This is a genomic window from Limnohabitans sp. G3-2, assembly GCF_002778275.1.
Taxonomy (GTDB): domain Bacteria; phylum Pseudomonadota; class Gammaproteobacteria; order Burkholderiales; family Burkholderiaceae_C; genus Limnohabitans_A.
The window spans coordinates 1-57,671 of sequence record NZ_NESG01000001.1 but is presented as its reverse complement, the minus strand read 5'-3'; the positions used below and the strand labels follow the sequence as shown (position 1 = coordinate 57,671).

46 protein-coding genes, 1 tRNA gene and 5 pseudogenes (1 of these 52 running past the window's edge) are annotated in these 57,671 nt (G+C 55.9%); 27 read left to right on the top strand and 25 right to left on the bottom strand.

Going from position 1 to position 57,671, the window contains the following annotated elements; translation table 11 throughout:
* Positions 1-839, top strand: partial view of a 2-isopropylmalate synthase gene (locus B9Z31_RS00255; protein WP_100117580.1) — the 3' portion only. It extends 700 nt beyond the left edge of the window; 839 of the gene's 1,539 nt are visible here — the last part of the coding sequence; its start codon lies off the left edge, out of view; its stop codon occupies positions 837-839.
* 184 nt (positions 840-1,023) lie between these two features.
* The gene (locus B9Z31_RS00250; protein WP_233200578.1) at positions 1,024-2,064 is read left to right on the top strand and encodes a serine hydrolase; all 1,041 of its coding nucleotides are present in this window, start codon (positions 1,024-1,026) and stop codon (positions 2,062-2,064) included.
* 68 nt (positions 2,065-2,132) lie between these two features.
* On the opposite strand, the gene B9Z31_RS00245 is transcribed toward B9Z31_RS00250, so the two are convergent.
* The 3 genes from B9Z31_RS00245 to aat are packed head-to-tail and all read right to left on the bottom strand — an operon-like array spanning position 2,133 to position 4,466.
* Positions 2,133-2,915 carry an IclR family transcriptional regulator gene (locus tag B9Z31_RS00245; protein WP_100117579.1) on the bottom strand — a complete coding sequence of 261 codons (783 nt, stop codon included), beginning with the start codon at positions 2,913-2,915 and terminating at the stop codon, positions 2,133-2,135.
* Positions 2,916-2,940: 25 nt separating this feature from the next.
* Positions 2,941-3,702, bottom strand: coding sequence for an arginyltransferase (locus B9Z31_RS00240; protein ID WP_100117578.1), 762 nt, complete (start codon positions 3,700-3,702; stop codon positions 2,941-2,943).
* Positions 3,699-4,466 carry a leucyl/phenylalanyl-tRNA--protein transferase gene (gene aat / locus B9Z31_RS00235; RefSeq protein WP_100117577.1) on the bottom strand — a complete coding sequence of 256 codons (768 nt, stop codon included), beginning with the start codon at positions 4,464-4,466 and terminating at the stop codon, positions 3,699-3,701. Before aat ends, B9Z31_RS00240 begins: the two co-directional genes overlap by 4 nt.
* A gap of 130 nt (positions 4,467-4,596) precedes the next feature.
* Here aat and pgeF point away from each other — a divergent pair, with 130 nt between their 5' ends.
* The 5 genes from pgeF (at position 4,597) to dusA (ending at position 10,489) form a co-directional block, all read left to right on the top strand.
* Positions 4,597-5,385 carry a peptidoglycan editing factor PgeF gene (gene pgeF / locus B9Z31_RS00230; RefSeq protein ID WP_100117576.1) on the top strand — a complete coding sequence of 263 codons (789 nt, stop codon included), beginning with the start codon at positions 4,597-4,599 and terminating at the stop codon, positions 5,383-5,385.
* Between the two features lie 291 nt (positions 5,386-5,676).
* The gene (locus B9Z31_RS00220) at positions 5,677-7,395 is read left to right on the top strand and encodes an alpha/beta hydrolase (RefSeq protein ID WP_100117574.1); all 1,719 of its coding nucleotides are present in this window, start codon (positions 5,677-5,679) and stop codon (positions 7,393-7,395) included.
* Positions 7,396-7,419: 24 nt separating this feature from the next.
* Positions 7,420-8,601 (top strand): acetyl-CoA C-acetyltransferase, encoded by a 1,182-nt coding sequence (locus B9Z31_RS00215; protein WP_100117573.1) that lies wholly within the window; start codon positions 7,420-7,422, stop codon positions 8,599-8,601.
* A gap of 47 nt (positions 8,602-8,648) precedes the next feature.
* Complete coding sequence (gene phbB, locus B9Z31_RS00210; RefSeq protein WP_100117905.1) at positions 8,649-9,386, top strand: acetoacetyl-CoA reductase; 738 nt, start codon at positions 8,649-8,651, stop codon at positions 9,384-9,386.
* 86 nt (positions 9,387-9,472) lie between these two features.
* On the top strand, positions 9,473-10,489 hold the full coding sequence (gene dusA / locus B9Z31_RS00205; protein WP_100117572.1) for a tRNA dihydrouridine(20/20a) synthase DusA: 1,017 nt from the start codon (positions 9,473-9,475) through the stop codon (positions 10,487-10,489).
* Between the two features lie 79 nt (positions 10,490-10,568).
* Here the strand turns inward: dusA and B9Z31_RS00200 are convergent, their stop codons facing one another.
* Together B9Z31_RS00200 and B9Z31_RS00195 are read right to left on the bottom strand one after the other, a co-directional pair.
* Entirely contained in the window at positions 10,569-12,521 is a 1,953-nt protein-coding gene (locus tag B9Z31_RS00200) for a methyl-accepting chemotaxis protein (protein ID WP_100117571.1), read from the bottom strand.
* 123 nt (positions 12,522-12,644) lie between these two features.
* On the bottom strand, positions 12,645-13,280 hold the full coding sequence (locus tag B9Z31_RS00195; protein WP_100117570.1) for a GntR family transcriptional regulator: 636 nt from the start codon (positions 13,278-13,280) through the stop codon (positions 12,645-12,647).
* Positions 13,281-13,466: 186 nt separating this feature from the next.
* Between B9Z31_RS00195 and scpA the strand changes: the two genes are divergently transcribed.
* From scpA to B9Z31_RS00170, 5 genes and pseudogenes are all read left to right on the top strand, one after another.
* Complete coding sequence (scpA, locus tag B9Z31_RS00190; RefSeq protein ID WP_100117569.1) at positions 13,467-15,644, top strand: methylmalonyl-CoA mutase; 2,178 nt, start codon at positions 13,467-13,469, stop codon at positions 15,642-15,644.
* Positions 15,641-15,778, top strand: a pseudogene (locus B9Z31_RS00185) (methylmalonyl Co-A mutase-associated GTPase MeaB); the annotation flags it as partial. The gene scpA and the pseudogene B9Z31_RS00185, both read left to right, overlap by 4 nt.
* Positions 15,775-17,040 (top strand): annotated as a pseudogene (locus B9Z31_RS00180) (acyl-CoA carboxylase subunit beta); the annotation flags it as partial. The pseudogenes B9Z31_RS00185 and B9Z31_RS00180, both read left to right, overlap by 4 nt.
* Positions 17,041-17,060: 20 nt before the next feature.
* Entirely contained in the window at positions 17,061-19,109 is a 2,049-nt protein-coding gene (locus B9Z31_RS00175) for an acetyl/propionyl/methylcrotonyl-CoA carboxylase subunit alpha (RefSeq protein WP_100117568.1), read from the top strand.
* Positions 19,110-19,598, top strand: a complete 489-nt coding sequence (locus B9Z31_RS00170; protein WP_100117567.1) for a VOC family protein — start codon at positions 19,110-19,112, stop codon at positions 19,596-19,598.
* A gap of 80 nt (positions 19,599-19,678) precedes the next feature.
* Here B9Z31_RS00170 and rsxB read toward each other — a convergent pair whose 3' ends face one another.
* The 3 genes from rsxB to B9Z31_RS00155 form a co-directional block, all read right to left on the bottom strand.
* A complete protein-coding gene (rsxB, locus tag B9Z31_RS00165) occupies positions 19,679-20,368 on the bottom strand; it encodes an electron transport complex subunit RsxB (RefSeq protein WP_100117566.1) in 690 nt (229 codons plus the stop codon).
* A 5-nt stretch (positions 20,369-20,373) separates the two neighbouring features.
* Positions 20,374-21,870, bottom strand: a complete 1,497-nt coding sequence (locus B9Z31_RS00160) for a polyhydroxyalkanoate depolymerase (protein WP_100117904.1) — start codon at positions 21,868-21,870, stop codon at positions 20,374-20,376.
* A 169-nt stretch (positions 21,871-22,039) separates the two neighbouring features.
* Positions 22,040-23,236 (bottom strand): amino acid aminotransferase, encoded by a 1,197-nt coding sequence (locus B9Z31_RS00155; protein ID WP_100117903.1) that lies wholly within the window; start codon positions 23,234-23,236, stop codon positions 22,040-22,042.
* Between the two features lie 156 nt (positions 23,237-23,392).
* Here B9Z31_RS00155 and uvrB point away from each other — a divergent pair, with 156 nt between their 5' ends.
* The 10 genes from uvrB (at position 23,393) to B9Z31_RS00105 (ending at position 31,907) form a co-directional block, all read left to right on the top strand.
* Complete coding sequence (gene uvrB, locus B9Z31_RS00150) at positions 23,393-25,483, top strand: excinuclease ABC subunit UvrB (protein WP_100117565.1); 2,091 nt, start codon at positions 23,393-23,395, stop codon at positions 25,481-25,483.
* Positions 25,484-25,603: 120 nt separating this feature from the next.
* Positions 25,604-26,140, top strand: a complete 537-nt coding sequence (iscR, locus tag B9Z31_RS00145) for a Fe-S cluster assembly transcriptional regulator IscR (protein WP_100117564.1) — start codon at positions 25,604-25,606, stop codon at positions 26,138-26,140.
* A gap of 20 nt (positions 26,141-26,160) precedes the next feature.
* A complete protein-coding gene (locus B9Z31_RS00140; RefSeq protein ID WP_100117563.1) occupies positions 26,161-27,378 on the top strand; it encodes an IscS subfamily cysteine desulfurase in 1,218 nt (405 codons plus the stop codon).
* A 123-nt stretch (positions 27,379-27,501) separates the two neighbouring features.
* On the top strand, positions 27,502-27,888 hold the full coding sequence (gene iscU, locus B9Z31_RS00135; RefSeq protein WP_062405706.1) for a Fe-S cluster assembly scaffold IscU: 387 nt from the start codon (positions 27,502-27,504) through the stop codon (positions 27,886-27,888).
* A gap of 1 nt (position 27,889) precedes the next feature.
* Complete coding sequence (gene iscA, locus B9Z31_RS00130; RefSeq protein ID WP_019425275.1) at positions 27,890-28,213, top strand: iron-sulfur cluster assembly protein IscA; 324 nt, start codon at positions 27,890-27,892, stop codon at positions 28,211-28,213.
* A gap of 14 nt (positions 28,214-28,227) precedes the next feature.
* On the top strand, positions 28,228-28,743 hold the full coding sequence (hscB, locus tag B9Z31_RS00125; protein ID WP_199174412.1) for a Fe-S protein assembly co-chaperone HscB: 516 nt from the start codon (positions 28,228-28,230) through the stop codon (positions 28,741-28,743).
* 16 nt (positions 28,744-28,759) lie between these two features.
* Positions 28,760-30,625, top strand: coding sequence for a Fe-S protein assembly chaperone HscA (hscA, locus tag B9Z31_RS00120; protein ID WP_100117561.1), 1,866 nt, complete (start codon positions 28,760-28,762; stop codon positions 30,623-30,625).
* Between the two features lie 34 nt (positions 30,626-30,659).
* Positions 30,660-30,998, top strand: a complete 339-nt coding sequence (fdx, locus tag B9Z31_RS00115; RefSeq protein WP_090047093.1) for an ISC system 2Fe-2S type ferredoxin — start codon at positions 30,660-30,662, stop codon at positions 30,996-30,998.
* A 16-nt stretch (positions 30,999-31,014) separates the two neighbouring features.
* Complete coding sequence (gene dnaQ, locus B9Z31_RS00110; protein ID WP_100117560.1) at positions 31,015-31,725, top strand: DNA polymerase III subunit epsilon; 711 nt, start codon at positions 31,015-31,017, stop codon at positions 31,723-31,725.
* A gap of 107 nt (positions 31,726-31,832) precedes the next feature.
* Positions 31,833-31,907: transfer RNA gene (locus tag B9Z31_RS00105), tRNA-Val, on the top strand.
* A gap of 477 nt (positions 31,908-32,384) precedes the next feature.
* Here the strand turns inward: B9Z31_RS00105 and B9Z31_RS00100 are convergent.
* From B9Z31_RS00100 to B9Z31_RS00075, 6 genes are all read right to left on the bottom strand, one after another.
* Positions 32,385-32,597: a KTSC domain-containing protein gene (locus B9Z31_RS00100; protein ID WP_100117559.1), complete on the bottom strand. Its 213-nt coding sequence runs from the start codon at positions 32,595-32,597 to the stop codon at positions 32,385-32,387.
* Entirely contained in the window at positions 32,594-34,426 is a 1,833-nt protein-coding gene (locus B9Z31_RS00095) for an ATP-binding protein (protein ID WP_100117558.1), read from the bottom strand. Before B9Z31_RS00095 ends, B9Z31_RS00100 begins: the two co-directional genes overlap by 4 nt.
* Complete coding sequence (locus tag B9Z31_RS00090) at positions 34,423-35,685, bottom strand: SIR2 family protein (protein WP_233200575.1); 1,263 nt, start codon at positions 35,683-35,685, stop codon at positions 34,423-34,425. The genes B9Z31_RS00095 and B9Z31_RS00090 overlap by 4 nt, the downstream gene beginning before the upstream one ends.
* A 201-nt stretch (positions 35,686-35,886) precedes the next feature.
* Positions 35,887-37,236 (bottom strand): hypothetical protein, encoded by a 1,350-nt coding sequence (locus B9Z31_RS00085; RefSeq protein ID WP_100117556.1) that lies wholly within the window; start codon positions 37,234-37,236, stop codon positions 35,887-35,889.
* A gap of 153 nt (positions 37,237-37,389) precedes the next feature.
* Entirely contained in the window at positions 37,390-38,031 is a 642-nt protein-coding gene (locus B9Z31_RS00080; protein ID WP_143473791.1) for a hypothetical protein, read from the bottom strand.
* A gap of 63 nt (positions 38,032-38,094) precedes the next feature.
* Positions 38,095-39,138: a hypothetical protein gene (locus B9Z31_RS00075; protein ID WP_143473790.1), complete on the bottom strand. Its 1,044-nt coding sequence runs from the start codon at positions 39,136-39,138 to the stop codon at positions 38,095-38,097.
* Positions 39,139-39,486: 348 nt separating this feature from the next.
* On the opposite strand from B9Z31_RS00075, the gene B9Z31_RS15325 reads away from it, so the two are divergent.
* From B9Z31_RS15325 to B9Z31_RS00060, 3 genes and pseudogenes are all read left to right on the top strand, one after another.
* Entirely contained in the window at positions 39,487-39,999 is a 513-nt protein-coding gene (locus tag B9Z31_RS15325; protein ID WP_143473789.1) for a hypothetical protein, read from the top strand.
* A 114-nt stretch (positions 40,000-40,113) separates the two neighbouring features.
* Positions 40,114-40,734: pseudogene (locus tag B9Z31_RS00065) on the top strand (recombinase family protein); the annotation flags it as partial.
* The gene (locus B9Z31_RS00060; RefSeq protein ID WP_100117552.1) at positions 40,727-41,725 is read left to right on the top strand and encodes an ADP-ribosylglycohydrolase family protein; all 999 of its coding nucleotides are present in this window, start codon (positions 40,727-40,729) and stop codon (positions 41,723-41,725) included. The pseudogene B9Z31_RS00065 and the gene B9Z31_RS00060, both read left to right, overlap by 8 nt.
* A gap of 182 nt (positions 41,726-41,907) precedes the next feature.
* On the opposite strand, the gene B9Z31_RS15700 is transcribed toward B9Z31_RS00060, so the two are convergent.
* Positions 41,908-42,003, bottom strand: a complete 96-nt coding sequence (locus B9Z31_RS15700; protein WP_369804618.1) for a DUF4113 domain-containing protein — start codon at positions 42,001-42,003, stop codon at positions 41,908-41,910.
* A 180-nt stretch (positions 42,004-42,183) separates the two neighbouring features.
* Between B9Z31_RS15700 and B9Z31_RS00055 the strand changes: the two are divergent.
* Positions 42,184-42,670: pseudogene (locus B9Z31_RS00055) on the top strand (transposase); the annotation flags it as partial.
* 157 nt (positions 42,671-42,827) lie between these two features.
* Positions 42,828-44,381, top strand: coding sequence for a DNA cytosine methyltransferase (locus tag B9Z31_RS00050; protein ID WP_100117551.1), 1,554 nt, complete (start codon positions 42,828-42,830; stop codon positions 44,379-44,381).
* A gap of 217 nt (positions 44,382-44,598) precedes the next feature.
* Here the strand turns inward: B9Z31_RS00050 and B9Z31_RS15695 are convergent.
* The 10 genes and pseudogenes from B9Z31_RS15695 to B9Z31_RS00005 all read right to left on the bottom strand — a co-directional run.
* Positions 44,599-44,745, bottom strand: a pseudogene (locus tag B9Z31_RS15695) (hypothetical protein); the annotation flags it as partial.
* A 73-nt stretch (positions 44,746-44,818) separates the two neighbouring features.
* The gene (locus B9Z31_RS00040) at positions 44,819-46,597 is read right to left on the bottom strand and encodes an AIPR family protein (protein WP_100117550.1); all 1,779 of its coding nucleotides are present in this window, start codon (positions 46,595-46,597) and stop codon (positions 44,819-44,821) included.
* A gap of 2 nt (positions 46,598-46,599) precedes the next feature.
* Positions 46,600-47,604 carry a PD-(D/E)XK motif protein gene (locus tag B9Z31_RS00035; RefSeq protein ID WP_100117549.1) on the bottom strand — a complete coding sequence of 335 codons (1,005 nt, stop codon included), beginning with the start codon at positions 47,602-47,604 and terminating at the stop codon, positions 46,600-46,602.
* Positions 47,588-50,485, bottom strand: coding sequence for a Z1 domain-containing protein (locus B9Z31_RS00030; protein ID WP_100117548.1), 2,898 nt, complete (start codon positions 50,483-50,485; stop codon positions 47,588-47,590). Before B9Z31_RS00030 ends, B9Z31_RS00035 begins: the two co-directional genes overlap by 17 nt.
* A 34-nt stretch (positions 50,486-50,519) precedes the next feature.
* Positions 50,520-52,043: an ATP-binding protein gene (locus B9Z31_RS00025; protein ID WP_233200573.1), complete on the bottom strand. Its 1,524-nt coding sequence runs from the start codon at positions 52,041-52,043 to the stop codon at positions 50,520-50,522.
* The gene (rpoD, locus tag B9Z31_RS00020) at positions 52,021-54,525 is read right to left on the bottom strand and encodes an RNA polymerase sigma factor RpoD (protein WP_100117546.1); all 2,505 of its coding nucleotides are present in this window, start codon (positions 54,523-54,525) and stop codon (positions 52,021-52,023) included. Before rpoD ends, B9Z31_RS00025 begins: the two co-directional genes overlap by 23 nt.
* A complete protein-coding gene (locus tag B9Z31_RS00015; RefSeq protein ID WP_158235633.1) occupies positions 54,522-55,484 on the bottom strand; it encodes a YafY family protein in 963 nt (320 codons plus the stop codon). The genes rpoD and B9Z31_RS00015 overlap by 4 nt, the downstream gene beginning before the upstream one ends.
* Before the next feature lie 233 nt (positions 55,485-55,717).
* Positions 55,718-56,017 carry a hypothetical protein gene (locus B9Z31_RS00010; protein ID WP_100117544.1) on the bottom strand — a complete coding sequence of 100 codons (300 nt, stop codon included), beginning with the start codon at positions 56,015-56,017 and terminating at the stop codon, positions 55,718-55,720.
* Between the two features lie 714 nt (positions 56,018-56,731).
* The gene (locus B9Z31_RS15315; RefSeq protein ID WP_143473787.1) at positions 56,732-57,016 is read right to left on the bottom strand and encodes a hypothetical protein; all 285 of its coding nucleotides are present in this window, start codon (positions 57,014-57,016) and stop codon (positions 56,732-56,734) included.
* 22 nt (positions 57,017-57,038) lie between these two features.
* Entirely contained in the window at positions 57,039-57,521 is a 483-nt protein-coding gene (locus B9Z31_RS00005) for a site-specific integrase (RefSeq protein ID WP_233200571.1), read from the bottom strand.
* Positions 57,522-57,671: the final 150 nt, after the last annotated feature.

Sequence of the window (57,671 nt, the reverse complement as noted above, 5' to 3'; positions counted from 1 at the left end):
GTGAGCGTGCGGGCAATTGCTCGCTCGAAGAAGTGGTCATGGCCGTCAAGACAAGGCGCGATTACTTTGGTCTGGATATCGGCATTGACACCAGCCACATCGTGGCCGCCAGCCGCATGGTCAGTCAGACCACCGGTTTCGTGGTGCAGCCCAACAAGGCCGTGGTCGGCGCCAACGCCTTTGCCCATGCTTCTGGCATCCACCAAGATGGCGTGCTCAAGGCGCGTGACACCTACGAAATCATGCGTGCCGAGGACGTGGGTTGGACCACCAACAAGATCGTGCTGGGCAAGCTGAGTGGCCGCAATGCGTTCAAGCAGCGTTTGCAAGACCTGGGCGTGACTTTGGACAGCGAAACCGAAATCAACAACGCCTTTGCCAAGTTCAAGGAATTGGCCGACCGCAAGAGCGAGATTTTCGACGAGGACATCTTGGCGCTGGTGGGCGACGAGAGCGTCACCTCCGAAAAAGAGCAGTACGGCTTCGTCTCCATGTCCCAACGCAGTGAAACCGGAGAACGCCCTCATGCGGCGGTGGTTTTCACGGTTCAGGGCAAAGAGGTTCGGACTGAATCCGATGGAAATGGCCCGGTGGACGCTTCGCTGAAAGCCATCGAGTCGCACATCAAAAGTGGTGCTGAAATGGTGCTGTATTCGGTCAACGCGATCAGCGGTTCCACCGAGAGCCAGGGCGAAGTGACGGTGCGTTTGCAAAACAGCGGTCGCGTGGTCAATGGCGTCGGCTCAGACCCCGATATCGTTGTGGCTTCTGCCAAGGCTTACCTCAGTGCCCTCAATAAATTGCAGAGCAAAGCCGATCGGGTGGCTGCGCAAGGCTGAAATGAAACCTTAGGGCGTACTATCTGGCTTGAATAAAGTCACGCAAGTCATTGTTCTTGCGTGACTTTTTTTATTTGATACACTCAAACAAGATTAAGCAATTGATAGAACCACAATGTCCCCGATGCGATCAGGTATTTCTTTGTCAACGCCAGTGAGCGGGCCCACCATCCAAAAATGGGCCATGGCCATTTGGGCTTGCGCCGTGTGCGTGGCTTTCGTGTTGCCTGCGCCTGTTTGGGCACAAAACAAACCGTCGACCGCCAAGAAACCGCCTGTTGTTGCCCAAAAAGCGGTCAAAAAGGCGGTCAACAAGAAGCCAGGCGCGGCCACTCCCCAAGTCAAGACCAAGGCCAAACGGCTCGATGCCGTGCAGCGTCCTGCGGTTCCCATGCGCGCCTCGCATGGGCAGTTGGCGGGGCTGCACGCATCATCGGACCCTTTGGACCTTCGTTCCAGCGTGGCTTTGGTCATCGACCAAGACACCCGCGAGGTCTTGTTTCGCAAAAATGACAACGCGGTCTTGCCCATTGCCTCGTTGACCAAGCTCATGACAGGCTTGGTGATTTCGGAGGCCAACTTGCCGATGTCCGAAATGATCACCATCACCCAGGCCGACGTGGACACCGAAAAAGGCAGTTCTTCTCGCTTGGCAGTGGGTACGGTGCTCAGCCGGGGTGACTTGCTGCACCTGTCGCTGATGTCCAGCGAAAACCGAGCGGCCCATGCTTTGGGGCGCAGTTTCCCCGGTGGTTTGGATCAATTTGTCAAACGCATGAACATGCGTGCTCAAGCCTTGGGCATGTCGGACACCCGGTACGTTGAACCGACAGGTTTGTCCAGTCGCAACCAGTCCAGCGCCAACGATTTGGCTGTTCTGGTGGGCGCCGCCTACAAAGAGCCTGTTTTGCGCGAACTGTCGACTTCGCATGGTCGCGAAATTGAAGTGGGTCGCCGTACCCTTCAGTACAACAACACGAACCGCTTGGTCAAGAGTGCCAATTGGGACATCGGCCTGCAAAAAACGGGGTACATCTCGGAAGCGGGTCAGTGCTTGGTCATGCAGGCCCAAGTTTCTGGCCGAAAATTGATCATGGTGTTCTTGGATTCCGCCGGCAAGCTCAGCCGCATCGCGGATGCCGAGCGCGTGCGCCGCTGGGTTGAAAAATCGGCCAATGCCTCGGGGACCCGACACTCCGCTTTGGCCGACAACCAACCGGGTTGAGAGGCCTCAAGCCCACAAAAAACCCCGCATGGCGGGGTTTTTTGATGGGTGTTGCAGCACGTTGCTGTTCAGCCGTGTTGTCCGTGGAAGCCCAAAGTGCTGGAGATGTCGTGTGCTGTGGCCTGCAGCTTCGGTAGCCAGCCTTCGTCCAAACGGTCAGCCGGTGCAGAGATGGACAAACCCGCCAGCAATTTGCCTTGGTCGTCGTAAATCCCCGCCGCAATGCAGCGCACACCCAGCTCCAACTCTTCATTGTCCCGCGCGATGCCGTATTGCTTGACCCGTGACAACTCACGCTCGAGCACTTGCAATTGGGTGATGCTGTTGCGCGTTTGTCCCAGCAGGCCTGTTCGCGTGGCATAAGAGCGCACCCGCAAAGGGTCATCGGCCGCCAAGAAAAGCTTGCCCACGGAGGTCAAGTGCAGGGGGGCACGCCCACCAATGGCGCGCACGACTTGCATGCCAGAGCGTTCGCTGTAAGCGCGTTCGATGTACACGATTTCATCGCCTTGCCGCATGCTCAGGTTCACGGGTTGTTGGATCAATTTGTGCAAATCGCGCATGGGCGCCAAAGCCGCGTCGCGCACGTTCAAACGGCCCTTGACCAGATTGCCCAGCTCCAGAAGGCGCATGCCCAAGCGGTAATTGCCCGCTTCTGGCCGGTCAACGAACCGACCCGTGGCCAGATCGTTCAAGATGCGGTGGGCAGTAGAAGGATGAAGGCCCGTTTTTTCGCTGATTTCTTTCAGTGAGATGGCTTCCGAGCGAGAGGCCAAGACATCGATCAGCGAAAACATGCGCTCGATGACCTGGATGGTGGGTGTCGGCGTGAAGGCGGGGTCTTTTTTCATGGTGTCGTGGGGTGGCCTTAAAATTTTACACTGTGAAAATTTCAGACGCTGACGGCATGGCTTGCCATTGGCCATGGACCCTGATTTCGCAGGGCGCGAAGCGAGATTTGTAATTCATTTTGGGACTGGCCTCTATCCAATAGCCCAAGTACACATGGGGCAGTTTCAACTGGCGGGCTTGGTCAATCTGCCACAACACACCAAAGGTGCCATAGCTGGCTTCATCTTCCGGTTCGTAGAAGGTGTAGACGGCGGACAAGCCGTGGTTGAGCACATCCACAATGCTGACCATTTTGAGCGCACCCAAGGCCCCGTTGGGCGCCGGTGCCCGAAATTCAATGATTCTGGAGTTGACCCGGCTTTGCAACAAAAATTGTTGGTACTGGTCGACGCTGTCTTGGTCCATGCCACCCCCCGCGTGGCGATGGGTTTGGTAGCGCAAGTACAGGGCGTAATGGTCGGGGTCAAATTGCAAATCGAGAATTCGAACTTGCAGGTGTTGGTGGTCGCGCCATGCTCGGCGCTGGCTGCGGTCTGGCTTAAAAGCTGCCACGTTGACGCGCAAGGGCTTGCAGGCCTGGCAACCATCGCAGTAGGGACGGTATGTGAACATGCCACTGCGGCGAAAGCCTTGCTCCACCAAGTCCGAATACACCTCGTTGTGGATGAGGTGGCTGGGGGTGGCCACCTGGGAGCGGGCGGCGCGATCGGGCAGGTAACTGCAATCGTAAGCTGCAGTGGCATAAAACTGCAGGGACTGCAGGGGAAGTTCGTTCAATTGGGTCACGTCACATTGTCCAAATTCGCCAACAAATCCCAGTATAGGGTTTGACCCGCCCAATGGACCGGCGGATGGCCTCGCACTTGCTGGACATGCTCAACAAACGCGTCGCGTTTGATTTCAGAAGCGCCCAACGAGGCCAGGTGCTGGGTGTTTTGCTGACAGTCGATGGCCTCAATGCCGTGTTGAAGGCAAACGCTGACCAACAAGGCCAAAGCCATTTTGGAGCCATCGGTGACGGTGGTGAACATCGACTCGCCAAAGACCGCGTGGCCCAGCGCCACAAAATAAAGTCCAGCCACCAATTGACCGTCCATCCAAAGTTCGGCACTGTGCGCCAGTCCCATGTCGTGCAAGGCGCTGTAGGCTTTGACCATGTCCGGCACGATCCAAGTCCCGCTCTGTCCTTTTCTGGGGGTTTGGCTGCAGCGCTCTATGACTTGTTGAAAATCTCGGTCAAAACACAGGGAAAAGTTCGGCTGAAGCAGCCCTCTTTTGATCGCCTGCCGCAGCGAGCGATGAAACCTGAAGTTTTTGGGCCGCAACACCATGCGAGGATCGGGGCTCCACCAGAGCACGGGTTGGCCGCTGCTGTACCACGGGAAAATCCCTTGGCTGTAGGACTCCACCAGCCGCTTGGCCGACAAGTCAGCGCTGGCGGCGACCAAGCCCGGGGCTGGGGAATGTGCCCCCCAGGCGAGGTCTGGTGAGGGCAAGGCTTGCCCCACGTCAATCCATGTCAGTGGGGGCTCGGGGCGGTGGCGTGGCATACCCGCATTACACATGAAAAGCGCGCGAGGACCTCGGTGTGAGCGGGTCAAGCGCCACTTTTTAGGTTTATCCTTCCACTTGAAAATGCCTCCTTTGTTGGGAGGCAATGCCCTGTGTGGATGCCCCTGTATGACCTCTTTGGCTGATTTGGGTTGGCTGGCCGACTGGCCGGCGCCTGCGCATGTTCGGACCCTGATGACGGACCGGCGTGGCGGTGTTTCTGCACCGCCATGGGACAGCATGAATCTGGGTGACCATGTGGGCGATGCGCTGGCCCATGTGCAGAGCAACAGGGCACTGCTGCAGAGTGCCGTTGGTGCACCACTGATTTTTCTGAAGCAAGTCCATGGCCAGACAGTGGCCCATTTGGATGCGCACAGCCGCAGCGGGACCGAGGCAGACGCCTGTATCGCCACAGGGCCGCAAGCGGCTTGCACCATCATGGTGGCCGATTGCTTGCCCGTATTGATGTGTGACACCCAAGGCCAATGGGTGGCCGCCGCGCACGCCGGTTGGCGCGGCTTGGCCGGTCAGGCCGGGGAGGGCGTGCTCGAGTCCTTGCGCAGCACTTCGCCGGTGGAACAGACACGGTCAGAAGATATTTTGGTGTGGCTTGGGCCTTGCATAGGACCGCAAGCCTTTGAGGTGGGCGATGAGGTGAGGGCGGCTTTTTGTCAGCACAATGCGGCCCCGCAAGCGCTCTTCAAGCCTTTGAGCCCTGGCAAATGGCTGGCCGACTTGGCTGGACTGGCGCGTTGGCGATTGCGCCAACTGGGGATTGACAAGATTTATGGCAACGACGGCCATCCCGATTGGTGCACGGTCAGCAACTCAGTCCGATTCTTTTCTCACAGGCGAGACAGCCCCACTTTGGGGCAGTCCGGCCGCATGGCCGCTTGTATCTGGCTCTCCTCCTGAGGCCGCGCTTTCCTGCGCAGCTTTGCGCAAGCGCTCCTTGCGGCGCAAGGGTGTTCCCATCAGGTAAACCACCAAGGACATGGGCAGCGCACCGTACAACAGAAAGGTGATGATGGCGCCCAATACGGTGCCTTGAGTGCTAAAGGCTTCAGCCAATCCCATCAACAAAGTCACGTACAGCCAAGCAATAACGATCAAATACATTTTTTTAGCCTTTGTAATTTAGGCGACATCAAATTGAAAGATACTGAGTGAAGCGGATATGAAAAAAACAACTTTCAGGAGACTGGCATGAGTTCAGCAACACCCGACTTTGGGACCCCATGGGGTGAAGGTTTTCAACAAAGCCTGGCCAAAAGCTGGGGGCAGGCCATGCAGCATTTTCAAACCATCGACTTGGGTGGCTTGAAATCGGGCACAGCCCCGACCGGCGCGCCACTGCAATTCTCACAGGAAAAGCTCAACACCCTGCAGGGGCAGTATTTCAAAGACGCCTCTGAATTGTGGAATCAAGGCTTGCAAAGCTCAGTCCAAGTCAAAGATCGGCGTTTTTCCGGGGAGGCTTGGGCCGCCAATCCGATGGCCGCATTCAATGCGGCCACCTATTTACTCAACGCGCGAACCCTGATGGGTTTGGCCGATGCGGTGGAATCGGATGAAAAAACACGCACCCGCATCCGTTTTGCCATCGAGCAATGGGTGGCTGCTTCGGCACCCAGTAACTTTTTGGCCTTCAACGCCGAGGCGCAAAAGAAAGCTATTGAGACAAAAGGCGAAAGCATTGCCAAAGGGATTCAGAACCTGATGCACGACATGCAACAAGGCCATGTCTCCATGACGGATGAAAGCCTTTTTGAGGTGGGCAAGAACGTCGCCACCACCGAAGGGGCCGTGGTATTCGAAAATGAATTTTTCCAGCTCATCGAATACAAACCGCTGACCGCCAAGGTTTATGAAAAGCCTTTTTTGCTGGTGCCGCCTTGCATCAACAAGTTCTACATCTTGGATTTGCAGCCTGAAAACTCACTGATCCGCTACGCCGTCAGCCAGGGCCACCGAACCTTTGTGGTGAGCTGGCGCAACCCTGATGAGTCCATGGCGCAAAAAAGCTGGGACGATTACATCGAACACGCCGCCATTGAGGCCATCCACACCGTGCAAGCGATCACGGGTGCACCCAAGATCAACGCTTTGGGCTTTTGCGTGGGCGGCACCATCTTGTCGACCGCTCTCGCCGTTTTGGCCGCGCGGGGTGAAAAACCGGTGGCCAGCGCGACCTTCCTCACCACACTGATCGACTTCACCGACACGGGCATTTTGGATGTGTTCATTGACGAGAACTTCGTCAAGTTCCGTGAGCAGCAAATGGGGCAAGGCGGCTTGCTCAAGGGCCAGGACTTGGCCTCGACTTTCAGCTTTTTGCGCCCGAACGACTTGGTCTGGAACTACGTGGTGGGCAATTACCTCAAGGGTGAGACACCGCCGCCCTTTGACCTGCTTTACTGGAACAGCGACTCGACCAACTTGCCTGGCCCTTTTTACGCTTGGTATTTGCGCCACACCTACCTTGAGAACAACCTGGTCAAACCCGCCAAGGTCAAAGTCTGCGGCGAAAGCATTGATCTGAGCAAAGTCGACATGCCGGTGTACATCTACGGCTCGCGCGAAGACCACATCGTGCCCATCGGTGGGGCTTATGCCAGCACCCAGGTCTTGCCTGGCAAAAAACGCTTCGTCATGGGGGCCTCGGGCCACATCGCCGGTGTGATCAACCCGCCTGCAGCCAAAAAACGCAGCCACTGGCTGAGCGAAGGCAGCAAATTCCCTGCCGATGTGAACAGCTGGATCGCCAGTGCCAAAGAAGTGCCGGGCAGCTGGTGGACCGACTGGTCGGACTGGCTCAAGACGCATGCGGGCAAGCCAATTGCCGCGCCCAAAACCTATGGCAAAGCGGCCAAATACAAAGTCATCGAAGCGGCCCCGGGTCGCTACGTCAAAGTCAAAGCCTGATTGATTTTTTTACTGGAGACAAAAATGGAAGACATCGTCATCGTTGCAGCAGCCCGCACAGCCGTGGGCAAATTTGGCGGCTCGCTCGCCAAAACGCCGGCCACCGAGCTGGGCAGCATCGTCATCAAAGGCTTGCTCGAGCGCAGCGGTTTGCCCGTGGATGCCATCGGTGAAGTGATCATGGGCCAAGTGCTGGCCGCAGGCGTGGGCCAAAACCCTGCGCGTCAAGCCATGATGAAAGCCGGTGTGGCCAAGGAAACGCCCGCTCTGACCATCAACGCGGTGTGCGGCTCTGGCCTCAAGGCCGTGATGCTGGCCGCGCAAGCGGTGGCTTGGGGGGACAGCGAAATCGTGATCGCCGGCGGCCAGGAAAACATGAGCGCCAGCCCCCATGTTTTGAACGGCAGCCGCGACGGCCAGCGCATGGGCGACTGGAAGATGACCGACACCATGATCGTGGACGGCTTGTGGGACGTGTACAACCAGTACCATATGGGCATCACCGCCGAAAACGTGGCCAAGGCCCACGGCATCACGCGTGAAATGCAAGACGCTTTGGCTGCGGGCAGCCAAAGCAAGGCGGCGGCGGCGCAAGAAGCGGGCAAGTTCAAAGACGAAATCGTCGATGTGATGATTCCGCAGCGCAAGGGCGATGCCTTGGTGTTCAACACCGATGAATTCATCAACAAGAAAACCAGCCAAGAAGTGCTGGCCGGTCTGCGCCCCGCCTTTGACAAGGCCGGTAGCGTGACCGCAGGCAACGCCTCGGGCATCAACGACGGCGCGGCCGCTGTGATGGTCATGAGCGCCAAGAAAGCTGCCGCTTTGGGCCTCAAGCCCTTGGCCCGCATTGCCGCTTTTGGCACCAGCGGTCTGGACCCAGCCACCATGGGCATGGGGCCCGTGCCGGCATCGCAAAAGGCGCTGGCCCGTGCGGGGTGGAAAGCCCAAGATGTGGACCTCTTCGAACTGAACGAAGCCTTTGCTGCGCAGGCCTGCGCCGTCAACCGTGCCTTGGACATCGATCCGGCCAAAGTCAACGTCAACGGCGGTGCGATCGCGATTGGTCACCCCATTGGCGCGTCCGGCTGCCGCATTTTGGTGACCTTGTTGCATGAAATGCAGCGCACCCAAGCCAAGAAGGGCTTGGCCGCTCTGTGCATTGGTGGTGGCATGGGCGTGTCACTGGCCATCGAGCGCGTCTGATTTTTAATTTCCCATCATTTCAACCACTCATAAAAATGGAGACAAACATGAGTCAAAAAGTAGCGTACGTCACAGGTGGCATGGGCGGTATTGGTACCGCGATTTGCCAGCGCCTTCACAAAGAAGGTTTCAAGGTCATTGCCGGCTGCGGCCCAACGCGTGACTTCACCAAATGGCTGGACGAGCAAAAAGCCCTGGGCTACACCTTCTACGCCTCGGTGGGCAACGTGGGTGATTGGGACTCCACCGTCGCCGCGTTCACCAAAGCCAAAGAAGAGCATGGCGTCATCGATGTGCTGGTGAACAACGCCGGCATCACCAAGGACCGCGTGTTCTTGAAGATGACACGCGAAGACTGGGATGCGGTGATCGACACCAACCTGAACTCCATGTTCAACGTGACCAAACAGGTCGTGCCCGACATGGTGGAAAAAGGCTGGGGCCGAATCATCCAGATCTCCTCGGTGAACGGCAACAAAGGCCAAGCGGGCCAAACCAACTACTCGGCCGCCAAAGCCGGCATGCATGGTTTCTCGATGGCCTTGGCGCAAGAAATGGCCACCAAAGGCGTGACCGTGAACACGGTCAGCCCGGGCTACATCGGCACCGACATGGTCAACGCCATCCGTCCCGATGTGCTGGAAAAAATCGTGGCCACGGTGCCGGTCAAGCGCTTGGGCAAGCCCAGCGAAATTGCCTCCATCGTGTCGTGGTTGGCCAGCGAAGAGGGCGGTTACGCCACCGGCGCTGACTTCTCGGTCAACGGTGGTTTGCACATGGGCTGAGTCGTTTTCGACCCGCTTCAACCAACCCCGCTTCGGCGGGGTTTGTTTTTGCGACGCCCCTCTGATGGGGCTGGGATAATCGGTGCATGTCTGAAGTCACCTTGCCAAGTCCAGTGTTCCATCCCTGGCGTCTGAGCGTCGCCCCCATGATGGACTGGACCGACCGCCATTGCCGGTTTTTTCACCGCCTGCTGACCCGCCACACCTTGCTGTACACCGAGATGGTGACCACCGGCGCTTTGCGCCACGGCAGTGTGCAGCGGCACCTGCGCTTCAACGCCGAAGAGCACCCCGTGGCCCTGCAACTGGGCGGCAGCGACGCCGCCGATTTGGCGCACGCGGCCAAGTTGGGACAAGAGTGGGGTTACGACGAGATCAACCTCAACTGCGGCTGCCCCTCAGACCGCGTGCAGCGCGGCGCATTTGGCGCCTGCCTGATGAACGAGCCGAGCACCGTGGCCGATGGCGTGAAAGCCATGCTGGACGTGGTGGATGTGCCGGTGACCGTCAAACACCGCATTGGCATTGACCGCATCGAAAGCTACGACTTTGTGCGAGACTTTGTGGGCACCGTGAGCGAAGCCGGCTGCAAGGTTTTCATCGTGCATGCGCGCAATGCCTGGCTCGATGGTCTGAGCCCCAAGGAAAACCGGGAGATTCCGCCTCTGCGTTACGAGCTGGCCTACCAACTCAAAAAGGACTTTCCGGGGCTGCTGATCGCCGTGAACGGCGGCATCAAGACCAACGAAGACATCGCCTTGCATTTGCAGCACGCCGATGGGGTGATGGTCGGGCGCGAGGCTTATTACAACCCTTGGCTCTTGGGCAGCTGGGACGCCACCTTTTATGGCGATGCCCACCAAGTGCCGAGCCGCGAAGCGGTGGAAGAGGCCATGGTGGCCTACATGGAGCGGGCCTTTGCCGAAGACGGTTGCCCCTGGTATGCGATTGCCCGCCACATGCTGGGCCTGTACCACGGCCAACGCGGCGGACGTTTGTGGCGACAAGTCTGGAGTGACCACAAGCTCAAGCCTTTGCCGCCGCGCGAAGTCTGGCGGCTGGCCCGTGCGGCGCTGGCGCGCGGAGCGGTGGTCACGGACTGATGCGTGGCGTGGCCCTCAGCCTGTTCTGGGTGAAGGGTGTTTCGAGTCCCGCCACTCAGACCGCTGATCTGAGCGCCGCTTAAAAGTGGAACTTTTCCACTTCACGGCGGTTGTTGTCGGCAATTTTTTCCAACTCCAGGGCTGTGGCCGTCAATTCGTCGGCGGCTGCGGCGTTGTTGCCGGCAATGTGGTTCAAGTTCGAAACGTTGGCATCAATTTCTTGCAGGGCGCTGCTTTGCTCTTCGACGGCTGCCGCAATGCGTTGCAGCATGCCATCTGTTTTCCCGGCGCCCGCTTCGATTTTGTCCATGTCTTCATTGACCCCCGAGACCGTTTGAACGGCTCGTTGCGCCTCGACGGTGGCTTGTTTGACCAAAATCGCAATCTCTTTGGTGCTTTCGGCACTGCTGACGGCCAGCTTGCCCACTTCGTCAGCGACCACGGCAAAGCCTTTGCCTTGTTCACCTGCGCGGGCCGCTTCGATGGCCGCGTTCAGGCTCAAAAGATTGGTCCGGTTGGCAATGCTTTCAATGACCTCTGAGATTTTGTTGATCTTTTGCGAGTTGGCCGCGATGTTGTTGACGACCTCGGCCATCTGCAACATTTTTTGTTTGCCACTGCGCACCAAAGCCACGGATTCTCTGGACTGGTAGCTGGCCGATTCGGTGTTGCTGGAGACATCGGCAATCGAGTCCGAACTCATGCGCAGGGCTGTGGCCACCTGACCGATGGACGTGGTCTGCGTGTCTGCGCCGGCGGCGATTTGTGACACGGCTTGGTTGGTTTGGGTGGCTTGGGAGGCCAGCAACTGGGTGTTGGTGTTGATTTCCCGCAAGGTGCGTGCGAGTGTGTCCAGGGACTGGTTGATGTTGATTTTCAGCTGTTCCAAGTCGCCACGTCCGGCTGCTTGAACACGGCTGGTCAAGTCACCTTGAGACACGCGTGACATCACTTGTCCGACCTCACCCATCATGGCTTGAAGGGCTGCAGTGGCCTTCGCAGCATGGTCCAAGGTCACCTTGAATTGCCCATGGACTTGGGCTTGGATCTGCACGCCGAAGTGGCCATCGTGCAGTGACTGCATCACCTCATTGAGCGCCGCCATGGTGACTTTGACGCTTTCTGAACTGTCGTTGACCGCTTGCTTCATGTGGGCCAAATCGCCACGCAAATCGGTGCTGATGCGGGTGTCAAAGTCGCCTTGGGCCATCGCCGAGACCACTTGGTTGACTTCCCGAATGGCCCGTTGTTGGGCATCGAGCATTTGGTTGAAGGCGATCGCCGTCAAGGCCACTTCGTCTTTGCCGACTTGCGCCATGCGCTTGCTGAAGTCCGAGGTTTTTTCCACTTCACTCAGCAAGTTTTGCAATTGCTGCAGGGGTTGTGTGATGGAGCGGGTGGTCAGCAAGGCCACCACCAAAGCGATGACCACGGCGGTGAGCGCGATCGTCAGCATGATGTTTTGACCCAGTGCGGCGTTTTCTGCCGCATCGACGGCGAAAGTCTCGATCTCTTTTTTCTCGGTTTCAGCCAAGGCTTCAACGCTCAGGATGTAGTCCGTTTGGGGCTTGAGCATTTCCTCGACCAGGTACGCTTGTCCTCGCTCAATGCGGTTGGCCTTGATGAGACCGATCAGTTTGTGCTCGTGGTCTTCGAAAACTTTCTGGGCTTGGACCAAGCGGGTCAAAGCTGCTTGGCCCTCGGCTGTGTCCACGGTGGCTTGGAGCCGAGCGACGGCATCGGTGATGCGGGGTGCCGAGTCTTTGATTTTTTCCAATTCGGCAGCGACCACTTTTTTGTCATCGGCGATCAAAGCGGTGCGGATCGCGCGCGATTGCCGGTTCACCTCGTTTTCGATCGTTTGCGCCAGACTGACTTTGATCAGCCGATCATGCGCGATGGTGTCCGTGTCTTTGGCCACCTTGGCCAATTCCTGGATACCGACCGCAGCCATGGCGACAAGCAAGGCGAGCAAGATGGCAAAGGACAAACCCAGTCGGGTCCCGATGCGCAAGTTCTGGATATTCAGCATTTTCGAAAATGGCCACGTTTTTGTGGCTCGAGCGTCAAAAATGTGATTTTAGTGAAAGTCCCTACAAAATTCGGGTTTTTCACTGAATTGGCGCTTATTTATTCGCCTTGAACCCGCGCGGCTTCAGGTGGCGGCTTGCAGCCCATGGCTGAAGTGGGCTTGCATCCGCTGCGCGGCCAACTCCGGCTGACGCTCTTTCAGGGCCTGAACAATGGCGCTGTGCTCGGCCAATGATTGCGCAATGCGCCCCTCTTTGAAGAGCGAGCTGTGCCGGTTGAGCTTCATCACCTTGCGCAAATCGGCCACCATCTGGTCGCGCCAGCGGTTATCGGCGATCTGCAGCAGCAGCATGTGGAAGGCTTCGTTGATTTCAAAAAAACGATCCCGGTCGGCACTGGCCTGTTCCAGGTCAAGGTGCAGCGTTTCGATCTGCTGGAGCTGATCGGCACTGGCGTTTTGGGCCACCACGCGCGCCGCATCTGACTCCAGCAGGGCCAGCAGGTGGTACACATCGCGCAGGTCTTTCTCGCTGACCTCGGTCACATAGGCGCCTCGGCGCACCTTCATGGTCACCAAGCCTTCGGCCGCCAGCACCTTGAGCGCTTCGCGCAGCGGGGTGCGGCTGATGCCCAGCGCTTCGGCGATGCGCAATTCGTCAATCCAGCTGCCCGGCTCCAGTTCGCGCGCAAAAATCCGCTGCCGCAACAGTTCGGCAACTTCTTCGTACAGGGCGCGGGGGGCAAGGGACAGGGCGGACATGGGGCGTAGCGGTGGACATCGGTTCGGGGGCAGCCAAACGGTATTTCGGGCGTTTCAGGCGCTCCATTGTAAGCCGGTTAAAATATTCTGCATCAATAATTATGAATCACGGTACTTGTAAGCCGGCAGGCAGCCCCGGGCTGCCAAAATCCGGCTCAGCCATTTTTGTCCCGAAAGCACAGCGCCATGACGTCCAAATCCTTTGAATTCAACGCCTCCAACCTGCAAGCTTGGCAAAAAGCGGCGGTCAAGTCCGCCCCGGGTGGGGATGTGAGCGCCCTGAACTGGAAGACGCCCGACGGCATCGTCGTCAAGCCCCTCTACACCGCCGAAGACACGGCCAACTTGCCTTACGCGAACACGCTGCCGGGCTTTGAGCCTTTCCTGCGTGGCCCGCAGGCCACCATGTACGCCGTGCGCCCCTGGACGATCCGCCAGTACGCAGGCTTTTCCACCGCCGAAGAGTCCAATGCCTTCTACCGCAAGGCCTTGGCTGCGGGCGGCCAGGGCGTGTCGGTCGCGTTTGACCTGGCCACACACCGCGGCTACGACTCCGACCACCCGCGCGTGACGGGCGACGTGGGCAAAGCCGGTGTGGCGATTGACTCGGTCGAAGACATGAAGATCTTGTTTGACCAGATCCCGCTGGACAAGGTCAGTGTGTCCATGACCATGAACGGCGCAGTCCTGCCTGTGCTGGCGGGCTATGTGGTGGCGGCTGAAGAGCAGGGCGTCGCACAAGACAAACTCTCAGGAACGATTCAGAACGACATTCTGAAAGAGTTCATGGTGCGCAACACCTACATCTACCCGCCCGAGCCGTCGATGAAGATCATCGGCGACATCATCGAGTACACGGCCAAGAACATGCCCAAGTTCAACTCGATCTCGATCTCGGGCTACCACATGCAAGAAGCCGGGGCCAACCAAGCGCTCGAGATGGCTTTCACCTTGGCGGACGGCAAGGAATACGTGAAGACGGCGATGGCCAAGGGCATGGACGTGGACGAGTTCGCGGGCCGCCTGTCTTTCTTCTGGGCGGTGGGCATGAACTTCTATTTGGAGATCGCCAAGATGCGTGCGGCCCGCCTGCTGTGGTGCCGCATCATGAAGGGCTTTGACGCCCAAAACCCCAAGAGCCTGATGCTGCGCACGCACAGCCAAACGTCGGGCTGGTCGCTCACCGAGCAAGACCCTTACAACAACGTGGTGCGCACCACCATCGAAGCCATGGCGGCCGTGTTTGGTGGCACCCAGTCGCTGCACACCAACTCGTTTGACGAGGCCATCGCACTGCCCACCGAATTCAGCTCGCGCATTGCCCGCAACACCCAGCTCATCATCCAAGAAGAGACCCACATCACCAACGTGATCGACCCCTGGGCGGGCAGCTACATGATGGAGAGCCTGACCCAAGAGATGGCCGACAAGGCCTGGGCGATCATCGAAGAAGTCGAAGCCATGGGCGGCATGACCAAAGCGGTGGGCAGCGGCTGGGCCAAGCTCAAGATCGAAGCGGCTGCGGCCGAAAAGCAAGCCCGAATCGACTCCGGCAAAGACGTCATCGTGGGCGTGAACAAATACAAGCTGGCCAAGGAAGACCCGATTGAGACGCTGTCGATCGACAACGTGCGGGTGCGCGATGGCCAGATCGAACGCCTGAACAAGATCCGTGCGACGCGTGACAGCGCCAAGGTGCAGGCTGCGCTGGACGCGCTGAGCGCTGCCGCCGAGTCGGGTCAGGGCAACCTGCTCGACCTGTCCATCCAGGCCGTGCGTCTGCGCGCCACCGTGGGCGAGGTGTCGGACGCGCTGGAAAAAGCCTTTGGCCGCCACCGCGCCGACACGCAAAAAGTCACGGGCGTGTACGCCGCGGCTTATGACGACGGTGACAACGTGGGAGACACCATGGAATACTGGAACCAGCTCAAAGCGGACATTGCGGCCTTCGCCGAAGTGCAAGGGCGCCGCCCCCGCGTGATGATCTCCAAGCTCGGCCAGGACGGCCACGACCGGGGGGCCAAAGTGGTCGCCACCGCGTTCGCCGACCTGGGCTACGACGTGGACATGGGCCCGCTGTTCCAGACCCCGGAAGAATGCGCCCGCCAGGCGATCGAAAACGACGTGCACGCCGTGGGTGTGAGCACCTTGGCCGCAGGCCACAAAACCCTGGTGCCCGCCATCATCGCCGAGCTCAAGAAGCAGGGCGCAGACGACATCATCGTGTTCGTGGGTGGCGTGATTCCGCGCCAGGACTACGACATGCTCTACGAAGCCGGCGTCAAAGGCATCTACGGCCCCGGCACCCCGATCCCGGTCAGCGCCAAGGATGTGCTCGAGCAGATCAAAAAGGCCCTTGGGTGAGTCCTGCCCAGTTGCTCGACGCGCTGTTGCACGGCAACGCTGCCGGGCAGCGCCGCGCCATGGCCAAAGCCATCACGCTGCTCGAATCCACGCGTGCGGACCACCGCGCCTTGGCCGACGAGTTGCTCACAGCCAAGACTTCACCGTCTACGGCGGCGCTTTGTCCGAAACGCATGCCGAGAAAATTTGCAAGATCATGGACCAAGCCATGAAAGTCGGCGCGCCCGTGATCGGTCTGAACGATTCGGGCGGTGCCCGCATCCAGGAGGGTGTGGCCTCGCTGGGCGGCTATGCCGACGTGTTCCAGCGCAATGTGATGGCCAGTGGTGTGGTGCCCCAGATCAGCATGATCATGGGCCCATCGGCCGGTGGTGCGGTGTATTCGCCAGCGCTGACCGACTTCATTTTCATGGTCAAAGACACCTCTTACATGTTCGTCACGGGCCCTGAAGTGGTCAAAACCGTGACCCACGAAGAGGTGACCGCTGAGGAGTTGGGCGGCGCGTTGACGCACACCACCAAGAGCGGTGTGGCCGACATGGCGTTCGAGAACGACGTGGAAGCGTTGTTGATGTTGCGCCGCCTCTACAACTATCTGCCGCTCAACAACCGCGAAAAAGCGCCCGTGCGTGCCAGCGGCGACCCTTCGGGCCGCTTGGACATGAGCCTGGACACTTTGGTGCCCGAGAACCCCAACAAAGCCTATGACATGAAGGAGCTGATCGTCAAAACCGTGGACGATGGCGACTTCTTTGAACTGCAACCCGACTACGCCAAAAACATCCTGATCGGCTTTGCCCGCATGGAAGGCCAAACCGTCGGTATCGTGGCCAACCAGCCTTTGGTGCTGGCCGGTTGCTTGGACATCAAGAGCTCCATCAAAGCGGCCCGCTTTGTGCGTTTTTGCGATGCCTTCAACATCCCCGTCATCACCTTTGTGGATGTGCCCGGTTTCATGCCTGGCACCTCGCAAGAGTATGGCGGCATCATCAAGCACGGTGCCAAGTTGTTGTATGCGTATGCCGAGTGCACGGTGCCCAAAATCACCGTCATCACCCGCAAGGCTTACGGCGGCGCCTACGACGTGATGGCCTCCAAACACCTGCGCGGTGACGTGAATTTCGCCTGGCCCAACGCCGAAATTGCGGTCATGGGTGCCAAGGGCGCTGTGGAGATCATCTTCCGCGAAGACAAGGGCGACCCCGAAAAACTGGCCGCCAAAGAAGCCGAATACAAAGCCCGCTTTGCCAACCCCTTTGTGGCTGGGGCGCGCGGTTTCATCGACGACGTCATTCAACCGCACGAAACCCGCAAGCGCATCTGCCGCTCGCTGGTGATGTTGAAAGACAAGAAGATCGACAACCCATGGCGCAAGCACGGCAACATTCCGCTCTGAGCCGCTAGGAGAAGAAGAACATGTTTACCAAAATTTTGATTGCAAACCGCGGCGAAATCGCCTGCCGTGTCATCGCCACCGCTCACAAAATGGGCATCCAAACCGTGGCGGTTTACTCTGAAGCCGACAAAGAGGCCCGCCACGTGCAACTGGCCGACGAGGCGGTGTTGATTGGCCCAGCGGCTTCGCGCGAGTCTTACCTGGTGGCAGACAAGATCATTGCAGCCGCCAAAGCCACAGGCGCTCAAGCCATTCACCCCGGCTACGGCTTTTTGAGCGAGAACGCCGAGTTCGCCAAGCGCTGCGAGGACGAAGGCATTGCCTTCATCGGCCCGCGTCACTTTTCGATCGCCGCCATGGGCGACAAGATCGAATCGAAGAAGTTGGCGGGCGCTGCTGGCGTGAACTGCATACCGGGTGTGAACGATGCCATCGAGACCCCAGAGAAGGCGGTTGAAATCGCCAAAGGCATTGGCTACCCCGTCATGATCAAGGCCTCCGCGGGCGGCGGCGGCAAAGGTTTGCGCGTGGCCTTCAATGACAAGGAAGCTTTTGAAGGCTTCACCTCTTGCCGCAACGAAGCCCGCAACAGCTTTGGTGACGACCGCGTGTTCATCGAAAAGTTTGTCGAAGAGCCCCGTCACATCGAAATCCAGGTGCTGGGCGACAGCCATGGCAACGTGGTGTATTTGAATGAGCGCGAGTGCTCGATCCAGCGCCGCCACCAAAAAGTGATCGAAGAGGCGCCGTCACCCTTCATCAGCGAAGCCACCCGCAAAGCCATGGGCGAGCAAGCGGTGCAGCTGGCCAAGGCGGTGAAATACCAATCGGCGGGCACGGTGGAATTTGTGGTCGGCAAAGACCAAAGCTTCTACTTCCTCGAGATGAACACCCGCTTGCAGGTGGAGCATCCGGTCACCGAGGCCATCACCGGGCTCGACTTGGTTGAGCAAATGATCCGCGTGGCCGCTGGCGAGAAGCTGGCCTTTGGCCAAGCCGATGTCAAACGCGATGGTTGGGCCATCGAGTGCCGCATCAACGCCGAAGACCCGTTCCGCAACTTCTTGCCTTCGACAGGGCGTTTGGTGCGTTTTCAGACGCCCAAGCAAACCATGTTCCAAGGCAACACGGCTCAGCTGCACGGTGTGCGCGTGGACACCGGCGTGCAAGACGGCGGCGAGATCCCGATGTTCTACGACTCGATGATCGCCAAACTCATCGTGCACGGCAAAGACCGCAACGAGGCGATCGCCAAAATGCGCGAAGCCTTGAACGGTTTTGTCATCCGCGGCATCAGCTCCAACATCCCTTTCCAGGCGGCTTTGTTGGCGCACCCCCGTTTTGTCTCGGGTGACTTCAACACCGGCTTCATTGCCGAGCAATACAGCCAAGGTTTCCGAGCCGAGGACGTGCCGCACGATGACCACGATTTTCTGGCCGCCTTGGCCGCGTTTGTGCGCCGCAAGTCGCGCGAGCGTGCGGCCGGTCTGAGCGGCCAGTTGCCGGGCTACGACGTGCAAGTGGGACAAGACTATGCGGTGGTGGAGCTGGGCAAATCCGGCCAGAACCGTTACGTGCCTGTGCATGTGGCCGAGTTCACGGGCAAGCACGGCGAAGCGCAGATCACGGTCAATGGCAAAACCTACGCCATCGCCAGCAATTCGCGCCTGAACGACATTCGGATTGAAGGCACTTGCAACGGTCAGCCATTCACCGCCCAAATTGAGCGCGGGACCTTGAAGAACCCCTTGGCATTGCAAGTGCAACACAACGGGACAAGGATCGAAGCACTGGTGATGTCGCCACGCATGGCCGAGTTGCACAAACTCATGCCTTACAAGGCCCCGCCTGACCTGAGCCGCTTTGTCTTGTCGCCCATGCCCGGCTTGCTGGTCGATGTGGCGGTCAGCGTGGGCCAGAAGGTGCAAGCCGGTGAGCGTGTGGCCGTGATCGAGGCCATGAAGATGGAAAACGTGTTGTTTGCAGCCGCAGACGGCGTGGTCAAGAAAGTGGTCGCGGCCAAAGGCGAATCCCTCACCGTGGACCAGATGATCGTGGAGTTCGAATAAATGAGCAGCCAGCGCCCCTTCAAAGTGCTGGGTGTCCAGCAAATTGCCATCGGTGGGTCTGACAAGGGCCGCTTGCAAAAACTCTGGGTCGAGATGTTCGGTCTGGAGGTGACCGGCACCTTCCAAAGCGAACGCGAGAACGTGGACGAAGACATCTGCGCCATCGGCACCGGCCCTTTCAAGGTCGAGGTCGATTTGATGCAACCGCTGGACCCCGAGAAAAAGCCCGCAGTGCACACCACGCCGCTGAACCACATCGGCTTGTGGATCGACGATTTGCCAGTGGCCGTCGAATGGCTCACCTCGCAAGGCGTGCGTTTTGCGCCGGGCGGCATCCGCAAGGGCGCGGCCGGTTTTGACATCACGTTTTTGCACCCCAAGGCGAACGAAGAGTTCCCCATTGGCGGTGAAGGCGTGTTGATCGAGCTGGTGCAGGCCCCGGCCGAAGTGGTCAAGGCCTTTGCGGCTTTGGCCAGCAACGCGCACTGACGGGACGCGGATCTGGAGCGCTGGGCTGCAGCGTTTTAGGTCTGGGGCATGGGCCCTGGCACCCGTCTCTCCAAAGCCCGTCAGACCCCGGTCTGGCGGGCTTTGGCTTTGGCCAGTGCCGCCTCGATGATGGCGCGCTTGCGGTCCAGCTCGGGGGGCGTGTCTGCACCCTTGGTGTGTGCGGCCAAGTCCGCCAGTTTGTGCTCGGCCTTGGTTTGCAATTGCTGTTGGTGGTCGTGTTCTTCGCGCACAAGGCGCTGCTGACGCGATTGGTAACGCTGGCGGGCTGTGAGCGCTTGCTCGCTTGACCATGCGGCCCATCCGGTGTTTGCCCCGGTCACGTTCTCCAGCTGGATGCAATCCACAGGGCAAACCGGGATGCACAGCTCGCAGCCCGTGCACCAGGGCTCGATCACGGTGTGCATGCGCTTGTTGGCACCCAAGATGGCATCGGTCGGGCAAGCCTTGATGCACAGCGTGCAGCCGATGCACCAGGCTTCGTCGATGATGGCGATGTGTCTGGGCCCCTCGGCCCCATGCTCTGGGTTGAGCGGCACAACCGGCCGTCCGGTGAGTTGTGCCAGACGCTCAATGCCGGCTTGTCCACCGGGTGGACATTGGTTGATCGCCGCTTGGCCCTGCGCCATGGCCAGGGCATAGCTGGCGCAGTCGGGGTAGCCGCAGCGGGTGCACTGCGTTTGCGGCAGCGCGTCGTTCAGGCATTGAAAAAGCGCCTGGGTTTCAGGCGCTGTTTCTGGGAGGCTTGGCATGGACCTCAGACTTTTTTCTTGGGGGCCACCCAAGTGGTTTTGACAGCCGGGGCCTTAGCCGCAGGCTTGGGCGTGGCTTTGGCCGTTGCCTTCACCGCCGCTTTGGCTGCGGGTTTGACAGCCGGTTTGGCGGCTGGTTTGACCACGGCTTGGGGGGCAAGGGTCTCAGGCTTGACGGCCACCGGTTTGGCGGCAGCTTTGGCCTTGACAGGTGTAGCCTGGGCCTTGGCCTTGACAGGCGCCACGTGGCTCTGGATGAACTTGACCACTTGCGGGTACACCACTTTGCGCCAGCGGCTGCCGCTGAAAATCCCGTAGTGGCCTGCGCCTGGCACTTCCAAATGCAAACGGTCCTGGGCGGCAACGCCTGTGCACATGTCTTGCGCAGCACGGGTCTGGCCGGAGCCGGAGATGTCGTCCAGCTCGCCTTCCACCGTCATCAGCGCGGTGCCTTTGATGTCTTGTGGCCGAACCCGCTCCACTTTGCCGTCCACGCCCTTGACGTCCCAGGTGCCGTTGACCAGTTTGAAGTCCTGGAACACGGTCGCGATGGTTTCCAAGTAGTAATCGGCATCCATGTCGAGCACGGCGTTGTACTCGTCATAAAACTTGCGGTGCGCTTCTGTGCTGGCGTCGTCGCCTTTGATCAGGTCTTTGAAGTAATCGTAATGGCTCTTGGCATGACGGTCGGGGTTCATGGCCACGAAACCGGTGTACTGCAAAAAGCCGGGGTACACACGACGACCCGCGCCTGGGAAGTTGGCTGGCACGCGGTAGATGACGTTGTTCTCAAACCATTCAAAGCTTTTGTTGGTGGCCAGGTTGTTCACCGAAGTGGGTGATTTGCGCGCGTCGATCGGGCCGCCCATCATGGTCATGGTCAAGGGGGTCTTTTCGCCACGGCTGGCCATGAGAGAGACGGCCGCCATCACGGGCACGGTGGGCTGGCACACGCTCACGATGTGGCAGTTGCCATAGATCGATTGCAGGTGGCGGATGAACTCCTGCACATAGTTGATGTAGTCATCCAAATGGAATTCGCCCGCTTCCAGGGGGACCAATCGGGCGTTTTTCCAATCGGTGATGTAGACCTTGTGGTCTTGCAGCATGGTTTTGACCGTGTCGCGCAACAAAGTGGCGTAGTGACCGGACAAGGGGGCCACGATCAGCACGGCCGGTTGGGCCTTGAGTTGTGTCAGCGTGGCGGGATCGTCCGAGAAGCGTTTGAAGCGGCGCAGCTCGCAAAAAGGCTTGTCGATCTCGATGCGCTCGTGGATGGCCACATCGGTTTCGTTGACCTTGACGGTCTTGATGCCGAATTCTGGCTTTTCGTAGTCCTTGCCCAAGCGGTGCATCAGGGCGTAACCCGCCGACGTGCGTTGCGCCAAGGGCGTCTGGGACATGGGGTTCAGGGGGTTGCTAAAGAGTTTCGCTGCCGCTTGTGCCAGATCGGAAAAAGGCTCCATGATCGAGCGTTGGGTTTCAAAAATCTGATAAAGCATTTGGCATTTCCCTTGCAACAAAATGGTGCGGTGCAGCAATACTACAGGAGACCGCACGGTATTTTTTGAGTGGCTCCCCTAATTGGCAGTCACTTTCCCGACCGTCCAAAAAGAAACCGCCCCGTCAGGGGCGGTTGCAAGCCAAGCGTCAGACTTGACGCGTGTCAATTCAAATGACTTTGGCGATCGCAGCGCAAACATAGTCGATGTTTTTGCTGTTGAGCGCAGCCACGCACATGCGGCCGGTGTCGGTGCCGTACACGCCAAACTCGCTGCGCAGACGCACCATCTGGTCTTTGGTCAGACCCGAGTAGCTGAACATGCCGATCTGCGTCGTGATGAAACCCATGTCTTGCTTCACACCCGCAGCCTTGAGGCTGTCCACCAATTTTTGGCGCATGGCCTTGATGCGCACCCGCATTTCGCCCAATTCGCTTTCCCATTGGGCGCGCAGCTCGGGGTTGTTCAAGACGGCGGCCACCACGGCACCCCCATGGATGGGCGGGTTGGAGTAGTTGGTGCGGATCGCGATTTTGAGCTGGCTGAGCACGCGCGAAGCTTCTTCTTTGTCATTGGCCACCACCGACAGGGCGCCGACGCGCTCGCCATAGAGGCTGAAGCTTTTGGAAAAGGAGGTCGACACGAAGATGTTCAGGCCAGCAGCCACAAACTTGCCGATCACGGCGCCGTCTTCGGCAATGCCATGGCCAAAGCCTTGATAGGCCATGTCGAGGAAGGCGGTGAGGCCCTTGGCCTTGACGACAGCGATGACCTGTTGCCATTGGGCGTCGGTGATGTCATAGCCGGTGGGGTTGTGGCAGCAAGCGTGCAGCACGACGATGGTGCCGGGCGCTGCCGCGTTCAGGCTGGCCAGCATGCCGTCGAAGTTCACACCACGCTTTTCGGCGTAATAGTAGGCGTAGGAGCCGACTTCAAAACCAGCGTTCACAAAGATGGCACGGTGGTTTTCCCAGCTGGGGTCCGAGATCAGGACTTTGGCATTGGGGCTGACTTTCTTCAAAAAGTCGGCGCCGATCTTCAGGCCACCCGTGCCGCCGATGGCCTGCACGGTGGACACGCGTCCCGACTTGACCACATCCGAGTCAGCGCCAAAGACCAGTGCTTTGACGGCGTTGTCATAGGCCACGATGCCGTCGATCGGCAGGTAACCGCGGGCCGAAGGGGTGGCCATCATGGTTTTTTCAGCCGCTTGAACGCACTGCAGCAGGGGCAGCTTGCCGTTGTCGTCGAAGTACACGCCAACACCCAAGTTCACCTTGTTGGGGTTGGTGTCGGCGTTGAATTGTTCATTCAGGCCCAAGATCGGGTCACGGGGGGCCATTTCGACGGCGGAAAACAGAGACATGGAAAGTCCTTGAATGGGGTACATGGGTGGCAGGAAACCCGTTCCTCGGTTAGGCTTTCGGGTTGTCCCTTATTTTAACGGCCCCTGTTGCTTGGTTTGGCCCACAGTCCCCTACAAAAGAAGCCCACCGTGTCCGATACCCCAGTTCTTGACCTTGTGCCTGACGCTGACCCCTACGCTGCGGGCCAATTCATCCGCTATCCCGACTCGCCTTTCGAGCTTTACCAGCCTTACCCGCCTGCGGGAGACCAGCCTGTGGCGATCGAGCAGTTGGTCGAGGGGGTGAACGACGGCGAGGTGTTCCAGACTTTGCTCGGCGTGACGGGTTCGGGCAAGACCTTCACCATGGCCAATGTGATCGCTCAGGTGGGCCGTCCGGCCATTGTGTTCGCGCCCAACAAAACGCTGGCAGCGCAGCTTTACAGTGAATTTCGCGAATTTTTCCCTAAAAACGCGGTCGAGTATTTCGTCAGCTATTACGACTACTACCAGCCCGAGGCCTATGTGCCCCAGCGCGACTTGTTCATCGAAAAGGACTCGGCCATCAACGAGCACATCGAGCAGATGCGCCTGTCGTGTACCAAAAGCATCATGGAGCGGCGTGATGTGGTGATCGTGGCCACGGTGTCTGCCATCTACGGCATTGGTGAGCCTGAGAGTTACCACCGCATGATCATGACGCTGCGCACGGGCGACAAGCTGGGCCAACGCGATGTGATCGCGCAGCTGATCCGCATGCAGTACCAGCGCAATGACATGGAGTTCAGTCGGGGCAAATTTCGCGTGCGCGGCGACACCATCGACGTGTTCCCGGCCGAACACTCCGAGCTGGCCATTCGCATTGAGCTGTTTGACGACGAGATCGAGAGCTTGCAGCTGTTCGATCCGCTCACAGGGCGCATCCGCCAAAAGATTCCGCGCTTCACCGTTTACCCTTCCAGCCACTATGTGACGCCGCGCGACAAGGTGCTGGCGGCGGTGGAAACCATCAAGGTCGAACTCGCCCAACGCCTGAAAGAGTTGGTGGGCATGGGCAAGTTGGTGGAAGCCCAGCGGTTGGAGCAGCGCACCCGGTTTGACCTGGAAATGCTCTCCGAAGTGGGGCACTGCAAGGGCATTGAGAACTACACCCGGCACCTGTCGGGCGCCGCTCCGGGCGATGCCCCCAGCACGCTGACCGACTACATGCCGCCTGACGCCATCATGTTTCTGGACGAAAGCCACCAGATGATTGGCCAGCTCAATGCCATGTACAACGGAGACCGGGCCCGCAAGACCACCTTGGTGGAGTATGGGTTTCGTCTGCCCAGCGCCTTGGACAACCGCCCCCTCAAATTTGAGGAGTTTGAGAAACGCATGCGCCAGTGCATCTTTGTCTCGGCCACCCCAGCCGACTACGAAAAAACGCACGCAGGCAAAGTGGTCGAACAGGTGGTCAGGCCCACGGGCTTGGTCGATCCGGAGGTGGAAGTGCGGCCCGCCACCCACCAGGTGGACGACGTGCTGCAGGAAATCCGCATCCGGGTGGACAAGCACGAGCGCGTGCTGATTACCACACTGACCAAACGCATGGCGGAGCAACTGACCGATTACCTGAGCGACAACGGTGTGAAAGTGCGCTACTTGCACAGCGATGTGGACACGGTGGAGCGGGTGGAAATTTTGCGTGACCTGCGCCTGGGGGCGTTTGATGTGCTGGTGGGCATCAACTTGCTGCGCGAGGGCCTGGACATTCCAGAGGTGTCGCTGGTGGCCATTCTGGATGCGGACAAAGAGGGTTTCTTGCGCTCCGAACGCAGCTTGATCCAGACCATCGGCCGAGCGGCCCGAAACCTCAATGGCCGCGCCATTTTGTATGCCGACCGCATCACCGAGTCGATGAAAAAAGCCATGGGCGAGACCGAGCGCCGCCGCATCAAGCAGGTGGCGCACAACGAGGCCATGGGCATCACGCCCAAGAGCATTGTCAAAAAGGTGAAAGACCTGATCGACGGCGTTTACAGCGAAAAGTCGGGCAAAGAGGCCGAACGCCTGGAGCAAGCTGCGATGCAGCGGGCCAAAGTGGAAGACATGAGCGAGAAAGACATCGCCCGGGCCATCAAACAGCTGGAAAAGCAAATGATGGAGCACGCGCGCAACCTGGAGTTCGAGAAAGCCGCTCAGGTGCGCGACCAGTTGACCATTTTGAAAGAGCAGGCCTTTGGCGCAACCGGTGGGGACAACATCGTGCCCCTGATCCGGGCCTGAGCATGAAGTGAATGCCCCTTTAACCCGAGTGTTTTAATCGGGTTTGCTTTATACTTGACTTGCTTAGTCGGGAACTCTTGGATGTCCCGGCCCAGCACCCCCTCAAATTAGGAGTCTGCCATGCGTTTAACCACCAAAGGCCGTTTCGCCGTCACCGCCATGATCGATCTGGCCTTGCGCCAAGATGCGGGCCCTGTGACCTTGGCCGCCATCAGCCAGCGCCAACAGATTTCACTGTCTTATTTAGAGCAGTTGTTTGGCAAGCTGCGCCGCCACAACCTGGTCGAGTCCACCCGTGGCCCCGGCGGCGGCTACACCTTGGGCCGCAAATCCACTGAAATCACGGTGGCCGACATCATTTTGTCGGTGGACGAGCCCATCGATGCCACCCACTGCGGTGGCAAGGAAAACTGCAACGGTGGTGAAGGCCGTTGCATGACGCACGACCTGTGGGCTTCGCTGAACTCCAAAATGGTCGAGTTTCTCGATTCCGTTTCCCTGCAAAAGTTGGTGGACGACCAGTTGGCCAAAGGCCTGGTCGTTGAAAACAAACCCAGCATCAAGCGGGCCATTGCCCCCATGCCGATCAGCCAACCGATTCGCGTGAATGTGCCCAACTCGGTGTTTGACCTGGGCAATATGTTTGCCAAATCCTGATACCCGAAGAAGTACAGACCATGACCACACCCCATTTCCCCATCTACCTTGATTACGGCGCCACCAACCCTTGCGATCCCCGTGTGGTGGACGCCATCGTGCCTTGGTTGCGTGAGCACTTTGGCAACCCCGCATCCCGCAGCCACGCCTGGGGCTGGGAAGCCGAAGCCGCCGTGGAAACAGCCCGTGAGCAAGTGGCTGACCTGATCGGCGCCGACCCCCGCGAAATCGTCTGGACCAGCGGCGCCACCGAGTCCAACAACCTGGCCATCAAGGGTGCAGCGAACTTCTACAAGTCACGCGGCAAGCACCTGATCACCGTCAAGACCGAGCACAAAGCCGTTCTGGACACCATGCGTGAGCTCGAGCGCCAGGGTTTTGAAGTGACCTACATGGACGTGCAGGCCGATGGTTTGCTGAACATGGATGCGCTCAAAGCCGCGATCCGTCCGGACACCATTCTGATCAGCGTGATGTTCGTGAACAACGAAATCGGTGTGATCCAGGACGTGACCGCCATTGGCAATTTGTGCCGCGAAAAAGGCATCGTCTTCCACGTCGATGCGGCGCAAGCCACGGGCAAGGTCGAGATCGACATGACCCAGCTGCCCATCGACTTGATGAGCCTGGCCTCGCACAAAACCTACGGCCCCAAAGGCATTGGCGCTTTGTATGTGCGCCGCAAGCCCCGCATTCGCCTGGAAGCGCAAATGCACGGCGGCGGTCACGAGCGCGGCATGCGTTCGGGCACCTTGCCCACGCACCAGTGCGTCGGCATGGGTGAAGCGTTCCGCATCGCCAAGCTGGAAATGGCCCAGGACAACGCCAAAGCGCGGGCTCTGCACGACCGATTGATCAACGGCCTGAGCGACATGGAGCAGGTGTTTTTGAACGGCCACGCCACCCAGCGCGTGCCGCACAACATCAACATGAGCTTCAACTTCGTGGAAGGCGAATCGCTCATCATGGGCATCAAGGGCTTGGCGGTCTCGTCGGGCTCGGCCTGCACATCGGCCAGCTTGGAGCCCAGCTATGTGCTGCGCGCGCTGGGCCGCAGCGACGAGTTGGCACACAGCAGCCTGCGCATGACGATCGGCCGCTGGACCACCGAAGAAGACATCGACTACGCGATCCAGACCATCCGTGAGAACGTGGCCAAGTTGCGCGACCTCAGCCCCCTGTGGGAAATGCACAAAGATGGCATCGATTTGAGCACCATCCAATGGGCGGCCCACTGAGCCGCGTCGCCCAAATGGCCCAGGGCTTTGTCGCGTTGTCTTGCCGTGCTCAAGCACTGTCTGCGACAACGCTTCGCGCCCTGAACCCTTTGGGCTGAGCGACATAAATTTAGGAGAATTGAAATGGCTTATTCTGAAAAAGTGGTTGACCACTATGAAAACCCCCGCAACGTGGGCTCTTTTGACAAGGGCGACGACAGCGTGGGCACCGGCATGGTCGGTGCGCCAGCTTGCGGCGACGTGATGAAGTTGCAGATCAAGGTCAACCCGACAACCGGTGTGATCGAAGACGCGCGCTTCAAGACTTACGGTTGTGGCTCGGCCATCGCCTCCAGCTCGCTCGTGACCGAGTGGGTCAAGGGCAAGACACTCGACGAAGCCGCGGCCTTGAAGAACAGCCAGATCGCCGAAGAGCTGGCGCTGCCGCCCGTCAAGATCCACTGCTCCATCCTGGCCGAAGACGCCATCAAGGCCGCAGTGGATGACTACAAAAAGAAACACCTGAACTGACATGGCCATCTCACTGTCTGCCGCCGCTGCGCGGCATGTGACCCGCTACTTGGCCAAACGTGGCTCGGGTGTCGGTGTGCGCCTGGGCGTCAAGACCACGGGATGTTCCGGTCTGGCCTACAAGCTGGAATATGTGGACGAGATCGCCCCGGAAGATGTGGTCTTCGAAGGCCACGGCGTCAAGGTCTTGGTGGACCCCAAAAGCTTGGCCTACATCGACGGCACGGAACTTGACTTCGTGCGCGAAGGCCTGAACGAAGGTTTCCGCTTCAACAACCCCAACGAGCGCGACCGCTGCGGCTGCGGTGAGTCGTTCCGCGTTTGAGTTTTGAGTGCGTGATCTCTCTCCAAGCCAACGACTTCGAGCTGTTTGATGTGCCTGCGCGGTTCGCGCAAGACCGCGCACAACTCGACACCCGTTGGAAAGCCCTGCAACGCGAAGCCCACCCTGACCGTTTTGCCGCCGAAGGCGCTGCAGCCCAGCGCGTGGCCATGCAGTGGTCGGTGCGCATCAACGAGGCGTATCAGCGCCTGAAAGACCCCCTCAAACGCGCCGCCTATTTGTGCGAGCTGCAAGGCGCGCCCGTCCAGGCCGAAAACAACACCGCCATGCCTGCGGCGTTCCTCATGCAGCAAATGGAATGGCGTGAAAACCTGGACGACACCGAATCCCCAGAAGGACTGCAAGCGTTGGCAGATGACGTGTCTGGCGAGCAGCGCCGCGTGCAACAAGAGCTGGCCCGCTTGCTCGACGTCGTGCAAGACCCTCTTCAAGCGGTGGGGCAGGTGAGGGCGCTGATGTTCATCGAGCGCTTCACGCAAGAAGTGAACGCTAAACTCGACCGATTGACCTGAATTTTCCCGATTGACCATGGCCTTACTGCAGATTTCCGAACCGGGCCAGTCGCCCGACCCGCACCAGCGCCGCATCGCGGTGGGCATTGACTTGGGCACCACGCATTCGCTGGTGGCCTCGGTGCGCAGCGGTGTGGCCGAGTGTTTGCCCGATGACGAGGGGCGGGTGATCTTGCCCTCGGTCGTGCGCTTCATGCCTGGGCAAGGCCGCCAGATCGGTTTTGATGCGGTGCAATCTGCCGCCTCTGACCCGGTCAACACCATCGCCTCGGTCAAACGCTTCATGGGCCGTGGTTTGAACGACATCGTTGACCGCAGCAAATTGCCTTACGAATTCACCGCCAGCGAGCAAGGCATGCTGTCCATCCAGACGGTGCAAGGCCCCAAGTCGCCTGTGGAAGTGAGTGCCGAAATTCTGGCCACCTTGCGTTACCGCGCCGAAGACACCTTCAACGACGACCTGTACGGCGCGGTCATCACCGTGCCCGCTTACTTTGACGACGCCCAGCGCCAGGCCACCAAAGACGCCGCGCAACTGGCAGGCCTGAATGTGCTGCGCCTGATCAACGAACCCACGGCCGCGGCGATTGCCTATGGCCTGGACAACGCCAGCGAAGGCGTTTATGCGGTGTTCGACCTGGGCGGTGGCACCTTCGATATTTCCATCCTGCGCCTGACGCAAGGCGTGTTCGAGGTGCTCTCCACCGGTGGCGATTCGGCCCTGGGCGGTGATGACTACGACCAAGCCTTGGCCGACTTTGCCTTGGCACAGCAAGCCGGCTTGCATGCCGCCACGGCCGAAGACAAAACCCGGCTCAAGGCGGCCGCCCGTGCGGTCAAAGAAGCATTGACCAGCGCAGACACCGCCAGCTTGGATGTGGCGTTGTCAACAGGCGCTCTGTCGGTGTCCGTGCGCCGCGCCGATTTCGAGCAAGCCACGCAAGCCCTCACGGCCCGTTGCATCACGGCCGTGCGCAAAGCCTTGCGCGACGCCCAACTGGCCAAGGACGATGTGCAAGGCGTGGTCATGGTGGGAGGCTCCACCCGCATGCCGCAAATCCAGCAAGCTGTGGCCGACTTTTTTGGCCAGGCCCCGCTCAACAACCTCAACCCCGACGAAGTCGTCGCCTTGGGCGCGGCCATCCAGGCCAACCAGCTGGCGGGCAACAATGCCGCTGGCGAGTTGCTGCTGCTCGACGTGATTCCGCTGTCGCTGGGCATCGAAACCATGGGCGGCCTGGTCGAGCGCATCATCCCGCGCAACCAGACCATCCCCACCGCCATGGCGCAAGACTTCACCACCTACCAAGACGGCCAAACCGCGCTGGCGCTGCATGTGGTGCAGGGCGAACGCGATCTGGTGCAAGATTGCCGCAGTCTGGCCCGCTTTGAGTTACGCGGCATCCCGCCCATGGCCGCAGGTGCTGCCCGCATCCGCGTGACTTTCACGGTGGACGCCGATGGCCTGTTGAACGTGGGTGCCAAGGAGCAAATCAGCGGCGTCGAAGCGCGCATCGACGTCAAGCCTTCGTATGGCCTGAGCGATGAGCAGATTGCCACCATGCTGCAAGAAAGCTTCACCACCGCGCAAGCCGACATGAAGGCGCGCGCCTTGGTCGAAGCACGGGTGGATGCCGACCGCATGCTGCTGGCCACCCGCAGCGCCTTGCAAGCCGATGGCCATTTGCTTCAACCCGACGAACGCCGCGCCATTGATGCGCTCATGGCCACGCTGCAAGCTTCGGTACACACCGAGCAAGATGCCAAAGCCCTGGAAGACTGCACCCAAGCGCTGGCCAAGGGTACCGAAGCCTTTGCCGCCGAACGCATGAACCACAGCATCCAGAAGGCGCTGGCCGGTCAAAACATCCAATCCATGTAATCGCACGCACTGGCCCTGAATTCAGAAGACTCCTATGCCCGTCATCAAAATCCTGCCCCACCCTGAGTACTGCCCACAAGGCGCAGAAATCACCGCGCCCGCTGGCACCAGCATCTGCGAGGCTTTGCTGGACAACCACATCAACATCGAGCACGCCTGCGACATGAGCGCGGCCTGCACCACCTGCCATGTGGTGGTACGCGAAGGCTTCAAAACCCTCAATGAGATGGAAGAAACCGAAGAAGACCTGCTGGACCGCGCTTGGGGTCTGGAGCCCAACTCTCGCCTGAGCTGCCAGGCTTTTGTCGCCAAAAGTGATCTGGTCATCGAGATCCCGCGCTACACCATCAACCACGCCAAAGAACTGCACTGAGCGAAAGCGAGCAAGCATGCGTCAAATCGTTCTGGACACCGAAACCACGGGCCTCTCGGCCGAAGGCGGCGACCGCATCATCGAGCTGGGTTGTGTCGAGCTTTTTGCCCGCAAGCTCACGGGCAACAACCTTCATTTTTACTTCAACCCCGAACGCGACAGCCACGAAGACGCGCTCAAGGTGCACGGCATCAGCAACGAATTCTTGCGAGACAAGCCCAAGTTTGCGCAGTTGACCGATGAGATCCTGGATTACCTGGCCGATGCGGAACTGATCATCCACAACGCCGCTTTTGACATCGGCTTTTTGAACAAGGAACTCGAGCGCGTTGGCAAAAAGCCTTTGAAGGCTTATGTCAGTGGCGTGATCGACACCTTGGTCATGGCCAAGGAGATGTTCCCCGGCAAGCGCAACAGCCTCGATGCCTTGTGCGATCGGCTGGAAGTGGACAACTCCGGCCGCACCTTGCACGGCGCTTTGCTCGACGCCGAATTGCTGGCCGATGTCTACATCAACATGACGCGCGGCCAGGAAGCCTTGTTGATTGATGCGGGCGACGCACCTGCGGACACGCAGTCGGTCATGGTCCAGGTGGATTTGAGCACCTTCGTCTTGCCAGTCTTGCCGGCCAATGCCCAAGAACTCGCCGCCCATGACGAGGTGCTGACCCAACTGGACAAATCGAGCGGTGGGAAAACCGTTTGGCGTCAAGCGCAGAGCGCTTGAACCTCTTGGTCTGGATCCGGCCCCCGATGAACAGCGATTTTTCAACGGTTCAAGCCCAAACAGGCCTGATTTTCGTGTCATAATTGCGCTCTTCGCCAAACGGCGCAGGGCGATTAGCTCAGGGGTAGAGCACTGCATTCACACTGCAGGGGTCGCAAGTTCGAAACTTGCATCGCCCACCAAAAATTCCCAATGAAATCAAGCACTTAGAGGAAACTCTAGGTGCTTTTTCTTATGTTCAAAGTAGTATGGTCCGGGTTTACTACTTCTCATAGATTTTTCGATGTCTTTTCATAGATTTCGGAACAGTCAAACATCCCCATTTCAATCTGTTTTCAGTGACGCCCGCATAGTGTCAATGCGGCCTTGCTTTTCGCCTCTTCGCTGACACTGCTAGCGCTGTGCTCAGCTTGAAAAAAACGCTACGTTTGTTTTGAAATGAGTCCAGCTACTCAGCCCAGCGAACCCAGGAAAAAACGCTTTGTAGGGCTTTTTTGAGTGCCGCACGGGTGCCAGCTGCAAAAGGGCACTGCCTTAAGCAGACTTTGCGCGCAAACAGTCGCTAAAGGCTAGTTGCGATCCGCAGGATCGGAGAAATGGAAGGTCTGGTGCAAACCCCAACCATACGCTTGATCGCATCTTGAGAGTGATGCTAGCTCTTAGCCGACACGGGAGTACGGGTAAGCATTTTTGATCTGATAGGCCAAAAATTGCCCTTTGGAGCCCGCCTGTATGAGTTGCTCAAAGAGTGTCTGCGTTACGTTGTAATACTGGTAGATAGCACCGTTCGTGAACTCCACTTCCAATGTTTGTGACGGTTCGTCGTAGCCGATTGAGGCGATATTTGACGAAGCTACTGATTCTCGGTTCATTGCTCATCTCCCTGTGGTTCTGGTGTGTCCTCTACTGGAACGCGCACGATTCCAAGGTCTCGCGTGACTGCGAACGTTTTCTGTGCACGCCAAGAAGCCACTACTCGATCGTACCCTTCTGCAATCCGCTTGTTGGCCCACGCTTCGGAAACCTTGGGGTCAGAACTCTTTGGGCGCTGCTCAGGAGCCGGCAACGTGACTCGGCATCGCACAGGCAGCCTGGCAGCCTCTCCGGCGACGATTGCCTCCCCCGTTCTCAATACCGGTAGTAGATCCACCAGCCCGCCTAGGTTATCGGGGAGCGCCCCCTTTACACGGGCACGGTCCTCAGGGTTTGATAGCCGCAAGGCGAAAATCGTTCCGCACTGCGACAAGATGGTCTCATCGACCTCGGCGGGGCGCTGTGAAATCACCATTGCGCCAATCCCATACTTGCGTCCCTCTTTGACAATTCGTTTCACAATGTCAGCAGCTTGACTATCTTCCTTGGCACCGGATAAGTATCGGTGGGCCTCTTCCATTACGATCAGCAGCGGTCGTTGTATTCCCCCTTCGGTTTTCTCACGGCTCCAATAGAGCGCTTCATAAACAATCCGCAGGATTGAACCGACAAGAGTCGTTAACACAGCGCTTGGTACACCAGAAAGGTCCAAAATGGTGACAGGCTTCTCGTGTCCCAACCATTCTTCCAGGAGTTTGTCGAGGTCGAGCTGAACGGTTCCTTTTAGCGAAGGTTCCCATGGGCCAGGGTGCAAGATGAAGTCAAATCGGTGATCCAGCAGCCGTGATCGCATCAGATTTAGCTGTCGGCGAATTCCCTTTGCCTGCGTATTCAAGAATGGTCCCGCAGAGCCTAACGCTGCCGGGGTGTACTTCGGTGGAGCCAAAGTTTCTGGGTCACCGCCCTGTTCCAGTGCTGGCTGGTCCCGCTGCGGACCATTGAAAGTCCGCATCTCAAAGTCGATAAGGTCGTACCAGCATTGCTTAAGACTGAACGGTACTGGGCTATCGACGGTGAGCGATTGAGGGTCCAATCCGGCAAAGTTGGCTGCCGCTAGCACCACTGCCTTCATTTCTTGGATTTTGTCTGAGAACGCAATTTCCTGGTTTTCGGTCAAGCTTCCTGCAACGAAATCGAGAAGGTCTTTCGATTGGAGCGCCCAGTAGGGAACGAACAGCGGGCGTTCTCCGGGCTGTGGCGTGGCGCTGTAAACACGGGCGAAATCCGCTAGGGCGTGGGTGTATTCGCCGTGTAGGTCAAGGAGAAGAATTCGGGACGCTGGTGCGCCCCCTTCTTGATTTGGACGAACGATCGAGCGCAATAGACTGGCAACGGTTGTTGATTTACCTGAGCCAGTCGATCCTAAGACGGCGGAGTGCCGAGTGACCAATGCATCCAACGAAAGTTTTACGGTGATGCTTTCGGAACTAGACAGAGTACCTATGGCAATCTGGTCAAGGCCCTCGTTGCCATAGATGCGCTTAAGGTCTCCTTCACTAACAATGTGCACCGCGTCGTTAATGGACGGCAACTGACTAAGCCCGCGCTCAAAGCTCTGGCCTAGAGCCTCTCCAGCGAGTTCCACTTTCATCCAACGTCCACCGCTGGCTGCCTTGGAGTCTGCCGATGCGCCCACCTCGCTCACGATTCCGAATAGGTCCTGGTATCCCTGAGGTATTCGCACGAAGCCACCGACCTGAGCAACGCGGTACATGTGCCCTTCAATCATGGCGATGCCCGACGCGAGGGACTCGGCGAGAGAAACAGTCACGGTCGGGCCTGAAACCGATGTCACTAAGCCGAGGAAGGTGGGGTCCTTGGCTCTCATGCTTTAGCCTCCACGGCATTTGCCACAGCAACTGCAGCGTCTGGCGGTACAACTCCGCCCAGTATTGCAACGGCCGCGTCGAGTGTAGCCTGCGCACTCATGTCGGTTGCCTGAGCAAGAGCGCAGAAGCGGGTGAGCAGAGCAAAGTCGCCAAGCAGGAACATGCTTTGCTCCCTAGGTCGTCGTTGTCCCCAGAAGGTCGCACGGATGTCCTCCCAATTTTTTGGGGGATCCCCGGGGCGCCATGCTCCTTTGACGCCTCCAATTACCGCACCATCGGACGCATATACAGATAAGTTAGGGCGTTCGTAAGCCAGCTTACAGGCAGCCTCTTCAGATGCCAGCGGCAGGTACTGGAAGGCCATTACCGAAGCGTTCGCGTTCATAGCAAGTGACTCGTCCAATACGGCGCAGATGTGTGCGTCGCGGAACGAAAAGCCAGAAGTCAGCAAGATGCTGTCCGGGGTAAGAAGAAACTGGCGTAACCGCTCAAACAAAGCCGAGTAGGGTTGCTTCTGGGTTAGCTGGTACTTCAAGTGGTCGGGATAGACGAGTTCAGACGTTTCCCGTCCGCGTCCGCGAACAACCGAGTCGCCCTCTAGTGCCCAGCCTAAAGAGCCATGCAATTTCCATAGCCGAGACCACCTTGGTGGCAGATCGTCGCTGGCGACACTAACGGGATCAAAGAACGGTAGATGTCCTCCGGTAAATCCATCGAAGTAGGAAGCCCGGGAACGTTCGAAAGCCTCTTCGAACAACAGGTCGTAATTAGTCGTAAAAATCTCGACGGCGTGCGTCCGAAGCGTTCCGCTGACCCAAGAGACCAACTCTGTGTAGGCGTTTCGCTCCTTGGGTAGAGGTGCGCCGACGACTTCGCCAATCTTTCTGCATACTTCCGCACCCAGCGCCTTGTAGCCTTCTGAGTCCAGTCCATGAACCTGAGCGGGCCCGAGCGCCTGTTGCAAAAGTCTAATGCGGGTGAGGATTGATTCAATATTTGCGGAAACACCGAGTTCTGCGCGAATGGCCTCGGCAGCGGCCTTTTGCTGTCCGGCCAACGTTTCAATCGCCTGAGTGGTTAGTGCCTCAACGCCAGGCATCAATGATCGTCCACCCTCTGAAACCAACGCGCCAGCATCGTTCACTCGAAGCGACATAGGTGCCCCAGCCCCTACCAATAGGCCAACGCGCTTGCGTCCTTGAGACAAAATTTGTCTGAGGTCCGACATAAAACGATCAGGATTGTGGAAGGTGTTCAAGCGGGTGCTCCTCTGAATATTTTTTGTAACCACATTCTGCACGATGTGTTTTCAGGGGGAGCCGCGCACGAACTTCATTGAGCGTGCCGTTTTGATGGGTCTGTGTATTGCACGAATGACTGCTTGACATTTGGGACCCGCACTTACCAAGCCGCGAGCTACAGCCCGCACTAGCTGCACACAATCATCAACTCTAATCCGTTATTCCCAAGGCCGTGGCCGTCGCTTGCTCTGCAGTTCACCCACGTTCATCTCACCCTGCAGTGGAGCAGCATAGAAGCGGTCGATCATCTCGGGACTGGTTCGTGCATTGCGAGCCAGTGTCAATGTGTCCACCGTTCGACCAAACATCAACCGAAACATGATGCTGCTGTGACGCAGGCTGTACAAGGTCCGAGTTTCGCCTGCGGTGCTGAGCTTGAGGCCTGTCACTTCCAGCACGATTTCAAATTGCCTTGCCAGTAGTTTCATGGCGTTGTCGCGTGATGCTGCTTCGGGCATGAACACATAGTCCTCAGGGTGGATGTCGCGACCAAGTTCCAGCACCTGACGACGCCTGATGCGTTCATACACTTTCACGGCCCATGGCATGGTGGTGATGGGAAACGTGTGCCCCTTGCTGGGTGGCAAGCTGAGCCTGAGGTAAGTCCACTCCCTGCGAATGATCTCCACATGCTTGTGCTGCATGTTGCGGATGTCGGTAGGGCGAATATAGCTGTTGACCATGAACACGATCAAATCAGCCAAGTCCTTGGTCATCTCGATGCGCTTGATCAAACGGTCAGCAGGCCCAAGTTTTCCACCAGGCTCGCAAAAGTAGGAGCCCTTGGTCTCCTCTGAATGTGCTCGCCACTCGACTTTCTTGCCAGCCAGCTTTTTGGCCACCTTGGTAATTTCTTTGTATTCGCCCACGTTGAACCAGCCTCGCGGCTTGTCCTCAATGCCTACCTTGGGAAACTCGGGAATGTGTTGGATGAAGCTGTGCCGGGCGGCATGTTGCAAAACCTTCCGGGTGAGCCCCATGTAGGCACCCAGCGTAGAAACACTCAGCTTGGGCACTTGGTTAGAAAGCTTCTGCAGAAATTCGTCCAGCATTTTGTAGTTGATGCTGAGCACGTCCGTTTGACCGAAAAAGGGCAGTATGTGTTTGTCGTAGCGCAGCTGCATGTTGTCGTAACTGATCTTTGATAACTGGCTGCGGTTCAGTTTGGCCAGTTCACTGTCCATCAGCATCTTCGTAGCCTTGGCAAAGGTCACAACCTCTGCTGCGTTGACTTCAATAGGCAAGCCTTCAAAGTTGCCACCACGAATGCGTATGGTGATGTCGTCGTAAAACCGTTTTGCCGCTTCCAATGCATCACGCTTGATTTCGGTCTTAGTGGTGCGTTTGAAGATGTGGCTCTCGGCGTAATACCTGACCCACCAGTAGCTGGAAGCCGGAATTTTGAAAATCACCAGTTTGCGTGGGTAGCCTGGAATTCGCGTGATGGTTTCCTTGATGGGCACAGACCTGTGCCGTTCGTGTGAGTCGGGTTCAATGGCGCGTGGCATGTCAATTTCTCTGCTGTATTCATGAAGTTTGTTTTCTGAGCAGCTGGCCAGTCAACCTAAAAGCGGCAGGGCTCGGGTTGATCTGTGGCTTTTAGACGATCAATCGCTTTGGGACCAGTCCTGCGAATTCGATTGCCATTTGCAGGACAAAAATCACACAGTTTCAGTCTCATCTTCAGGTTCGGCAGAAGATGCTTTCTTGAAAGGTGAGGCGACCTTCCATCGGTTTGACTCGTACCAATCAAGAATAGCTTTTTCGATGATGGCCAGTTGCGCATCACCGTAGCCTTCAAGTAAGTTGTTCAACGATGTCACATCAGGCTGCAATAGAGTTATGTCTGTGAACCCCTTTTCAACAGCAGTGTCTCTTTGATCCTCAAGGGTTCGGGACATGTATTGAACCGACTGAATCATTGAATGTATTTCGTAAAAATGATCGATGAGATTGGCTAATTGATCAAAATTCTGCTCAGTCAGATTGAAGCCTTCAATGACTTCAGCGTCGTACTGAAGTTTCATAAACAGATTGGAATGAACCTCTGCCACGGTGATCAAAAAATCTGAGCTGCGAAAGTCCGATTGCTTCTTTCCCGTCTTTTCTATTCGAGCAACAATTCCCAGCAGGTCTGTTAGCCTATGAATGCTGTTGGAGAAATTGCCTCTGCTCTTGTAGTACCTGCCGTCTGGAATCGACAAGATCCTTTTCAGATCTTTCAACTTGGGAAGCTCGGTGTCAAAGTGGGCCTTCATCAAGATCACAGTGGCTTTGCCACGGGGTCCTAAAAATTCGCTCATTGGGTTCTCCTAATGGGTTTGATGGATCCCCAGACCCTCATCGGCTGGGGATCAGGCTTGCAGTTAAAACATGGCTTCTTTAACCGTCACGCCAGCGACGTTGGCATTCATAGGCGCATTGATCATGGCTTCTGGCTGCACAGTTGAGTTGAGGGCAGGCAGTCCCGCAGGCTGGTAACCCTTGTCACCCGGTTGCATGCCCCAACCGGAGGTGATGCCCCATTTTTCGCGCAGCACATCCAGTTTGTCTTCCATGCTTTTTAAGTCGTCAGAAAGGCTGGCTTCAGCCACCATGGCGAGGATCTGGGTTTCCATGGCTTCATTGAGCCGGATGAAGCGAACAACACGGCGCTCGTGTCCCATGGGGTTCACGCACACTGCGAATTCAAAGGTGCCTTCCTTTTTGCCTTCGCCCACGGTGTTGAGCACGAACTTGTCCTCCACCTGAACCACGGTGTCTGCAACCTTGGCATTGGCCAGTAAGATTTTGCGCAGCAGCTTGGTCTTGGCCTCCTTGTGTTCCTTCACAGCCTTGGCTGTGCCTGCGTCCTCCTTGGTGGCTGTGATCTTGGCAATGCCACCCCGTTCCTTGATGTAACCAGGCAATTCAGTGGCGTCCAAGTTTTCCTCGTACGCCACCTGCAGAACCTTCGAGTAGTTGTAGGCTGTTTGGCGATCGGTGGGAAGGATAAAGCGCAACACCGTGGTGATCCAAGGTGTGTTGATCTGGGTCTTGATGTCGTGCTCGCTTTCCAGTCGATCGCGCATGCGCTGCAGGATGTGATCTTTCAAAACAGATTCATTGATTTGCAGCGCATAGCTGTAGATGGCACCCAGCAGTGCGTACAACTCTTTTGTGCCGCGCACTACGTAGGTCTCAACGTACTGGTTGTTCATCTTGGCCAGGTTCTGGGCCTGACCCAGGATCATGTCCACCTGCACTTCGTTGGCGCTTTTGTCACTGGGCCGACGCTTGTCTGAGCCGCCTAAGGCGCGGTTCATCAAAAGACCAAAGGAAAACTCATCCACTTGTGAGGTGGTTGCCGGGGTATCGACGGGTGCCCCATTTGCTGCGGGCGGGGCGCTGTTTGTGTTTTCTAAGTTCATTTCAAACTCCTGTTAAATTTCATAACCATGGGTTCCGTCGACCAGGATTGGTGCGACACGCTGAGGTTAGGTTTCTGGTGGCGGAGTTTTTTCACTTTTTCGAGGGGGTACGAAAAAATGAAAGTTCAAAGGCTAGATCGGTGTAAAGACACTCAAAAATTGATTCCATTTATCTCTGCGGGCCGATTGAGGGCAGAGAGCACTGAGTCGTTTGTCCACGGTTCACACCTCGACATTTGGTGGCGATGTCTCCGATGCTCAAAGGTGTTCACCCAGAGTTGCCGCACTGGCCTTTTCACCACCCAAGGCGCATTTAAAACTTACCGCCTTTTTGGAGCCGTTGAGGACTTGACCTTAAAAGAATGGTGGCTCACCAAGGGTCATGAGACTTTTGGTGAAAGCATCACGACCTTGCAAGTAACGCTGTATGTCAAGCGTAAAAACAGTGATGCACTGGAGATCACCGTTGACGCCATGCAGCAGGTGTCAAGCCAGCTGGCGGGAAAAGAATTTGGGTTTTGGCTTGATCAGATATGTTTATTGAACTCACGACAGGGCCTACTTTCTGATGCGCCTTTATCTTGGCCAATTTATCGAAGCCGTATCGCACTGGAGGCGATGTCACAGTTGCTTAGCATCATGGAAATTCATGAGCTCATCATCCGCAATGCCCCGCAGACCTGTCTTTGGCAGATAGGTGAACAGCTCAAGCTGAACTCTAAAGCCATGACAAAAGGCGATGACTATCCCAGCGTGATAGCTGACAAGCACAAGGCCATGGGACAAACCGTGAGCAGTTATTTGAAAAAGGGCCGGTGTTTGGTTGACAACGCGGCCAATGGTCTTTTTCCAAAATATTGAATTGTTTAGAATAAAGAAATCACTTTTTTAGTGCATCTTTATACTAAAAAAAACCGATAGACCTTTTTTCGGAAAAGTTCAAAATATGGAGACGATGCCTCAGTTTTTGCCTACCTTCGCGTCTCAACCGACGCCCAAGACACTGCCAACCAGAAGCACGGGGGCGTGCGCTATTGCGTTGACAAAAAGCTGCTTGAACCGGTTTTCGTCGAGGACACCATCAGCGTTGAGACCGACTGGCGAGACCGGCAGCTCGGCAAGTTGATCCGGGGGGCAGGGGAGGGCGACGCGATCGTAGTGTCGGAAGTCTCACGCCTGACGCTTAGGACGCTGCAGGTGCTGGAGATCGGCCGGGAGTGCATCGAGAAGGGCGTCCATTTGCATGTCGCAAAGAACGGCATCGTCTTCGACAACACCATACAATCGAAAATCGTCGCCGTGGTGCTGGGCCTGGTGGCCGAGATCGAGCAGGACTTCATCAGCTCGCGCACCAAAGAGGCCCTGGCCAAGCGCAAATCCGAAGGCATTAAGCTGGGCCGCCCGGTGGGTGGTGCCAAGATTCTCAAGCTGGACAGGCATGCCGACAAGATCAACGGCTACCTGGCCAAAGGCATCAACAAAGTGGCCATCGCCAAGATGCTGGACGTTTCGCCAAACACGCTTTATGAGTGGTTGAAGATTCGCAGAGCATCGCCTGTTCCAGATACGCAATCCATAGAGACGAGACATGGCTGAAGATTTAGACACATATGACCGTGCATTGGGTGCCGTCCTGGGTGCATTGGTTGGCGATGCGCTGGGAGGTGTTTTGGAGTTTCTGGATCACAAGCCAAGCGCAAGTGAAGTTGAGTGGGCATTAGGTATGCCCGGTGGGGGCGTCTTTGATCTTGCACCTGGTCAATTTACTGATGATGGTGAAATGACAATTGCGCTCCTAAACTCCCTTCTAGTCAAGCGAAAATACAATGAAGAGCTGGCCGCAAAGTCATACACAGAATGGGCAAACTCTGAACCATTTGACATCGGCACTGCCACGCAGAACGCATTGCTGTACGGCGAACCGGCTGATTGCATAAGTGGCTCAGTCTCAAAGGCAGCATCAGAATTCAATTCGTTTTCACAAGCCAATGGCAGCCTCATGCGTCTTTCACCATTGGCAGTCACGGGTTCAACATACGGGTTTATTTCGCCGCATGTTTGGAGACCATTTGAACGTGATGCACGCCTAACTCATCCGAACAAAAATTGTGTGGATGCTTCTGTTGTTTACGGTACGACCCTTGTCAAGCTAATTTCACCAGAGGGTTTTTTCTCGTTCGATGGACGTTCAAACCCTATTGAATTTTCACATGTCATCCCCTTCAGCAATAAGGATTGGGAAGTTAACGAATGGCTAGCAGACGTTGCTCGCGGTGAACTGCCTTATGCGCGCAAAAATATTGGCTGGGTCAAGATTGCATTCTCACTGGCGTTCTATCACCTTATGAATGATTCAACGTTCACTGCTGCCATGCGGCAAACACTCTTACTAGGCGGAGACACCGACACCAATGCTTGCATCGTCGGTGCCATGATGGGTGCACGCTATGGGGCTTCTGGCATTCCTCAAGCTTGGCGTGATGCTGTCCTGAACTGCGACACCAGTAAGGGCCAGCAGCCGCGGCCTTCTATCTATTCAGCACTGGATCTTGAAAGCAAAGTCAAACACTTGCTGTACATGGTCTGAGCCAGTCCGCTTCTCAGTGCTTATGTTCTTGATACGGGGTGAAATTGGCAACTAGCTCGGGTAATCCAGTGCTTTCAAGTTCGCCGTAAGGCGTTATTATGGTGATTCTGCAGACCCCCCTTGACTGCACTCGTTGTAATCAAGTTGCAGTATTTCACGCACCCAACCGAGTGAGTTTTTGGTTAGCCCGCCACCGCTAACCCCCGCCAATCCGTTGTAAACCCCGACGACAGCCTCTCCTGCTTCATCCCCCAAACCGGCAGTGCCCCAATGCCCACCGCGCTGCCCAGCACCACGAGGGGCTTTTTGCTTTGGGCTCCTGACTGCGGCTTTAGGCATTTGCCCGGCAAAGGCGTCTCAAACCCCGTTTGTCTCAAAACCTCATGACTGAGGGTGTTCTAAATTTTGTGTAATCGGTCAAATGGCAGGAAACTGCCGAACATCCAGAAAGATGAACCATGACCGTAAGCAACGAATTGATCGACCAGCTGATCGCTGGCTACAAAAAGCCTGAAGACCTTATCGGCGAGAACGGCCTGCTCAAGTAGCTGACCAAGCGCCTGGTCGAGCGTGCCTTGGAAGCCGAGATGACCGAGCACCTTGGCCACTCTAAAAACGCCAGCGTGGCCAACACCGCTGGCAACGCCCGCAACGGCAAATGCAAAAAGACTCTCAGAGGTGACTTTGGTGAGCTGCCCATTTACGTACCCTGTGACCGCCGGGCCTACTTTGAGCCTCAGGTCGTGCCCAAGCACCAGACCCGCTAGACGGGCTTTGACGACTAGATCCCCTCCTTGTATGCACGAGGCATGTCCGTGCGCGGATTAAGGGCACCTTTAGGAAATGTATGGTGCCGAGGTGTCTCCCAGGCTGATTTCATCAGGTCCGGATGCCGTGATGGACGATGCCGCTGAGGGATTGGAACGCGGCATCGTCCCGGTTTACCATTGAGTTCGAAGGCTGGATGTCTAAGCATTGAACTCAGCCACTTTTACACAAAACTCTGTGCTCGTCTAAAAATTCAGTTATTCAGCCCGTTTGAAAGCTGACATCTGAACCGCTCAACCTGGTAAGCTATTGAGCAGTCCGAAAAAAAATCCTAATGACCTCTATCAAAACTCAGGGCATCCCGGTTATCGATCTATTTGCTGGACCAGGTGGTCTTTGCGAAGGCTTTGCATCTCTTGTTCGTGGCGTAACACGTGAGTTCGACATACGTGTTTCGATTGAAAAAGATCCCGTGGCTCACAAGACTCTTTCGCTGAGAGCGCTGTTTCGCTCATTTCCGGTTGGCAAAGTACCAGAGGCATACTATCAATACATAAGGGGAGAGATTTCTCGCAATCAGCTTGAAAACGATCCAGCGGTTGTACCATTTGTTTCCAAGGCATACAGCGAGGCGCGCTGTGCAGAGCTGGGCAAAGATGACCACAGTGAAATTGATGGATGGATACGCGAGGGGCTTGCTGGAGCAAAGGACTGGGTCCTGATTGGTGGTCCTCCTTGTCAGGCTTATTCTCTAGCCGGTCGCGCACGGATGCGCGGAAACAACCCCAAGGAATTTGAAGCTGATAAGCGACATTTCCTTTATCGCGAGTACCTTCGGATCATCAAGCAGTTTTCTCCTGCTATTTTCGTAATGGAGAACGTGAAGGGGATGCTGACTTCCCAGCACTCGGGGGCGCCAATTTTTGACCGCATTCTTGGTGACCTTCGATCCCCGGGAAACGGCTATGAATATCTCATCCGCTCATTTGTTGTTCCAGGTGAAATTCAAAACCCTGGTGATTTCGTTATCAAGTCAGAAGAGTTCGGAATTCCGCAAAGTCGACATCGTGTGATTCTTTTTGGTATCAGGGCAGACGTTGCCGAGTCCATCCCAGACCTGATTCAACATCCGGAAAAATTCTCCCTCGCAACGGCGCCACGTGTGACTGCAATGGAAGCACTGGATGGATTGCCTGCGCTTCGCAGCAAACTGTCAAATCGATTTGATGGAATGCCTGACTCCATTTCTAATTGGCAAAAGGCTCTCGTAAATGGTTTGAAGATCATTGAAAAGAAAAAAAGCGGTGTGCCTATTCGGGTCCTCGAGCGAGCTCAATGGGCGGTGACAAAGTCATGGATTCACAAGTCGACTGGTGGCTTGTTTATCAAGTCGGATGTTTCAATTGGAGGTGTGTTGGCATCTTGGTATCACGACTCCAGAATTGGTGGAGTAACTCTGCATGAGACCAGAAGCCATATGGAGTCCGATCTTTATCGGTACCTGTTTGCCTCGTCGTTCGCTCGTGAGGAAAAGCGATCTCCAAGGCTTAGTGATTTTCCACAAACCCTTTTACCTAGCCATGAGAATGTTGGAAGTGATTCGACACCATTTTTGGACAGATTCAGGGTTCAATTGCGAAATCAACCGTCCACGACAATCGTCTCGCACATTGCCAAGGATGGGCATTACTACATTCATCCCGAGCCCTCGCAGTGCCGGAGCCTGACGGTTCGAGAGGCTGCGCGCTTGCAGACGTTCCCCGATAACTATTTTTTCGAGGGTAATCGAACGCAGCAGTACCACCAAGTAGGTAATGCTGTACCGCCGCTGTTAGCCCGGAAAATCGCTGAAATTGTCCTCAGACTGTTGCAGTCGGCCCGACGTTGAAATCTCCCGAGACCTCACTCCCTGAAATCCAGCGAGACAGGTCAGCCTGCAATACCTCAGGGGAGGTGGACTTCAGGTAGCGCTCCCAGAGTGTCAGAACGCGCCATCCGAGTGCAAAAGTCTCTAGTGGTCAGTCTGATCCCTAATGGCATTTGCATGAAGTTTGGCTGACCTGAACTTTGGTCTGGTCGAAGGATTGCGCGCAAATTTGCAGCCCTTATGCATGTGCCAGAAGCGTCCATGGACCAGGTAAAACCGCCCTTAGTCTTGGCAAGCCGTTATTTGGCTTGCCCGGCAAGTCCTTGCGGAGAATTCTGAACCTGTACCCTTGCGTGTGCAGTGCCTTGCGAATCAGGATTCCCGGTTTTGTGTCTTTTCCTTAATGCCCGACATCATCCTGCTGCGTACTGCACTTGAAACGATGTCGGCCATTTTTATCAGCCGTTGTAGCGAACTTCAGGAATGCCTGAGATAACAGGAGAATATGACGCATTGAAAACTGCATCCCTGCACTCTGGCTTTTTGGACCATTCTGAAATCATCTTACCCCTAGCACTTTCGTGTAGCACATCACTGACCTGGCGTGCCCATGTCTCAATCTGTTTCAGGAGTTCATTAGAGACAGCCTGGTTGCTCCAGATTTTGTCCAGATCAATGCGTTCACCGAGCATCATGGCCGTAACTGAAACGGTATATGCCGTGATGTTTGCCTGGAAAGCTTGGAACATGGGGCGTATCAGTTTTTGAGCATCCCGGTAGAGCTTTGCTTTTGCGATCATGGCTTTGAAGTCGGCGGTTGAGGGCAGCTTGACTTCCTGTCCCTCTGGAGCAACCAGCGCAGCCATGAAACGGTCAAAGTTTTTCTGGGAGCCGAGGCTGACAATCTCTGGTTTCTGATCCCAGGCATTCAGATACTTTGCAAGATCCGTTTTTGTCAGTCGACGACTCGTCGGGATTGCGTCTTTGATCTTCTTAAGCTTGGCAGGGGTTGTTCCTTCCCTAGCCAATAGGGTGTTGTAGCTTCCTGCAGCGCGTTCGTAGAACCACTGACTAACTCCATCTGGGCAGTAAACAGTACGGGAAATCTTTTCGATCTCCACATGGAATGGTTTGTTGGCAGAGAGGTCTGACTGCCTGACAGCGTTCTGGCTATTCGCGAAGCGGGAAATGTCTGATACCAGGGCTTCTTCCTTGGCGGGGTCCTGAACGCTCATGACAATGATTTTTGCTGCCACTCTGACGCTGGACAGATCGACTTCAGGATACTTCTTCTTTGTGAAGTACAGCGATGCAGTTGTTTGCCCCCCATTGACAATTTGAAGGCCTTTGATCCATGCAATTCCGGTCATCCCGTCATGGGAGTGTCCCAGTCTGATTTCATCAGCAACCATAACAATGCCGTTGTTGTAGGCCATGAAACGTTCGGGTGAATTTCTGAGCGTGCTTTGTATGCCAGCATTCACGCCTTTACCCTTGACGCTCAGAAACGAACGAACGTTTGCTTCAAGAAGTCGAGCCCCAAATTTTTCGTAAAGCAGGCGAAGAGCGTCACCAGGAATAGCGGTTAATGCATAGTTATAGTCATCGTTCTGTCCATTGACGAAGACACAGGGGAGGGGTTGGCCTGACAGCTCATTGAAATCGATGACCAGCTCGTCACGCGGCTTTCCTTCGGATAAGTGGCGGTGTAGCCGCTCTATGTCCATGACCTCCAGCCTGACAGCCTTTCCGTTAATTTCTTTTGTCTTGAAGCTCTTGGAATTAGCGATACGGTCAGTAATGACGAAGATGCGAATCTGTTCCAGATCGTTGTAGATGGCTTGAAGCGTCTCGGCCAATGACCGGACGTCGTTGGTCGGATCCAGCTTTGGAGCGAGCGTTCCTTGTGCGCATAGAGACAGGAAACGGAAACATTGTTCAACAGCCGTTTTCGTTTCAGCATCAGGGATCCGAGTTGGCTCATCTACCCCCTGGTAGAGGCTGACGAACAGATCTAGCTGATCATTGTCGTCAGACAGGGCGTAACCACTCAGCCGCAATATGGCATTGCCAACCTTGCCTTCGAAATGGCACTGGACAGGTTCGAATGTCATACCAATTTCTGCCATGTGATCCATGACGATGTTGGCATAAACAAGTTCTTCGTAGAGGGCTCCGTCCTGCATCTGCGCGCGCACAGTAGCCTGTGTTTCCCTCAAAAATTCAGCAAGTTCCATAGTCAGATCATTTCCAGTTTCTTGAGAGCGGTTGCCAAGCCAATATCCTGACTGAGCAAGGGCTCGATATTAATTTCGTATCGTGCACTGATGACTCCGGGCGTCACGTTGCCGTGCATCAGTCGGGGAAAATTCTCGCCAACTTCAAGCATTGCGAGTTCCCGGAGTGAAAACCTGCGATGGTATTTAGAAGCATGCGCTGTCATGTATCCAGCGGCAAGAACTCGATCATTAAACTCGGACAGCGTGATTGGATGGGATTCAAGTCGTGTCCTGATTGCAGAAATCTTGTCAGGAAGTGTTTGACCACTCTCGATCAATGCATATTTGACTGTACCCAGAAAAATGGGCTTGCAGTTCGTGTCATCCAGTTGTTCCAGTGAACCAATTTTTGCCACCATTCCAGCGGAGGCAATAGTGGTCTTGACCTCGATGGCACCAAAGCCAAGTTCGAAATCCCTGAGCCCATCAAGGGGCCCACTCCAAGCTCCGATAGCTGTTTCAGGAGCCAAGCCGACCTCCAGCATTTTCTCCAGCACGGTTAGTTCGCCTACGAGACCGACTTCGTTTTCTGCAGACAAAGGAACGGCGCCCTTGCGCATGAACTCCTGCCACGCTCGAATCCTGCCAAGGAAAGCACGTAATTCACGACTGTGGTCTCCGGTGTCAGTGGCCAGAATCGCCTGAAGAACATCCGAAACCATGGCGGAGAACAACTCAAGGTTGCCATTCGGACTCCTGGTCAATGCAAGCCAGACCAATCCATCCTGTTCAGAATTCACACGAGTGACGTGGAATCCCAATCCTTCAGGCAGTTTTTCGTTTCTCGAGATTTCACTTTTGCGAAAACCCGCGAGTAATGCTTCGCATTGATCGGGAAAATTCCGCCCAGCTCTAAATCTGCCTGGATGGTTTGGCAAAACTGCCACTGTGTTCCATCCGGATGTGCCTTGCGCGGTCTGGATTGAATTCCAGGCAAGCTGAATTTCGTCAATCAACTTGGCCATATTCCTGAGCCCATTGTGCTTGGGTTAAATGATCCACTGCATATTTGACTTTCACTCCGGCATCACTGGCAGGGAAGCTGATGCCGAATGCAATGACAGGTTTTTTCCAGTCACCAAATCCAGGACCAAATTCGGCCTGATCCGGGTCCAATGGGTACAGGATTAGCAAGCCCCTCTCAGGGGCTGCCTGTATTTCCTGTTCTGGAGCGCCCATGCCTCTGATGTGTCGGATGGCCAAACCATTTGGCACTGTGGGCGCATCTGGCTTTTTACCGTCTTTAACTCGAGCTGCGTCTGGATTCCAGTTTTTCAGAGTCAAAGCCATGGCTGCGTCCCAGGCAGGGCCATCAAGATCGATGGATTCATCAGGCGGTGAGACGGGACGTCCAATAGCATACCGGTCGCTGCGTGAATCGTCCGCTTTCCGCTTGATCATGCGATCAACCCTGGGGCCACCGGTGAACTGGTAAGAGGCTCCGGCACCACCGTCTGCCAGGTAGACTGTCCAAGATGTCAATTGACCGATCTTGGCCATTGACCGGATGAAATCCCGGATCAGGGGGCTGTTGACCTTGCGAGCAGCCGGATGGGTGGCGTAGGCATCAAAGAAGTCTGCGATAGCTTCGCTGGACACGTTGTTCCAGAGATGCCCGTTCCATTTTTTTGGCTTGCCTTCCCGCATTCTGATGATTTCTGGTGACTCTTGCGGAGAGCCACATGCCAAGAGGAGTCTCGTGGTCGCATCAAGATTCTTTGACAGGATTGCAGCAGTACTGTGCAGCGCCACAGTCTCAAGGATTTCACCGCTGAAAGACAGTTGCAAATCCTTTGCTGTCCGCATTTTCAGAGGGGACGTGACTAGCAGAACCGGATGCGACTGGACCCTGAGACCATAGTCCTTGGGGGTTGCCCCACTGTCCTTCATGGCTTCAAATTCGTCGCGAAGTTCCTCGGATGCATCAGCAATGTGCTGAAACCACTCGATCAGATCATCTATGGTGTAAAGGCGGCAAAGATCCAGATAGCCAGGGCGGTACCCAAACCATCGCCCCATTTGCATGAGGGTGTCGTACATTTTCGATGTACGGACAAAGTAACTGGTGCAAAGCCCTTCAAGCGTAAGGCCCCGAGCGAGCTTGTCACCGCCAACAGCAATCACTTTCAGTCCCTTGGTGCCTGGAGTAGCGTAATCAAGGACATCCTTTGCCTTGCCGTTGATCATCCGCACTTCAACATCGGATAGTACATCTCCAAGTTTCTGTCGGATTTCTTCCCAGGAATGTTCTGGCGGCTGGGTTTCGGATTCAACCAGTCTCTCGATCACAGCAGTGCGTGTTGGCGTGAAATCTTCCTCCCAGAGCTTGCGCAGTTGTTCCAGCGGCGCGGTGTCATCAACCCCACGGGTAATGCGTTGGCGAAGCCCTGTGACGTATTCCTTTACCTGCCTATGAACATCCTTCTGAACCCGGATATAGCGGGTAACGTGGATCAGCATCGAGGAATGCTCGCTACCCTGTCCGCGTAACTCACGGGAAGCACAGGCCAACACGAATGACTGGATTGCATTCTTCAGCGAGGGGGGCAGGGCATCAACGCCAAGATAGAAAGGTTGATGATGCTTGTCATGTTTTTCTGGCATCCAGCCTGACTGACGGTCTTCGCTCATGTGGTCCTTGAAGACGCGCATAAGTGGAAGTCCTCCGGTTCTTCCATCGTCATCTTTCAGGCCAAAGATGCGTGCAGGACCGACGTAATTGGAAGGAGCTGCGAGGTTGATGATGAATGACTTGGGAAACAGGTCCGCTCCCTCATCAGTGGTCTTCCCTTGCCTGTGGATAAACACGTTGGCGAAAGGGGTGGCCGTGTACCCAACATAAGCTGACTTTGCAAAGCTGTGCAGGATTTTCCGGATTCGGCTGTTGATTGCCTTGGGCTCGTGATCCGGATCTGGGTTGCCTTCGGAATCAAATGTCTGCTCCCCGGTATCAACTGACCCGTTATCTGCCTCGTCATCGATCAGTAGCAGAGGGAGATTGCTGACGTATTTGAGTCCGGTTTCGTTATCTCTGGCATCGGCGACATGGTTCTTGATCCATTTCAGCAAACGATCAAGGACAGTTTTGTTCTTCTTTACAACGAATAACCAGGGGCGTTCCTCAGGAGTGATGGCCAAGTGGTTCGCTACCTTTGTGCTGAAGTCACCGTTTTCAGTTCGGTTCGTGGCGCAATTAGGCTTGATCTCCAGGTCACGTCCCAGTTCGCCTACCCCGATGTATTTGACGACATCGTTATTGGCAGATGTCTCGTATCCCAGAAACCCTTCTTCGAGCCGAATCTGGGTCTGGGATCGAAGGTTGTTATGAAGGCCTGCCAGGATGATGATGATCTTGTAGCCAGCGTCAGCCGCTTTACAGATCAGTCCCGTGTAGTTTGCGGTTTTTCCCGATTGAACATGCCCAACTACCAGTCCTCGCCTGTCCCAGGAGCCTGTCCGGTTGGGGTCTTCAAGTAGGCCAAGCACTTCGTCGGTAGAGATTTCCAGCGCGTCTATGGCGGCCGGAGGCATTTTCCGCTCCAGCATGTCCCTGTATCTTGGCCAGTATCGCCAGCCCTTTTTTCGGGATGAACCAAGCCAGGTTTCGTGATCACTGCCATCGGAGAGTGTGGTGTTCTTACCGATCCAGATGCTGTAACGGCGGATCAGTTCAGCGATGGCACCCTCGATGTTAATTGGTTCATCTTCCCTTCGGGGCATGATGGAAGCGGCCAGCTCAACCATTTCCTTAATCAGCGAAGCGGTTGGGTTCTGGGTGGCTTGTTCCATCAGCAGGTTCTGTGCATTGCTGATGACGGTACTTGTTGGCCTGTTGAATTCGCTCATTTCTATTCCAGTCGGGTCTGATTCATCTTCGCATTCAGGATTCCGGTTCGGAAAGCTGTGCAATCAGATGAGGAAAATTTTGAAATGGATCTGTGCAGGCTAGTCTCGCCCTTGCATCCGCGATATCCATGCCCTTACGTATAACCATATTCCTGAACAAGGTTTTCATTACCTTCAAAACCGCTTCGTCTGAGCTGGAAGCGAAGCTTGTGACTGGGGTTTCCTTTTGCTCGGCAGTGTCCAGCCAGATTTTCTGAACAGGAACAGTCTCTTCAATGACCCTTAGCATGCTGATGATCAGATCCTTCTGGGTGGAGGTGGCGTCATCAAGAACAGCTGCAATGCTCGGATGCGCCTCGTCGATCCTGTAGCGGATTCCCTTGGACGTACGCTCCACCTTCCAGGCTTGCTCGATTGGAGTACCCGCATTGATATTGGTTGGGCTTCCTCGGTAGGCAAAGACCCGACGGGCACGTTCCCGCGTGTCAGTTGCCATACTGGTCAACCAGGGACGCAACGCTACAGGGGGGCGTGCAACTGACTTCTTGACGTCAATTTTCCAGTCTGTATCTGCCGTGTTGGGGATGTCCAGCCGAATACGTGCAAGCCTGTGGGGCTCTTCGCGGTTCCAGGCTCTGGACTGTCCCAGCCCCAGCCATCCACCAGCGACCAGAAGCCGCTGGTTTCGGTAAACGTAAAAACCCTGTTGAGCGTTCCACCCGCCAGGACCACCGTTGATCTCGTATTCCCTGTCTGTCAATTTGTCCCTGTGAGGGAGGACGTGGCATTGAACTTCAATGCCTCCACATGAGGTCATGTGCCTCTGGACTGGAGATGTCCATGGTTTCGCGGGATGGCCACTAAGGAAAGGATCCCATGCCTCGATCTTTTTTCCATTCAGGTTGAGTCGCAGTTTGGGATGGTGTCCTTCGAGCAACCGATGAAAAACCATGGCCAAGTGACGCTCGACCTGTTCTTCCATCAAGGCCAGGAAGTCATTGACCGTAAAGCTTTCAGTGACGATGCGGTCAAGAATCTCCCAAATCACGATTGTCCCGTGGCCGAGAGATTCCAGCTTTCCAGGCAGGTCCTCGGATCCGGGTGCCGGTCCTTCAATCAGGACCCATCCTATGTCCGGATTGGCTGTCAGCAAATCAAGATCCCATCGCAGACAGCTGTTGACGCCGTTCTTTCTGGATGCAACCGTGAGACGTTTGCATTGCGAGAACGAGGCTGTTTTGAGCCCCATTCCGAATCTGCCAAGATCGTGCGGTGATCGTTCGTCGAGAGGGTTTTTGTTGCCAAGTGTCATGGCGCTCTCAAGCTCTTGGTCACTCATTCCGGACCCGTTGTCCAGAATATAGATGTTGCTCGACTTTTCTTTCCAGTTGAACTTGATATCCACTGTTGTTGCACCAGCGGAAATGCTGTTGTCGATGATGTCGGCCAGAGCAGCAGCGGTCGAGTAACCGAGCCCACGTAGAGATTCCAGCATGGCGCTGGCCCTTGGTGGTGCGTTCCTTGTTGCAATCTGATTATTCTGTTTGGATGGGCTCATGGGCGATATCCAATAGGTCTCTGAGTTTGTCGCTTCGGGACGGATGCTTCAACTTTCGAAGGGCTTTTGACTCAATCTGCCGGATGCGCTCTCGTGTCACACCGAATACCTGTCCAACTTCTTCTAGCGTGTGATCTGTTGACAGGTCAATTCCAAACCGCATCCTCAGAATGCGGGCCTCGTTAGGTGTCAAACTGTCCAGAATATCCCTGACTGTTTCATAAATATTGTGCTGCAATGCGACATTCATGGGGGCTGATTGAGCATCATCTTCAATCAGTTGAGCCATCAGATTTCCCTCTTTATCGAGCAGCGTATCCAGGGGTACGAGTTCTATATCGGATTTAATGATTCGTCGAATCCTGTCCTCCGGTATCTCCATCCGGTCCGATAAAACTGAAACGTCTGCCTTGGTCCCGTGCTCCTGGAAATATTGACGCGAAATCCGGTTGAGTTTGTTGATGGTTTCGATCATGTGCACCGGAATTCGGATGGTGCGTGCCTGGTCTGCAACAGCGCGGCTAACGGCTTGACGGATCCACCAAGTGGCATAGGTCGAGAACTTGAAGCCACGGCGATATTGAAATTTGTCCACAGCCTTCATTAGGCCGATATTTCCTTCTTGGAGAAGATCTAGGAATTCCAGTCCGCGATTGGTGTATTTTTTTGCGATTGATAGCACAAGCCGAAGGTTGGCTTCGATCATTTCTCTCTTGGCATCTCGACAGGCGCGGTCGCCAGCGTTCATGCGCTTGTTGATGTCCTTAAGTTCATCCAATGGAACCACAACTTGACACTGCAAATCGATCAGATTTCGTTGAATGTCCTGAATCTGCGAAATGTTCCGCCCTATGTTTGCAGCCCAGGGCATGCTGGAAGTAGCCTGCTTCTCCATCCATTTGAGGTCGAGCAGATGAGAAGCTACACGGCCGCCATTCCTATCACGTCCGCTGAATTCAGCCAAGAACTGATCATGTGGGTAGCCGCATTTGTCAACGATGATTCGACGAAGCTCGCGTTCCATCTTGCGCACATCGTTCACCTGACCGCGTACTATGCCGCACAGCATTTCAATGACCTTGGTGGTGAAGCGGATGGTCATCAGCTCTTCTGACAGCGCGGTCTGAGACCTGACGTAGTTGGATGTTCCCCAACCCTCTTTGTCGTAGACCTTGTGCAACACTTCAAACAGAATGGTAATCTGGTCAAACCGATCCAGCGCCTGGTTTTTCAGTTCCTCAAGACGCTTGGTCTGGGCTTGGGAGTCGTCATGGTTCCCGTCTTCATTGGCTTCGTCGAATTCGTCGAAGTCTTCTTCGGCCACATAGTCATCAGCTTCGTTCAGGTTGGCGAAACCGTCCACCACGGTGGAGATGACGACCTTGCCTTCACGGATTTCGTTGGCCATGCGCAAGATCTCGGCGATGGTGGCAGGCGACGCGCTGATCGCCTGCATCATATCCATCAGACCTTTCTCGATGCGCTTGGCTACTTCGATTTCACCTTCACGTGAGAGCAGTTCAGCCTTGCCCATTTCGCGCATGTACAGGCGTCCTGGGTCGTTTGATGATCCCGAAAGGTCGTCTAGGTATTCGAGTGCACTATTTAAGTAACGCTCTTCTTCGGCCGTCTCGTCTTCATTTAGGTGGACAGTGAAGTCATCAAATATGGAAACATATTCGTGTCGTTCGTCCGTCTGGCCACCCAGATCGTTGATGACCTGACGAATATTGTTGGAGAAATCCAGATCTTCAATCCCGAATTCTGACAACGCAACGTCCTGGATCTGGAAGTCCGGAACACTTCCCTCCCGTAAGACTCTCAGCAGTGCACTTCTAACTGCAGCACGTGTTTCCGCGATGGCCGTTCTGACAATCGGTTCTGCGAATTCGGGAAGCGAGACATCAAAACCCTCCCAGTCGGCAGAAGTGTCAATTGCAACGTGCTCTGAAATTGCTTTCTGCTGAACTTTGACCTTGAGCGCAATTTCAGGATTTTCTTCAGGGGGCGGGGCTTCCTCTTCCGGTTCCCAATCCCCGATGTTCCATTCTGAATTCAATTCATCCTGAACAGGATCGACTGTGAAGTCGTTTGATGTCGCAGAGGGCTCCGTTGCCTGTTCGGTTGTGACGGGAGGCAGAAGGTCTGGTACTTGTTTCATCGGCTGAGCTGCAACAAGAACTGGCATGAACGACTGTATGAGTTCAGCGGTCTCGCTACATCCTGCATCGGAGGCTATCGCGACTGCATCTTTTCCCTGCAAGTCCAATAGCAGAGGGTCGGCACCGTTCTCTAGAAGTAGCCTGCAAGCATTGGTCTGTTTTTTTTTGGCCGCAATCATTAGCGGCGTGTTGCCTGCGTCATCACGGGCATTAAGATCATCACCCTTCGCAATGTGTACCTTTATGGCGTTCTCGACGCCATTGGCTACTGCGATTTTGAGTAGCCGGTTCAGAGCGGACTTGATGCCTATGCCGATCATGAGTAATTGCTCATGGCAGCCGCTAGGGCGCTCTTCATTGATTTAACGAGTGACGCGGGCTTGAGCACCTTGACCGAGTTGCCGTAGCCAAGAAGATCGGCCACGAGTTCCCGTTCGTCCGTGTAGGGGACCTCAAGTTGGTAGTGGCCATCCGGAAGAAGTTTTCCGATCTGGTCTTTGTGCCATTGTTCTTGCTGCACCCAACGGGCCCGCTCGGGGGAGAAGACCAGCAGAGCCTTCTGCAGAGGCTGGCCTGTATAAATCCCGTAGCCAAGTCCGAAGGCTGAGAGCATGTCCTCATCCGACATTTCCAGGGTGTCGTCTTCCTGCTGTGTCGCAACCTCTATGGCATCAATGGAAAACCTGCGGGGCTCACCCCTCATATGGCACCAAGCATTCAGATACCAGTTTCCCCTGTAATACGACAAGTCCTGGGGTGAGACATCGCGGCTACTGTGCCCGCCAGTTGTTCGATTGAAGTGCTCGAGGAGCAGCCGCTTCCTGTTGAAGGTCGCTTGAGCCACGGTCTCAAAGATGCCACTACTGACGCTCCGTTTCCCCGCGTCCAGCAATTTCACCCGTCGGCTCAGTTCAGGGGTGTTCAATCCCTGCTTTTCGAGCAACTCGGACAACTTTTCCTCAAGTGGCATGAGGTGAGAGCCAAGCAGGGTGGGGGCAAGCTGCTTGAGCATCTTCTGGATCGTTGCCAGAGCAAGCAGTTCACTTTTGTTGAGCCAGATTCCTGGAAGCTCATGCGCTTCGCTGGTCTTCTTCAGTACATATCCTCCGGCATCCCGGTCATATTCGATGGGGATACCAAGCTGGTCGCGCAATTTGGCCAGGTCCCTCTTGAAGGTGGCTGACGACACTTCCAGCAAGGCCATGAACTCCGCGCGGCTCAAAGCCCGGCGGCTGGACAGAAGCGCCTGGTATTTGTAGAGCCGGATGACCTCACTCATCTTGTGGAATGCCTTGGAATTCTTCTTTTGAGGCTCATGATTTGAGCCGCCGTCTATGACTATAAGCTTTATAACCGACTGCATTCATTAGCAATCGACGTCATCATCTTGTAATGCAAAAATATTTATAAATCATGATCAATCACATGCTCTTCCGGAGTGACTACTTTGAACCTCCCAAGGCTGCGCAGCTCGTTGAGCAGGCGGTTGTTTTGCTATAAAAACGAGCAGTTTTAGTTGAACTCATCTGTATCCATATGACGGCGTCTGGAAAATCCATCGTCAACCTCATCCCGGTGTGACTTGATAAAGACTGCACCCAAGCCGGTCGCAATGCTTCCCATTCTGTTGCTGCCGTCTGAGCTGAAACTACCCGTTTGGGTGTAATCAGACCCATCAGACCCGTGCGTGAACGGCCCCATGGTTGTGTAGACCGTACCATTCGATGACACGCTAGTGGTCTCCGAAACCTTGTGAATGGATTCGCCTTTATCGGAGGTCGCGAACCAGCCGAATATGTTCCAGATGTCCATGATTAACTTTCAGAGGATTTCTGCTGATCTTAGGTTGCCACTGGCTCATCACGTGAGCCTGTCGGCTGTTCTTTATCGGCGTTTCCAGAATTGACCCACAGCTGTATGCACAAATTTCACACCGACCAAACGGCGTCAGTGGGTAAAGGATCGCCTTGGCGTTCAAGTGCCAATAGGTTGGCCATCTAATTTGATACGCTAGGCGTCTTTGAGTTTGCGCATGTTGATCCTTGGGGCGCGCATAGCGGTCCTGCAAAAAGGATTGACGCTAACTCGGCCTGAATATGAAATACATGCGCAACACCGAGGCGGAGTTGTAGACCGGCTTACCGGTCACGATAACCGAAATGGCCGGTCAGGATCCCGGAATCAGCGGTCACGTTCGATCGGAATTACTGGTCACGTTGTTACGGAACACTCAATTGAAGTCATCAACAAGACAGATGATTCAATGTTCCTTCGTTCTGATGGGACGGTCTACCGTTCGAAGAAACGCTAGTTGTCTCCGAAACCTTGTGGATTGTTTCTCCATCATCCTAGATTGCTAACCTATTGAGTAAGTTCAAGATGATCGCTAAAGACTTACCAAAGTCTCCAATGAATACTAGGGCACAGCTGGCTCACTAGGTGAGCTGGTGAGATAGGGCTCGAAAAGGCTTGGAGCCTAATCAAAATCCTTAGCTAATCTTGACGCCTCGTTCTTTCAAAAGAGATTTAAAGTTTCGTGATGTTAAATTCCTGAAACTTAGCCAAGTTCCAAGTCCTGTCCCATAAGCTGCCCCATAGATCAAAGCCACCTTCAATTGCTGGATCCATTCCATTTTTTAAAAAAACCTCATACAAAACCATGTTGGCATCACAAAAGTCGTGTGAGTGACAAATATTGAGTGATGTTTCAACGGCATTACGCTGAACGACCTCTTGAAGTTGTTCATGTGTCAAGCGTGCTTGTAGTGAGTTCGAAAATTCAATCGCAAGAATTTCGGGATTTTTTGTCATAACAATTTTGGCCTTTCAATGGCTAGGCAAGCTCAACCGCAGCCTTCAGCTGGCTTGGACTGCTGTACAAATATGCGGCAGTGGTTTGGATGCTGCGATGGCCAGCCAAAGTTTTGAGGATGTGAATCGCAGTGCCCTTGTTAGCCAGTGAGGTTAAAAACGTCCTGCGACCGCTGTGACTGCTGGCGCCTTGCAGTCCAGCACCCGCGTACAACAACGCAAATGTCTGGGCCAGGCTGTTTGCGCTGAACCCGGTAAGGATGCTTTTTTGGCTTGCAAAAAATGGGTAGCTTCTGTCCACACACTTGGCCTGTGCGGCATAGGCCTGTAGTTCCTCACGTAATTTGATGTTGACGAAGACTGTGCGAGCGTGCCTACCCTTAGTCATGTCGGGCAGTAAGCGAATTTCTTCTTTCACTGTGCCATCGTTGTTGATTACGTCACTCCAGCGCAAGCAAGCCACCTCTCCAATGCGCAAACCCGCAAGGTGCGTGAGCAACATCATGGCCCGGTTGCGTCGCGCAAAGCCCCTGATGGCCAGTCCAAATTCCCCCACCCGTGGCCACCCCAAATTCCCCCAGGCAGCGCCGTCAGATTATGACGTTTCCGGATTGACGACCAAGCGAGCAGCCGCCTCCTTGAGCCTGTAGCTCTT

Coding starts and splice junctions, on each gene's coding strand:
- B9Z31_RS00080 (WP_143473791.1), bottom strand. CDS start 38,031: ATGAGCGAATTTTTAGGACCCCGTGGCAAAGCCACTGTGATCTTGATG.
- B9Z31_RS00160 (WP_100117904.1), bottom strand. CDS start 21,870: ATGCTTTATCAGATTTTTGAAACCCAACGCTCGATCATGGAGCCTTTT.
- phbB (WP_100117905.1), top strand. CDS start 8,649: ATGAGTCAAAAAGTAGCGTACGTCACAGGTGGCATGGGCGGTATTGGT.
- iscU (WP_062405706.1), top strand. CDS start 27,502: ATGGCTTATTCTGAAAAAGTGGTTGACCACTATGAAAACCCCCGCAAC.
- dusA (WP_100117572.1), top strand. CDS start 9,473: ATGTCTGAAGTCACCTTGCCAAGTCCAGTGTTCCATCCCTGGCGTCTG.
- B9Z31_RS00075 (WP_143473790.1), bottom strand. CDS start 39,138: ATGAACTTAGAAAACACAAACAGCGCCCCGCCCGCAGCAAATGGGGCA.
- B9Z31_RS00215 (WP_100117573.1), top strand. CDS start 7,420: ATGGAAGACATCGTCATCGTTGCAGCAGCCCGCACAGCCGTGGGCAAA.
- B9Z31_RS00095 (WP_100117558.1), bottom strand. CDS start 34,426: ATGAGAGCCAAGGACCCCACCTTCCTCGGCTTAGTGACATCGGTTTCA.
- B9Z31_RS00035 (WP_100117549.1), bottom strand. CDS start 47,604: ATGGCCAAGTTGATTGACGAAATTCAGCTTGCCTGGAATTCAATCCAG.
- B9Z31_RS00050 (WP_100117551.1), top strand. CDS start 42,828: ATGACCTCTATCAAAACTCAGGGCATCCCGGTTATCGATCTATTTGCT.
- B9Z31_RS00040 (WP_100117550.1), bottom strand. CDS start 46,597: ATGGAACTTGCTGAATTTTTGAGGGAAACACAGGCTACTGTGCGCGCG.
- B9Z31_RS00200 (WP_100117571.1), bottom strand. CDS start 12,521: ATGCTGAATATCCAGAACTTGCGCATCGGGACCCGACTGGGTTTGTCC.
- pgeF (WP_100117576.1), top strand. CDS start 4,597: ATGACCTCTTTGGCTGATTTGGGTTGGCTGGCCGACTGGCCGGCGCCT.
- iscR (WP_100117564.1), top strand. CDS start 25,604: ATGCGTTTAACCACCAAAGGCCGTTTCGCCGTCACCGCCATGATCGAT.
- B9Z31_RS00010 (WP_100117544.1), bottom strand. CDS start 56,017: ATGGACATCTGGAACATATTCGGCTGGTTCGCGACCTCCGATAAAGGC.
- B9Z31_RS00005 (WP_233200571.1), bottom strand. CDS start 57,521: ATGATGTTGCTCACGCACCTTGCGGGTTTGCGCATTGGAGAGGTGGCT.
- B9Z31_RS00245 (WP_100117579.1), bottom strand. CDS start 2,915: ATGAAAAAAGACCCCGCCTTCACGCCGACACCCACCATCCAGGTCATC.
- B9Z31_RS00195 (WP_100117570.1), bottom strand. CDS start 13,280: ATGTCCGCCCTGTCCCTTGCCCCCCGCGCCCTGTACGAAGAAGTTGCC.
- fdx (WP_090047093.1), top strand. CDS start 30,660: ATGCCCGTCATCAAAATCCTGCCCCACCCTGAGTACTGCCCACAAGGC.
- B9Z31_RS00015 (WP_158235633.1), bottom strand. CDS start 55,484: ATGAGTGAGGTCATCCGGCTCTACAAATACCAGGCGCTTCTGTCCAGC.
- iscA (WP_019425275.1), top strand. CDS start 27,890: ATGGCCATCTCACTGTCTGCCGCCGCTGCGCGGCATGTGACCCGCTAC.
- B9Z31_RS00250 (WP_233200578.1), top strand. CDS start 1,024: ATGGCCATTTGGGCTTGCGCCGTGTGCGTGGCTTTCGTGTTGCCTGCG.
- B9Z31_RS15315 (WP_143473787.1), bottom strand. CDS start 57,016: ATGACAAAAAATCCCGAAATTCTTGCGATTGAATTTTCGAACTCACTA.
- B9Z31_RS00220 (WP_100117574.1), top strand. CDS start 5,677: ATGAGTTCAGCAACACCCGACTTTGGGACCCCATGGGGTGAAGGTTTT.
- rpoD (WP_100117546.1), bottom strand. CDS start 54,525: ATGATCGGCATAGGCATCAAGTCCGCTCTGAACCGGCTACTCAAAATC.
- B9Z31_RS00175 (WP_100117568.1), top strand. CDS start 17,061: ATGTTTACCAAAATTTTGATTGCAAACCGCGGCGAAATCGCCTGCCGT.
- B9Z31_RS00140 (WP_100117563.1), top strand. CDS start 26,161: ATGACCACACCCCATTTCCCCATCTACCTTGATTACGGCGCCACCAAC.
- B9Z31_RS00025 (WP_233200573.1), bottom strand. CDS start 52,043: ATGAGCCCATCCAAACAGAATAATCAGATTGCAACAAGGAACGCACCA.
- hscA (WP_100117561.1), top strand. CDS start 28,760: ATGGCCTTACTGCAGATTTCCGAACCGGGCCAGTCGCCCGACCCGCAC.
- B9Z31_RS00060 (WP_100117552.1), top strand. CDS start 40,727: ATGGCTGAAGATTTAGACACATATGACCGTGCATTGGGTGCCGTCCTG.
- B9Z31_RS00085 (WP_100117556.1), bottom strand. CDS start 37,236: ATGCCACGCGCCATTGAACCCGACTCACACGAACGGCACAGGTCTGTG.
- rsxB (WP_100117566.1), bottom strand. CDS start 20,368: ATGCCAAGCCTCCCAGAAACAGCGCCTGAAACCCAGGCGCTTTTTCAA.
- B9Z31_RS00100 (WP_100117559.1), bottom strand. CDS start 32,597: ATGAACCGAGAATCAGTAGCTTCGTCAAATATCGCCTCAATCGGCTAC.
- B9Z31_RS00155 (WP_100117903.1), bottom strand. CDS start 23,236: ATGTCTCTGTTTTCCGCCGTCGAAATGGCCCCCCGTGACCCGATCTTG.
- dnaQ (WP_100117560.1), top strand. CDS start 31,015: ATGCGTCAAATCGTTCTGGACACCGAAACCACGGGCCTCTCGGCCGAA.
- scpA (WP_100117569.1), top strand. CDS start 13,467: ATGACGTCCAAATCCTTTGAATTCAACGCCTCCAACCTGCAAGCTTGG.
- B9Z31_RS00030 (WP_100117548.1), bottom strand. CDS start 50,485: ATGAGCGAATTCAACAGGCCAACAAGTACCGTCATCAGCAATGCACAG.
- aat (WP_100117577.1), bottom strand. CDS start 4,466: ATGCCACGCCACCGCCCCGAGCCCCCACTGACATGGATTGACGTGGGG.
- B9Z31_RS00170 (WP_100117567.1), top strand. CDS start 19,110: ATGAGCAGCCAGCGCCCCTTCAAAGTGCTGGGTGTCCAGCAAATTGCC.